The organism is Herbaspirillum lusitanum P6-12 (genome assembly GCF_000256565.1).
In the GTDB taxonomy this organism is placed as follows: Bacteria; Pseudomonadota; Gammaproteobacteria; order Burkholderiales; family Burkholderiaceae_D; genus Herbaspirillum; species Herbaspirillum lusitanum.
The window spans coordinates 1-45,618 of sequence record NZ_AJHH01000331.1 but is presented as its reverse complement, the minus strand read 5'-3'; the positions used below and the strand labels follow the sequence as shown (position 1 = coordinate 45,618).

Here is a 45,618-nt window from a genome sequence, read left to right as displayed (position 1 = left end):
CGCCAAATAACGACGCCGCCCGTCAGGCCGTGCTGTCCGCCGGTTCGACGCTCGCTGCCCGTTTCCAGAGCCTGAACGACCAAATGGCGCAGAGTCGTACCAGCGTCAACGCCCAGATCACGTCGAGCATCGGTTCCATCAATTCGTTGGCAACGCAGATCCAGGAACTGAACCAGGCGATCATCAAGGCGCAGGGCAGCGGCGGCGGTGCAGCACCGAACGATTTGCTCGACCAACGCGATCAGGCGATTGCAGATCTGAACAAGATCGTCAAGGTCACTACCTTGCCGCAAAACAATGGTTCGATGAGCGTGTTCATCGGCAACGGCCAGCCGCTGGTGCTGGGTGATCAGGTTTCGCAACTGGTGGCGACGCCGGCGGACGACGATCCGACGCGCCTTCAAGTGTCGATCAAGACCAGCAGCAACGCGACCATCCTGTTGCCCGACGGCGCCTTCACCGGCGGTAGCCTGGGCGGGATCCTGCAATACCGTACCGAAACGCTGGACACGGCGCAAAATACGTTGGGTCGCGTGGCAATCGCGATGGCCAGCGCGTTCAACGCGCAGCATAAGCTGGGGCAGGATCAGAACGGCGCGCTGGGCACCGACTTCTTCAACGTGCCGGTGCCGTCAGTTGTGGCCAACATCAAGAATCACGTTGCACTACCGGTGGCAACTGCAACGGCAACCATCAGCAACCCCTCAGCACTGACGACCAGCGATTACCGTCTTGATTACGACGGTTTCAATTATTCTGTCACGCGTTTGTCGGACAACACCAAGACCACTTCAGCGACAATGCCGGTCACGATCGACGGTGTGGATTTCGGTTCCGCCGGTATGGTGGCCAAAGACAGTTTCCTGATCAAGCCGACCATCGACGGCGCCAACGGCATCAGCGTGGCGATCACCAATACGCAGAAGATCGCCGCAGGAACGCCGATCGTGACGTCGAGTAACGCGGTCACGAACATGGGGCTGGTCACGAGCGGCAACACCGGCACCGGCGTGGTGACTTCGGCGACGGTGGACAAAGCTGCATTTGCACCGAACTCGACACAGACCTACACGTATAGCAGCGGTACGAATACGCTTGCGTTGTCGCCCAACCCGGTTGGAAACGTCATGGTCACTACGACAGCCGGGGTAACGACTCCTTACACTCCGGGCACAGCAATCCCTTATTCTGCCGGTGCCACCATCACCGCCGACGGCGTCAGTTTCGTACTGAGCGGAACGCCTGCCAATAATGATAAGTTCGTGTTTTCGCCCACACCGGCGAATACGGGTACCGCCACGATTTCATCGGGTACCATCAATTCGAGTTTTACCGCGACGACGTTGCCGGCAGGCTCCAAATTAAGCTTCACCTTTGATAGTACGACCGGGACGCTGGCGACATCGCCTGCGCTTGGGACGGCGCCAATGGGAACTGTCACAGTCAAGGATGCCGGCGGCAATCCAGTCCTGGTGACGCCGCCGAATCTGCCTTTCGGCCCTGGTTACAGCTACACCACGTCGACCGGCATGAGCTTCAGCATTACCGGCCAGCCTGCCAACGGCGACCAGTTTTACGTCTCGCCAAACACCGGCGGTGTGACCGACAATCGCAACGCGCTGGCCTTGAACGCGCTGCAAACCGCGAACACGATCGGCAATACCTCGTTCCAGGGATCGTATTCGCAACTGGTCAGCCTGATCGGCAACAAGACCAATGAGATCACTGTCACCAACAAGGCTGAAAACGCGCGCTTGACCGCGATTCAGCAAGAGCAGCAATCCGAATCCGGCGTCAACCAGGATGAGGAGTTGGCCAACATGATCAAGAATCAAACAGCCTATCAGGCTGCGGCAAAAATCATTCAGGCTGCCAGCGACATGCTGAATGTCTTGTTCACGCTCGGCGGCTAGTTTTAAGGAAGATCAAAATGCGTATCAGCACAAGCATGCTCTATCAACTGAGCAACAATGAATTGACCAGCATGCAGGGTTCGATCCTGAAGCTGAACCAGCAAGTGACCCAGCAGCAAACCGTGTTGCTGCCGTCCGACGACGCCGTCGCGGCCGCCCGTGCGCTGGACCTGTCGCAAACGCAGGCGCTCAATGACCAGTACAAGACCAATCGCAACAATGCCGACAGCTCGCTGTCGCAGGTGAATGCGGCCCTGACCAGCGTCACGGCCATGCTGACCAAGATCAAGTCGAACATCACCCAGGCCGGCAATGCAGCGTATTCCAATAACGAACGCGCCAACATGGCGACTGAGCTCAAGGGCAACCTGAAAGAAATGCTGGGCTTCGCCAACGCCACCGATGCGCTGGGCAACTACCTGTTCTCGGGGTTCAAGGCCACCACCCAGCCGTTCGATTACGACAGCATGGGCAATATCGTCTACAACGGCGATCAAGGCCAGCAAACGTTGCAAGTGGATTCGACCCGCAACATGGAGATTAGCGTTTCCGGCCAGGCGGTGTTCCAGGGAGCGGGCCAGGATACCTTCAAGAACATGCAGGACCTGATCACGCTATTGCAGGTCCCGGTGACCGAGGCGGCCAACAATGCCGATACCCAGGCGGCCAACACGTTTCAATATCCTGTTGGCTCGTTGCCGGCACAATATCCCATCCAAGCCTACAAGACGGCGCAGGCAGCTTTGGATGCCGCTGCTCCAACCGATCCGAATTACAGCACGTTGCTGACACAGGCGGCCAATGCAAAGCTGTTGTCGGACAAGGCAGAGGCCGCGCGTACCCCGATCCCCGGCAGCCAGGCGGCATTGACCCGTGGCCTGAACAAGCTCGGCGGCGCGATCGACCTGCAGATGAACAGCGTCGGCGCGGCTACGGCCTCGGTGGGCGCGCGCCAGTCCGAGATCGACAATCTGAACGCAGCAGGCGATGTGCTCAAGGTGCAATACGAGCAAAGCGTCAACGACTTGCTGGGCCGCAATCCATCTGATCTCTCGGCAAATATCAGTGCGCTGTCGCTGCAGCAGACTTACCTGCAGGCCGCGCAAAAATCCTTCGTCGTCACCAGCAGCCTGACGCTGCTGAACTACCTGAAGTAGTCCTTCCCGGTCGGGCGAGCTGAGGTTCGCCCGACGTCCTGATTTTCCTCGCAGCAGTCACTCCGTTTGTTCTCATTTGCCGTTGATGCGGGATGTCCGCCTCTGCGCATGTGGGTGCCTGATCGCGTCGTAAAACGGCGGCCTGGATGCATGGGCTAGCGTTTGGGTATCGGCGGGATGGTAGCCATGCCGCCGAGCATGCGCACGGTTTCGATGGTGTCGTTGAGGAAGTGCTGCAACGGCGTCAGCATGTAGGGCAGGCAAATCGCGATCAGCAGGAAACCGGCGACCATGGTGATCGGAAAACCGATGCCGAACAGGTTCAGTGCCGGCGCCGCGCGTGTCAGGATGCCCAGCGCCATGTTGGTGATCAGCAAGGCGACAAGCATGGGCAGCGACAATTGCAGGCCCATGCTGAAGATACGAGCGCCGGAGAGGGCAATGTAATGGAAACCTTCGGCCGTCACGGGTGTTGCGGTGATCGGCAAGGTGTTGAAACTATCCGCCATGACCGCTACCAGGAGCAGGTGGCCATTGATGCTAAGGAAGACCAGCGTAGCCAGTAGGGAAAACAACTGACTGATGGCGGACGTGCGTCCTTGCGATTGCGGATCGAAGAAGACGGCGAAGCCGAGGCCCATGGTGTTGCTGGTCATTTCACCCGCCATCTCTACGGCCGAGAAAACCAGGCGAACTGAAAATCCCATTGCGGCGCCGATGATGAATTGCTGGACCAGGATCAACAGTCCTGTCATCGACATCGGGTCCAGCGCCGGTGGCACCGGCACGTTGGGCGCGATGACCAGCGAGGTCATGACGCCGAGCAGCAATTTCACCAGCATGGGCACGCTGGCGCTGCCGAATGGCGGCGCAACCGCCAGCAAGCCGAGGATGCGCGTCAGCGGCCAGATGAAAGCGGCGATCCAGATGTAGAGCTGAGCGCTGGTGACGTTGATCATGATGTTGCGATTGCCGGTGGAGGTGGCAATCCTTGCATGCCTTACTGAACCATGGCCGGAATGCCGGTAAACATCAGGCGCATGTAATCGAGCATCACGCTCAGCATCCACGGACCGGCGATGATGAGCGCGAGGAAGACCCCCACCAGTTTCGGAATGAAGGTCAGCGTGGCTTCATTGATTTGCGTCGCGGCTTGGAAAATACTGACGATCAGGCCGATCACCAGCGCGGTGAACAGCATCGGCGCGGCGATCATCAGAGTGACTTCCATGGCCTGGCGGCCGAGGGTCATTACGCTTTCTGGTGTCATGGCGGGGCCTTAGTAAAAACTTTCTGCCAGCGAGCCGATCAGCAACTGCCAACCGTCAACCAGCACGAACAGCATCAGCTTGAACGGCAGCGACACGATCGCCGGCGACATCATCATCATGCCCATCGACATCAGGATACTGGCGACCACCATGTCGATGATCAGGAAGGGGATGAAGATGGCGAAGCTGATCTGGAATGCGGTCTTCAGTTCGCTGGTGATGAAGGCCGGGATCAGCAAGCGCAGCGGCACGTCTTCCGGGCCTTGCAGGTCGGGGCTGTGCGACAGCTTGACGTACAGGGCGAGGTCGGACTGGCGTGTTTGCTTGAGCATGAATTCCTTCAGCGGCGCGGCGCCTTTTTCCATCGCGTCGATCATGGAAATCTTGTTGTCCGCGAATGGCTGGTAGGCGTCGACGTAGATCTTGTCGAACACGGGGCCCATCACGAACAGGGTCAGGAACAGCGACAGGCCCACCAGCACCTGCGTCGGCGGCGTCGATTGCGTGCCGAGCGCCTGGCGCAACAGCGACAGCACGATGACGATGCGCGTGAAGCAGGTCATCATCAGCAGCGCGGCCGGGATGAATGACAGCGACGTGAGCAACAGCATCGTCTGGATGCTGAGGTTGTAGGTCTGTCCGCCGCCCGGCGCCGGTGTGCTGGTGAATGCCGGCAAGCCCTGTTGGGCCGCCGCCGCGAGCGGCAGGCAGAGCAGGAAAACCGGCAGCAGCCGCAGCCAGCGGGACGAACCGAAGGAGCCGGATGAGCGGAATGAGTGGAACAAGCGCGCCCAGGAAGTTCTAACTGCTGCCATTACGTTTGTCGATCGTGTTTTTCAGCCAGGACGAAAAATTGGCGGAGGCGGCCGAGGCCGGCGCTGCAACATGTTCCTGGCGTGGCATGGTTGCCAGTGTATTGACGCGTCCCGGCGCAACGCCGATGACGATCCATTGGTCCGCGACTTCGATGACCATCACACGCTCGCGCGTGCCGACGCTGACGCCGCCGATGATCTTGGCGACTGCGTTGCCCTGCGCACGCTGGACCAGGCCGGTGCGTTTGAACAGCCACGCGATACCGGCCATGATCGCCAGCACGGCCGTCAGCCCCAGCAGCATGGTGAACACGCTGCCGGTGGCGGAGGGTAATGCCGGGGCTGTTTGCTGTTCCGCTGCATGCGCCGCGCCGGCGGCAAGCGCTACCGGCACAACGGCGATGCTGCAGCGGATGCAGGTCAGAAAATTGCGGAGACGGCGCGGACGGTTCATCTATTGAGTTTGCGGATGCGCTCTGCGGGAGTGATGATGTCGGTCAGACGGATACCGAACTTGTCATTGACCACCACCACTTCGCCTTGTGCGATCAGGCAACCGTTGACCAGCACGTCCATCGGTTCACCGGCCATGCCGTCGAGTTCCACCACGGAACCTTGCGCCAGTTGCAGCAGGTTCTTGATGGCGATCTTGGTGCGGCCCAGTTCCACCGTCAGCTGGACGGGGATGTCGAGGATGAAGTCGATGTCGTTGGGCGTGTTGGTCTGTATATCCGATGCGCTGAGATCCTTGAAGATGGTCGCTTCGGCCGGTTTGGTCGTCAGGCCTTCTTCTTCAGGAATGTGCTTCTTCTGCGACTCTTCCGCTTCTGTTTGTTCGGCCAACGCGGCGCCCCACGGATCGTCTTCCGCCGCTGTTTGGTCAACGTTATCTTCAGCCATTCTGCTCTCCTTGAATACTTTCTGGTGTTTCGCTTTGCGTGATGGATAGCAGTTTTTCTACGCGCAACGCGTATTGACCATTCAATTTGCCATAGCTGCACTCCATCACAGGAACGCCGTCGACTTGTGCAGTGACCGGATTGGCCGTCTGCAACTGGATGACGTCGCCGACTTGCATGTTCAGCAAATCGGTAAATGTGACGCGGGCGGTGCCGAAGTTGGCGATCAGCTCAACTTCAGCGGTCTGGATCTGCTGCTTCATCAGGCGGATCCAGCGTTTATCAACTTCAAGTGCTTCACCTTGCATGCTGCTGGTGAGCTTGTCCCGGACCGGTTCGATCATCGAATACGGCGTGCAGATGTGAATCTCGCCGCTGACCGGTCCCAGTTCGATCGTGAACGAGGTCGACACCACGACTTCATTGGGTGTGGCGATGTTGGCGAACTGGGTATTCAGTTCCGAGCGGATGTACTCGAATTCGATCGGGTAGATCGGCTCCCACGATTTGGAATAGTTTTCAAACACGATGTCCAGCACGCGCATGATGATGCGTTGCTCGGTCGGCGTGAATTCACGGCCTTCGATCCGGGTATGGAAACGTCCGTCGCCGCCGAACATGTTGTCCACCAGCAGGAACACGAACTGCGGATCGAAGACCACCAGGCCGATGCCGCGGAACGGTTTGATGTGGACCAGATTCAGGTTGGTCGGCACGACCAGGTTGCGGATGAATTCGCTGTACTTCGAGACTTTCACCGGGCCGACCGAAATCTCGGCGGTGCGGTGCAGGAAGTTGAACAAACCGATGCGGAACAGGCGGGCGAAACGTTCGTTGATGATTTCAAGCGTCGGCATCCGGCCGCGAACGATACGCTCTTGCGTTGCAAGATTGTAGTTGCGTACCGTCCCGGGGGTTTCTTCGACGCTTTTTTCTTCGTCCTGATCCCCCGTCACTCCCCTTAGGAGTGCATCGACTTCTTCCTGCGATAGAAAGTGTTCTGCCATGATGCTACTGCTGTTGAATGACGAAAGAGGTGTAGAACACGTCGGTGATCGAGGGACCCTTGCCGCCGCCGGCAAACGGCTCGCCCAACTGATCGATGATCTCGTCGGTGAGGTTGCGCTTGCCCTCGCTGGTCAGCAATTCGGAAGCCTTCTTGCTCGACAGGACCATCAGCAGGCGGCTGCGCACTTGCGGCATGAAGACCTTGATGCTTTCGGCGGTTTCCGCGTTCGGCACTTGCAGCGTCAATGCGACTTGCAGGAACTGATCGCCGGTCTCTTGCTGCAGGTTCACCACGAACGGTTCGATGACAACGAATACGGGCACCTTCGAGGTGGCCTTTTCTTCGACATGTTCCGCATCGGCTTTTTTGGATTTGCCGCCCATCAGCATGAAGGCTGCGCCGCCGCCGATTGCCAGCACCAGCACCGCACCGATGATGATGAAGAGCATTTTCTTCGATTTCGCCGGTGCCGCCTCTGCAGCATCCGCCCCCTTGGCTGCCGGTTTTGCTGCTGCTTTTGTTGCCATCTAATTTTCCCTTTCGCGCGTGTTCGTTGAGCACATCACAATACTATCGGCAAAAAAACGCCGATATTGATACTGCCGGCTGAACACCTGTTTTTATTGAATGCTGTTCGACTTATGCAAATGTGTCCACAAGCCCTTGTCCGCCGCGAGCGACTGGACGGGGCACGACTGCCACATTGACGTCTGTTTCGTTGTCGCGGCCGCCGAAGCTCGACGCGTTGCCGCTGGTGCTGCGCGCCTGTTGTTGCTGGTTCGCGCCTTGCTGTTGATTCGGGTTGCCGGTATTGACGGTGGCCTGGCCCAGTTGGATGCCGGCCTGGTCCATCATTTCGCGCAGCTTCGGCATGGCGGCTTCGAGCGCCTGCTTGACCTCGGGCTGGGCGGTGATGAAGGTCGCATCGGCTTGCTGGTTGTTGACGTGCAGGACCACTTGCAACGGGCCCAGATCCGGCGGATTCAGTGTCAGCGACGCGCTTTGCAGACCGCCGTTGACCATCCACAACACTTTCTGGCCGACAGCCTGATCCCAACCCTGGCTGCCGACGGCCGGCGTCAGGCGTTGCACTGCCTGGCCGCTCATGGCGGCTTGCTGGCTCAGCGACATCGCTTGCTGCAGGGCAGGGACCACGGTGGCGGCGGTTGGCTGCACTGGTGTTTCGATCGATTTGAGGTTGACCTCCGGCGCTACCTTGGCGTTGCGGGCCGCAGCGGCGGAGTCCTGCAAATCGGCCTGGAAGGATTTTGCGGAAACCGGCGATTCCGCCTGGCTCTTTTCGGTGGTGGCGCGTGTCGGCAGCGCGGACTTGCCGTCTGCTGCGTCTTTTTCGCTGTCTTGCAATGCGGCGAGGTCGAGCAGGTTGTTTTTACCCTTGCTCTTGTCTTCACTCTGGGTATCCGCCAGCGCGAGGTCGGTCTTCGCCTCAGCGCCGATCTGGCCGATCGGCTTCTTGCCTTTCTGGCTGGCCAGGGCATCGATGTCCTGGTCAGTGGCTTTCCTGGAAGGCGGTTGGACGATCATCTGACCCATGTTGGTGACCAGCGCCAGCATCTGCTGCGTGGAAGCGGCGTCAGTAGCGGCGCTGGCATCGTCCGCAGCCTGATCGTCAGTCTTCTTGTCATCGGATGAGGCCGTCTTGTCCGCATCTGATTTTGGCGCGGTCGAGGCGGTCGGTGCAGGAGCCGCTTTGGCCGGTTCCGGCGATTTATCCTTGGCGGCTTCGCTCGGCTTGCTTTGATTTTCGGCGTTGCGGTTGCTGACTTCCTTGTTCAACACCTGGTTGAACGGAACGTCGGCCGTGAAAGAGTCGGCTTGCGTGGCGGGACGTGCAGAATTCTGCAGGTTCGCGACGTTCAAGATCGGCAATTGTGTTTTCATCGTTTCCGCCAGTTCCTAGCCTACCGTTTGTAAAACGTGATCCGCGACGCTTGTTCATCAGTCTGCTTCTGATCACGTCGTGTTTCGCGCAATTGCATCGTTTGTTTCGCCCGCGTCGCCAGTGTGTCATAAGACATCCGTTTGCGCTCGCATGCCTGCCATGCAGCCCGTGCTTCCGCCACGCGTTGCTGGGCGTTTTTCACCACATTTTGCTGCCCGGTGATGGCGCTGTCGATTTTCTCAATGAACAACTGAAAATTCCGATAGCTCATCGCCGTCAAACCGGAGGACAGGCTTTCCTGAAAACGCAAAGCGTAGTCGTCGCGGTATTGTTCCAGAATGACAAGTTTTTGCTGCGCCTCTTCGCTCGTACGCACAGACCGGCCCAAGCGTTTGGTCGCTTCGTCGGTCTCTTTGGTCGCCAATTCGATCAGCGTTTCGAGTGCGGTGGTCGTAGCCATGGTAGCTTTGATTATATTTTCGGGGCGAAGTGCTCAATCACTGGAATAGAGCGGTAAGTTGCCCCAAGCTCTCGGAAACACCCGCACGTTCGGGGATGCCCTGCTGCAAGAACGCCTCGATGCGCGGCATCAACTGGATCGCCTGGTCCAGCACCGGGTCGGATCCGGCCGAGTAGGCGCCGACGCTGATGAGGTCACGGTTGCGCTGATAGCGGGAGTACAACTGTTTCAGCCGGCGCGTATCGCGCTGATGTTCCGCGGAAGTAATGCTGTGCATGGCGCGGCTGATCGATTGTTCGATATCGATCGCCGGGTAGTGTCCGGCCTCGGCCAGCACCCGGTTGAGCACGATATGGCCGTCCAGGATGGCGCGGGCGGCGTCAGCAATGGGGTCCTGCTGGTCATCGCCCTCGGTGAGCACGGTGTAGAAGGCGGTGATGGAGCCGCCGCCTTCGTCGCCATTGCCGGCGCGTTCCACCAGCGCTGGCAGCTTGGCGAACACCGAAGGCGGGTAGCCCTTGGTGGCAGGCGGCTCACCGATGGCCAGGGCGATTTCACGCTGGGCCATGGCGTAACGGGTCAGCGAATCCATGATCAGCAGCACGTTCTTGCCTTGGTCGCGGAAGTATTCGGCGATCGCAGTCGCGTAGGCGGCGCCTTGCAGGCGCATCAGGGGCGGCGTGTCGGCCGGTGCGGCGACCACGACCGAACGGACCATGCCTTCGTCGCCGAGGATGTGCTCGATGAATTCCTTCACTTCGCGGCCGCGTTCGCCGATCAGGCCGACCACGATGACGTCGGCGCTGGTGTAGCGGGCCATCATGCCGAGCAAGACGCTCTTGCCGACGCCGGAACCCGCAAACAGTCCCATGCGCTGGCCGCGTCCGACGGTCAGCATGCTGTTGATGGCGCGTACGCCGACGTCGAGAATATCTTCGATGGGCGCGCGTCCCAGCGGGTTGGCGGCGCGCACGCTGAGCGGCGCTGAATTTTCCGTATGGAGCGGCCCGAGATTGTCGAGCGGGCGGCCGGCGCCGTCGAGTACGCGTCCCAGCAGTTCGTCGCCAACCGGCAGGCGGCGCGTGTGTTCGTCGGTGCGGCGGATATAGGCGATCGGACCGGTGCGCGGCGGCGGCTTGACCGGTTCGACCGGGTAGACGCGGGTGCCCGGCACGATGCCTTCGACATCGCTCTGCGGCATCAAAAACAGGCGTTCGTCCTGGAAACCGACGACTTCTGCCTCGATCAGGGTGCCATTCGGCAAAGGGACGGTGCAGGGGCTGCCGACCGGTAATTTCAGGCCGACCGCTTCCATGACGAGTCCGGCGACGCGCGTAATGCGTCCGGAAAGCTGCGTCGGCTCAGTCATCGCCACCAGGCCGCTGCAATTATGCAGATAGGCCTGCCAGCGGCTGAAATGGGAGGGCATCGGCGAATTCATCGTTGCACCTTGTAGACGGGAACAGCGGGCAGGGAGGGCAGTGCGCGCATGGCGCTACTCCAGCCAGTCCAGTTGTTTGCTGAGCGATTCCGCGATACGGCGCCAGCGTGTCTGCACGGTGGCGTCAACCTGATTGGTGCCGGTTTCCATGCGGCAGCCGCCGCGTTGCAGTTCGGGGTCTTCGACCAGACGCCAGCCGTTCCGGCTGAGCTCTTCGCCGAGATGTTCGCGCACCAATGCGGCATCGTCCGGCTGCAAATAAAGCAGGGCGGGCAATTGCAAACCCGGCAACGAGTGGATCGCGGCGCTGATGGTTGGCAGGATCAGTTCCGGCTTGACGTTAAGCGCCGTCTTGATCATCGCCTTGCTGATGTCAAGACCGAGATTGAGCAATTCCGGCGCCATGGTTTCGCTGGTTTGCGAGACTTCAGTGCCGAACGACACCGCGATCTGGCGCAGGTGCTGAATGGTTTCGTTGACTTCGGTCTGGCCTTGCTGCAAGCCGGCCATGTAGCCTTCTGCCCGGCCGGCCTGCAAGCCTTGTTGCTGGCCTTCGGCATAACCTTCCTGGCGCGCCTGTTCGCGGATGGCATCGACTTCTTCGAGGGTCAGCGAGGGCGGCGGCGGGATTTCTTCCGCAAACTGTTCTTCGGGCGGCGGAATCTCTTCCTGCGGCTCATCGAAGGACGCCATTTCCCAACGCTGGTAAGGCGTCATCTGTTCTTTGGGAATGATGTTGTTTCTTGAAGCCATTTCAGATCCGGTAAGGCTGAGCCATGGATGCGATCGACGTCATGCGGCCTTGGAGGCGGCATGCGCCGGTCGCAGCGGCGTTAGACGAATGCATCTTCGCCCTTCGCGCCGAGCACGATCTGGCCTTCGTCGGCCAGGCGGCGGACGATTTGGAGGATGGCCTTTTGTTGCGCGTCGACTTCCGACAGGCGCACAGGTCCCTTGGACTCCAGGTCTTCCCGCATCATTTCCGCAGCACGTTGCGACATGTTGCCGAAAATCTTGTCGCGCAGCGCTTGCGAAGCGCCCTTGAGTGCGACGATGAGCGATTCCGATTGCACTTCGCGCAGCAGCAGCTGGATGCCGCGGCCGTCGATGTCGATGATGTTTTCGAACACGAACATTTCGTCCATGATCTTTTGCGCCATGTCTTCGTCATAGGCGCGCAGGTTGCTCATCACCGATGTTTCGCTCTCGCCCGACATGAAGTTGAGGATTTCCGCGGCAGTGCGGATACCGCCCATTTGTTGCTTCTTCAGGCTTTCGTTGCCGGTCAGCAGCTTGGTCAGGACGTCGTTCAGTTCGCGCAATGCGGTCGGCTGCACGCCATCCAGGGTTGCGATACGCAGGATCACGTCGTTGCGGAGGCGCTCGGTGAAATTGTTCAGAATATCGCAAGCATGATCGCGTTCGAGGTGAACCAGGATCGTTGCAATAATCTGAGGATGTTCGTTGCGGATAAGTTCAGCGACCGATTGCGCATCCATCCATTTGAGGCTTTCGATACCGCTGGCATCGCGACCGCCCAGGATGCGGTTGAGCAGGGATGTGGCCTTGTCGTCGCCCAGCGCCTTGGTCAGCACGCTGCGGATGTATTCATCCGAATCGAGGCCGATCGACGAGGCCTGGCCGGTTTGCGCCAGGAAGTCGTCGAGAACGCCGTTGATTTCCTCGAAGCTGATGTTTTTCAGGGTCGTCATCGCGGCGCCCAGCTTCTGGACTTCCTTGGGGCCGAGGTACTTCATGACTTCGGCGGCCTCGTCCTCGCCCAGCGCCAGCATCAGGATGGCACCTTTTTGAATGCCTTCGTTACTCATTGTTCACCCATGCCTTAATGATGCTTGCAACCAGTTTCGGATCGGACTTGGCCAGTTGCTTGACGGATTCGAGATTCTTCTTGTACTCGGAGCGGGCGTCGGCCTCTGCTGCTTCGGGCGACAGTTCGACGATGGCGTCCGGATTGTCCGGATCGTACATCGCTGCTGCGGCTTCGGCGGCAGCCTTGGCTTCGGCCTCGGCGCGTTCCTTGGCTTCGCGTTCTTCGCGGCCCGACAGTTTCCAGATGATCGGACGCAACACGCCGAAGTAGAGGTAGAGCAGTACGGCCGCCAGCAGGACGTACTTGCCGATTTCCTTGGCCAGCTGGATCATGTCCGGCTGTTTCCACAATGGCAATTCCGGCTCCATCTCGCTGCTGAATTGGGTGTTGACCACATTCAGCGAGTCACCGCGATCCTTGTTGAAGCCCATCGCTTCCTTGACCAGGTCCGAGATCTGATTGCGCTCGGCTTCGGTCAGGGGCTTCATCACGACCTTGCCGGTCTGGTCCGTGGTGCGCTTGTAATTGACCACCACCGCAACCGTCAGGCGCTTGACGCCGCCCATCGGTTGCTGGACGTAACGTACGGTCTTGTCGACTTCGTAGTTGATCGTGGCGTCTTTATGCGAGGTGCCGGAACTGGTCGCCGGTGCAGCAGCGGTTCCGGCGGCGCCCGGAGCGCCTGCCGCGACCGGCGGATTGACGATCGGTGCAGTGGCAGGAGCGGGCGGCTGGTTGGTCAGGGCGCCTGGAATGCCGGACGTACTGGAGTTGCCATTTTGCGATTCGCTGCTTTGCTTGCTGCGAACGGCGGCGGTATCGGCAGTCTGGTTCGGCTTGTAGGTTTCGGCGGCTTGTTCGCTGCGCGAGAAATCGACGTCCGCAGTCGCTTCGGCGCGGACGTTGCCGGTGCCGACAATAGGCGCAATGATCGACTCGACGCGCTTGATGATGTCTTGCTGCAGATCCTGGACGTACTTGAGCTGGGTCGGGTCAAGGCCGTTGGCGGGCTGCTTGGTGGTGTCCGACAGCAGGTTGCCGTTCTGGTCGACGATCGTTACGCTCTTGGGCGACAGTTCCGGGACGCTGCTGGCGACCAGATGGACGATGGCGCTGACTTGTTGAGGGTCCAGTCCGCGGCCCGGGTACAGGCTGAGGATGACGGAGGCGGTCGGCTTTTGCTGGTCGCGCACGAACACCGACGCCTTGGGCAAGGCCAGGTGAATACGGGCGGCCTGAACTGCCGACAGCGATTGAATGGAGCGCGCCAGTTCGCCTTCAAGGGCGCGCTGGAAGTTGACTTGCTCAAGGAACTGGGACACGCCCAGTTTCTGGTTTTCCATCAGTTCGAAACCGACGTTGCCGCCCTTGGGCAGGCCTTGCGACGCCAGTTTCAGGCGTGCGTCATGCACCATGGTTTCGGGCACCAGAATGGCGCTGCCGCCTTCGGAATATTTGTACGGCACGTTCATCTGCTGCAGCGACGCGACGATGGCGCCGCCGTCGCGGTCGGAGAAGTTGGAGAACAGGACCCGGTATTCGGTCTTCTGACTCCACATCCAGATGCCGATCATCAAGGCGATGACCGCTGCTGCTGCAACCATCAGAACAACGCGGCGCCCCTGAGGCGACTGCGCATAGCGGACGACGCCGTTGCGCGGCGGCTCCTGGGACGAATGTTCGCCCGAAGTCGTGCCTTCCGTGGCTGTGGCGTTGCTGTCGTTGGTCAGCGTGCCATCGGCTGCTACCGCCATGATTTCCCCTTGCATGTGCTGCCGAGCTTGTGGCTATGTGTGATTTGCTTCACTGCTTCCCTACCCATATAGGTTTTTTGCTTAGTGTGGATTGTCCTGCCAGAGCGAAAATTTGATCTCTGGAACAGAATGGCTATTTCCCCGCTTATTGGTGCGAAATGCAGGGGATGGCATGCTAATCTGCCGTTGTAGAAGCGAGAAGTGTGATTGCGATGCGCGATCACAGATGCTTGACTGAATTCGAAGGGGTGCAAAATTGGCAACAAGTATGATCGATACCAGCAGGATTGAAGCGATGGTCTCCCAGTTGAAGGCTGCTGCTGCACGCGCCCAGGGAAATGTTGCGCCGGTGGAAAGTATCACCGGCGGTGAAAAACCTGCTCAAAGGGTGGATTTTGCCAGCGTTCTGAAAAATTCGCTCGATGAAGTGAGTGCCTCGCAAGAAAAATCCAAGAAAATGTCCGAAGCCTTTTCCATGGGCGACGACAACATCAATTTGTCTGATGTCATGATAGCGATGCAGAAATCCAGCATCTCGTTCCAGACCAGTCTTCAGGTGCGCAACAAGCTGGTTTCGGCCTATCGCGACATCATGACGATGCAGGTGTGACAGTAAGGGAATGTTTTGGTGCAATCCTGCTGCTGTGCCTTGCTGGAGTGCAATAAAAAAGAGCTGCCTTGCGCGACGCGTATTCATTCGTATTGTGTCGCTTATCCGGATGGCTTACATCATGCCTGATGCTTTGGCATTCTGTTCGCGTTCCAGCTTGGTGATGAAGCGTTGCACCGCAGCCAGAACAGCGCGAGGAAGGTCGACGAATTCGCAGCCGAAACGATTGACGGTCTTGCCCGAAGCCAGCTTGGCTTCCTTGCAATCGCGCACCACCAATTTGACGGTCACGATCGTGTTGTCCGTCATTTCCAGCGATACATCTTCGTAGATGCGACCAACAGTGCTGTCCAGAATCTTCTTTTCATCAGTCAAGCCGACACCGCCGGCACTGATGTTGTTAAGCAAGGTGACGATGGTGGTAAACGAGCCGTCATCCTGCGTCACGCGGAAGGTGCAGCGCAAGGGCTTGGCGATCGGTGTCGGAATGCGGAAATATTCGCGGCGCTGCAGGCGCACCAGGCTTTCAGGGATGTCGATCTTGAGGGCGGGACGCGACTGAAACTCGCAATGCTTTGCCTTGTCGACATTGAACGTGATGCGGATGTTGTTGTACAGCGCCTCAAAGCCGATGCGATTACTTTGCAGAATGCTCAGGTTGAGCGAGGCGCTCGGAGCCGCGTCGATAACGACACTGTTCTGACCTTCATCAATGTCCAGAATCGACGTGATAATAGACTCTGAACCGCCCTTGATGAGCAGGCTCAGCAACTGATTGCGCTCCATCATGCTATTCAGCAGGGACACGATTTCCCGGCGCGAATGTACGCGGTACGGGCTGTCGTCTTTAATCTCGTCGGTATTTGCCATCTGTGCGTCTATGCGTCTCGAATCAAAGGATAAAAGGGTAGACTTATATCCCAAAAGGACAGTATTTAATCTAACCTCTAATCATACATCACTGCGGTCCAATTGCATATTTTCAATGCGATACAACCATGCCAAAAGTTCCGCCACGGCACGATACAGCGCGGGAGGAATTTGCTGGTCGAGATCAACCTGCATCAGCAGCGAGACGAGTTCCTTTGATTCATGCACAAATACGCCGCTTTCCCTGGCGCGCGCAATGATGGCTTCCGCGACCAGGCCGCTGCCTTTCGCGACAACCTTGGGCGCGGCCTGATTGGTGTTGTAGGCCAGTGCAACGGCATTCTGGAAGGGAAGCTTAGGCTTGTTCATCCCGTTTCACAATCAGGGAGTCGAGTGAGGATCCGGCTGCTTCCATGGAATCGGCCAGCATGCTGCCGTTGGCGCGCAATGCAGCCGCCGTGACGTCGTTGTCGGTACGCACCTGCATATGGATTTGCTGGCCAATCAAGCGTATCGAGGCCGACACCGACCCCAGATGTTCGAAGTTGAAGCGCACCACACTGTGCCAGGAGGGCGCGTGTTCGTCTTCCAGCGTGTTTTGCTGCTGCTGGTCGGGGCTGTCCCGGTTGATTTCCCATTCCATTTGCTGGCCCGGCCAGACTTCGCCGTGCCAAACGATGCGTTGCTGCTCAAGCGCATTGAGTTGCAGGTTGATCAGTTGGCCCAATTGCGTATTGGCGGGGTCGGTAGTATTCAGCAGGCTGGAGACGCCGCTCTGGGTCTGCTGGCCCAGTTGCGCCTGCGGCTCTTTGAGCAGCTCGGTCATCGGCCGCTTGCCGTCGGCCCATTCGGCGACATGGGATTCGTAAAAAGCGCCGCTAAGAGCCACGGAATCGCGCAGGGCGCCAGCCAGTTGCGGAGTGTTGTTCGGATTTGCGACCAGCGGACTGCCGGGCTTGATAGCGCTGGGCAGGTCGCTTTCTTCGGAGGCATGGAGCAGGGCGTCGACCAGTTTGCCGGCGCTGCTGAGCGAGGTCTTGGTGCTTTCGGGGGCGAGCTGGCTTGGCGCTGCATTCTTGGCGTCGCCTTCTTCCAGCTGATTGTCGCGCGTGACAATGTTGGTGAGGCCTTGCTGAGCCGCCTTGAGCGACTTCATGTCCTTTTCCATCGCCCGGCCGGCGGTACTCAGCGAGACTTCGGTGCTATCGCCGTCCTCTGCTTCGCCGCGGCTGCTTTCCGTGAGCAGGAAGGTCGGGCGCGGATCCTTGCCGACCATGGTCAGCTGCAAGGTGTCGCCAGTGCGAGTGGAGGTCGGCAAGACCATGCGTGCTGCGGTATTGGCTATGCGAACGAGGTAGGTGCCGTCGTTGTAGGTCGAGAGGACCTTGGCCTGCAATTGCTGGCCGTTGGCGATTTGCGCGAGGCGGCTGAAGGCTTCCTGTTTGGCGTCGGCGACGGAGACTATCGCCGTTGGCGCATCGACGGCGGCTACGGGCTGGACGGTCATGGAGATGTCGGCCCGGGGAATCATTGCTAGCCTCTTTGATTCATGCCGTAGGTATTGGCCAGTTTGCGCTCCGTGCTGGTGCTCTGGATCAGGGCGGAGAGTTTTTGCAGGCCCGGTTCGGTGAGCTTGCGGATGTCGCGATCGTCTTCCAGGATTTTCTTCAGAATCTCGATCTTGCGGTCACGCCGGTCGTCACTCAGCACGACCTCCAATTCATTGCGCTTGAGGAAGTCGACGACATGGGCGCAGTCTGCTTCAAGCTTGGTCAGCAGGACCCAATCTTCCTTGCGCGCCGCCGCCAGCATCTGGTCGGTCAGGTCGGCAATCGACTCGTAAAGTGAGATGACTTCTGCACCGTCCATGGTGTTTTGCTTTCGGGTGACTATCAGTGAAGAATATCGTCGATTGCAGCGATACTATCGGCCGCATTTGGAGTGATTTGTTCCCATGCCTCACGCAGTCCATCGAGCAAGCCATGCACTTCGTCCAGAATTTCCTGCGAATTTTCAATATTCGCCGAGAGCAGGCGGCGCCCCATGTACTCGTACAGCGCGTCGAGGTTCATGGCGATTTCGCCGCCGACGTTCTTGTTCAGGCTGGCGCGCAAACCGCTCTCGATGATCAGGATGGCCTTGGTGATCGATTCGCCCTTGTTCTTGATGTCGCCTGACTTCATGTACTTCTGGCCCATCGCGATCGCGCGCTATCGGCCGCATTTGGAGTGATTTGTTCCCATGCCTCACGCAGTCCATCGAGCAAGCCATGCACTTCGTCCAGAATTTCCTGCGAATTTTCAATATTCGCCGAGAGCAGGCGGCGCCCCATGTACTCGTACAGCGCGTCGAGGTTCATGGCGATTTCGCCGCCGACGTTCTTGTTCAGGCTGGCGCGCAAACCGCTCTCGATGATCAGGATGGCCTTGGTGATCGATTCGCCCTTGTTCTTGATGTCGCCTGACTTCATGTACTTCTGGCCCATCGCGATCGCCACCATGGCGCCGTCAAACAGCATGGTGATCAGCTTGTGCGGACTTGCTGCGATAACACCTGTTTCGACACCGATATTCGCATAGGCGTTTGCGCCCCGTTGCATGGTTCCGAACATTATCCTCTCCTGTGTTCGCTTAACGATCAGCTGCCGGCTTTGGGCAGATTGGCCAATTGCTGCGTCAGATAGCTTTGCGTAGCCGCCATGCTGGCCAGCGTCAAGTTCAGTGCGTTGAACTGATTGGTGTATTGATCCTGCAAACTGGTCAAGCGGGTGTTGATGACAGTCTGGCGATCCGTGTTGATCTTCAGGCTGGCCTTCAATCCCTTGGTCTTGGTGTCAATAATACCGCCATCGGCGAGGAAGCCGTCGACCAATTTTTGCACATTGGTCAAAATACCGTTGGTTCCGGTCGTCGTGCCGTCGGCGTTGGTGGTCGCTGTCGATGTGAACAAATTGGCAATGCCGGCGAAATTCTTGGTTGTCGCAGTCGACAACTTGGTCGCATCCAGCGCCAGCGTGCCGTCTTTCTGAAAGCCGATGCCGATGTCGGTTAGCGAACTGATCCCGCTGCCGCCAGGAACGTTGCCCAGAAGGGCGCTGCGCAGCTGGGTCAGGATGCTTTGCACTGACGATTCGCTTGCCAGCGGCGAAGAAGTACCCGCTTGGCCGAGCGTGGTTGCAGGCGTCTGCTTGGTGAGATCGGTGATCGACTTGGCGAGCGCATTGTAGGCGGAAACGAACGTGGTCGCTGTGCTGGTCACGCCTGTCGTGTCGTTGGAGATGGTCAGCGAGAAATTGTCAGCCGCTGTAGTGACCTTGGTCAGGTTCAGCGTCACACCCGAAATGGCGTCCTTGACGGTATTCGACGGACTGGTGACGAGGGTGCCATCAATGCTCAGTTTCGCATCCTGCGCAGCTTGCAATTGTCCCATGGTGCTGCCGGACAGATTGGCGAAGTCGCCAGTACCCGTCAACGACACCGGGCTGGTCGCGCCGGTGCCGGATGGCGTCAGAACCAGATGGTCTTGCGTGCCGTCATTGGTGATGCTGGCGGTCACGCCGGCAGTGGCGTTATTGATGGCGTCGCGAACGTCTTTCAGGATCTTGCCCGTGCCGGACAGGGCGATATTGGTGGTCGTATTGCCGACTTTGAGCGTCAATGTGCCTGTGCCTGCATCATATGTCTGGCCTGTGGCGACACCTGCCGATGAGTACTGGCCGCTCGGATCGAAGGTCAGCGCCGAATAGCTGCCGGTGCCGGTGACACGTATCGAATTGGCGGAGCCGCTGTCCTTGGCCGTAAGGACCAGATGGGCTGCGGTGCCGTCGCTGACGATGGTCGCGCTGACGCCTGCATCGCTCGCATTGATGGCGTCGCGTACGCCGGCCAGCGTGTTGGTTGCCGGTTTGATGATCGCAGTCGAGCCGGTGCCGGTCTTGATCGCCAGAATGCCCGTATCGAACGAGTAGCCCGCAGCAAAACCGGTAGAAGTAATCTTTTGCGCCTGAGCCAATTGCGAAACCGACACGGAATAGGTGCCGGAGGCTGCCGCAGTTGCGTCGCGGGGCGCCTGGATCTGCGTCACGGTACTTGGATTCGAGCTCGAGGGATCGTAAGCCAGGTCGGCAAGGCTGTTGTTTGCCTGCACCTTGATGGTGTTGGCGGTGCCGGCGGTGTTCGATTCCATGACCAGGTGATCGCCGGTGCCGTCAGTGACAATGCTGGCGGTCACGCCGGCTTTTGCGGCATTGATCGCATCCCGAACGCCTGCCAGGGTGGCATTTGCCTGCAAGGTGACGAAGGTCGGCGGATTGGTGCCGATCTTGATCGCGACCGAGTCGCCGGCAGTGAACTGTTGTGAGCTCGGGTAACCGGCAGACTGGATCTTTTGCGCCAATACCTTGGTGGAATCGTCGGTGTTGACGTCCGCCGTGAACGGATCGGTCGTCAGCGGTGTGCCGGTGCCACTATTGGAGACGCTGGACTTCTGCGCAGCAAAGCTTGCAGCAGTCAGGGCTTTCAGTGCGTTTTGATAGGTGGAAACCGAATTTTTCAGATTGCCGTAAGCGGAAATCAGGCTGTTATAGCTGCTGGCTTGCGAGGTGAGCGGATCGAGAACCTTGGCCTCAGCACCCATCAGTTTGGAAACGAGGGTCGCTACGTCGAGAGGACCTGCCGAGGTCGAGATTGTCCCGGTAGAGGTGGCCATGCTATCTCCTGAAATCTATGCGCTGAGCGCAAAATGCGATGCTGAAATCAGACAAGAGTGATAAAGCTGGCTGGCTTCACATCAATTGAGTGTCAACTCTTGATGGGTTCTGATGACATGCAACAGAAAATAAAAATCTGTTATGAACTACCGGGGCGAAATATACCATGCGCAAATTTTATACTTGCGCATGAATATTTTTAAATGCTCCAACAGTTCGTAGCAGACTTAATTACGCCTTGTGATTGATCAACAAACCTTGCATCTTATCAATCGACTTTGCGATGGCAACCGCTTCTTCGGTCGGAATCTGGCGAATGACGACGTCGGTTGCCGTATCGACAACTTTTACAATCGTTTTACCGGTTTCCTTGTCGCGCGAAAAATTGAGGTCCGATGCATTTTTGCTTGCAAAGTCATTCAATTTATCAACGGCGTCGGCCACATCGCTTTCGGTGGAACGTTGTGCTTGCGGGGATGCTGCAGGCGCAACTGTCGATACCACTGGATCTGGTTTTGTATTGGACGGCTGCACCGGCGTGTACGAACCGGAATCACCTGCAGCTGTGATATTAAGCGGGGAAATCGACATGTTCTTACTCCTTCATCAAGGAATATGCGGAGAATACTTACATATTCTCCGCATATTATCCTACATGGCTCTCAATACTACTTCAACAGAGACAGGACGCTTTGCGGGGCGGAGTTCGCCTGCGAAAGCATCGCCGTACCTGCTTGTTGCAGAATTTGCGCACGTGTGAGGTTTGCAGTTTCTGCCGCGTAGTCGGTATCCATGATACGGCTGCGCGAGGCGGTGATGTTTTCGCTCGAAATCTGCAAGTTGCTGATAACGGCGCTGAAGCGGTTTTGGACCGCACCGAACTCTGCACGCTTGGACGAGATCAGGTTGATCGCGTTGTCCAGGTTCTTGATCGCTTTTTGCGCATCGCTTTGTGCCGATGGATCGGCAATTGCCTTGTCCAGGGTCAGTTTGGCGGAGTCGATAGCAGTCTGCAGAGTCACAGCCGAAGATGCCAATGCCGTTGCTGTCAGTGTCGAACCTGTTGCGAACAGATTGTCCAGGGCTGCCTTGGCCGAAGTGTAAGTCACTTGAGCTGCGTCAACCGAAGTTGTCACGCCCAGACCGATCAGACCCTTGGCGCTGGTGCCGATGACGTTGGCCATGGTTGCATCGTTGGACAAGTCAGACAGCGAGATGCTGATTTGGTCGTTCAGTTTGTTGTCGGTAACGTTGGCGCCGACTTGGAAAGTCAGTGTCAGGGAAGCCGAAACGTTCGCGCTGTCGGAACCTGTGCCAGCGCTGGCGCCGGAACCGATACCTGTGAACAGATTTTGACCGTTGAAGTTGGTGCCGTTCAGAACACGGAATGTTTCATCCGACAGTTGCTTGTATTCGTCGTTCAGGGTCTTGCGATCCTGAGCGCTGTTCGAACCGTTGGAAGCTTGAACCGCCAGTTCGCGCATACGTTGCAGGTTGTCGGTAACTGTGCTCAGTGCGCCTTCAGCGGTTTGAGCCATGGAGATACCGTCGTTGGCGTTACGTTGCGCAACTGCCAGGCCTTTGACCTGAGCATTCATGCGGTCGGCAATTGCCAGGCCTGCAGCGTCGTCCTTTGCGCTATTGACGCGCAGACCGGAAGACAAACGTTGAATCGAAGTATTCAACGACGATTGCGACATGTTGAGGTTGCGTTGCGTGTTAAGCGACGCAATATTGGTATTAATGACTGATGCCATGTTAATTCTCCTAAGATTTGAGGCCGATAAATCCGAGTTTCAGTGCTTAACTTTGGTTTTTACCTAAAGCCTCAGGCGTTCAAACCGCTGTTGTTAGCTATATCGGACGGTATCGGAAAAAGTTTAATGTTTATCGCAAAAAAATTTTTTTTTTCCAATGCTGTCCGACCTAAAACTGCGTGCTTCCATACGTCAAGCAAATCTTATTTCGACGCTATTTAAGAAAACTTTAGTGGGTATTCCGGAAAAGTTCCGGTTTTGATGCGCAGGGCGGTGGCGGCGGAGTGCAGTGCGGTGTTTTTTGAAGCTTGCCGCATCGGGTGGATGCGGCAAGTATTTGATCAGGAAGCTGTTTTCTTTTTTTCTTGTGCCAGGATTGCCAGTTCGGAGGCCACTTTGTTGATAACGGTCGGCCAGTCGTTCCGGGATTGTTGCCGGAACAGGCGCATGCTCGGATACCAAGGCGAGTCCTCCCGCTCGTTCAGCCAGCGCCAGTCCGGCGTGTGGGCCAGCAACGTCCAGGTAGGCCGACCGAGCGCGCCGGCCAGATGGACCACGGAGGTATCGACGCTGATAATCAGGTCCAGATTGGCCATCGCCGCAGCTGTATCGGCAAAGTCGTTAAAGGCGTCGCCTATATTGTATACAGGCAGTCCTTTGGGAAGCTTGTCCAGTTCGGGGGTGGCCAGTCCTTTCTGGATGGAAAAAAATTGAACGCCGGGCGTATTGAACAGCGGGGCGAAAGTCTCCAGAGGTATCGAACGCTTGCGGTCATTGCCGTGCTCCGGATTGCCGGCCCAGACGAAGCCGACGCGCAAATCCCCAGTATTGCCGGCCAGCATGTCCATTTTGTCTTTCCAGCTCTTGATGTCCTGTGGATCGGCGGACAAATAGAACGGATAGGACGGGATGTCTTCGACGTGATCGGTGCCAAGCGCGTGCGGCAGGCTCATCAGTACATAAGCGTAGTCGCACTTGGGCAGCGGGTCGTTTTCACGCACCAGTGTCACTTGATCGGACACGCTGCGGAACAGGCGGGCAAGCGGATCCTTGACGTGCAGCGCGACGCGGGCGCCTTGCTCCAGCAGCTTGTGGACGTAGCGTACGAACTGAATGCTGTCGCCGAAGCCTTGTTCGTGCATCAGCAGGATGTATTTACCCTGGAGCGAAGACTTGCCATCCCATTTCGGGATCAGTTCGAACAGCTTGTGGATCAATTTGTAGACGTAGCGGCGCTCTTTGACTTCCAGCCGGCTCTCGTGATTGGCCCAGCCATCCTTCAGATCGCCGGCCAATAATTGCCCAAGCGCAAGATTGTGTTGTGCGGTCAGATAGTTGGGCTTGAGCGCGAGTGCATCCTTGAAGTATTGCAGTGAGGAAACTGTCTCGCCGTAGTCGTACATTGTTGCGCCGATATTGTTGTGCGTCAACGGGTGTTTCGGATCAACCTCAAGCGCCTTATGGAACAGCGCCATGGCCTCTTCGTAGCGATCCTGGTTGGAAAACAAGCTCGATGCCAGTTTTGTATAGCTGTTGGGATCCTTGGGGGCCAGTTCGATGATGCGCTCGTAATGCTCGTTGGCCTTGTCGTATTCCTTTTGCTTGATGTACGTGTCAGCGATCTTGTTTTGCGCGTAGATATCGGTCGGATCGAGCAGCAGGGAGGTCTTGTGGCATTCCAGCGCATCCTTGAGCATGTCCATTTCCTGGAAGGCAATGCCCAGATTGGTGTGTGCCGGAGCGAAATTGATTTGCAGCTGCAGCGACTTGAACAGGACGCCGACCGCCTCCTTGTACTGCTTTGCATCGATCAGGGCCTTGCCCAGGTGGGATAGCGGGCCGGGCGCATCGGGATTACGTTTGACGGCGTCCTCGAAATAGGCGATCGAAGCGTCCGGATCGTTCTTTTCATGCAGGGCGTTGGCCAGGCCGATGCGCGCGTCTTTATTCTCGGTGTTGAGTTTGATGGCTTCCTCGTACAGCGCGATGGAATCGTCGATCCGGTCTTGCTTGAGGACGGAGGTGGCCAGGTTGGCAATGTATTCCGAATTGGTCGGATCTGCGGCCACCGCTTTGCGCAAGGCGGCTTCTGCGCCGATGAAGTCGTTCTCATGCATGGCGATCAGGCCCCATGCATGGTTGGCATAGACAAGATTCGGGGCGCGCTTGAGTACTTGGGCGCACAGTACTTTTGCCTCGTCGACCTTGTGATCGTCCAGCAAGCTCAGGCATTCTCTGACAGCCAGAAGATCTTTGACGTTGGGTTGAGCGCTCTTGTTGGCGGGCTTGTTGCTGCTACGCGTTGACATGTGATTCCTTACCGGATTGAATGATTGTGCTGCCGTGTAAAGGAAGGGCGCCATCTGCCTTGCTTTGCCCGGTCGCAATAAGGTATGCGTATCATATGATGCAATTCTGGTTTCGATCTGGCAAACAGACGTAAAAAAAGCCCGCGATTTAGCGGGCTTTAGTTCGAGCAGGGTCTGAAACGGAATCAGTTCCAGCTCCGCAGCAAACCTACCGCCAAGCCTTCCAATGCAAAATTTTCTTCTTCGGAAGAGACCTTGATCACCTTGAAGTCGGGATTTTCAGGCAGCAGTTCAATCAGCGAGCCGGTCTTGCGATAGCGCTTGACCGTGACGTCGTCGCCGATTCGCGCCACGACGATCTGGCCGTTGCGGGCCTGATCGGCTTTCTTTACCGCCAGCAAATCACCGTCCAGGATGCCGGCGTCGCGCATCGACATGCCGCGCACCTTCAGCAAGTAGTCGGGTTTTGCCGAGAACAGCGCCGGGTCGACGGTGTAATTGGTTTCGATATGCTCCTGCGCCAGGATCGGCGAGCCGGCGGCGACGCGGCCGACCAGCGGTAGCGACAACTGCATCAGGGCAGGGTGCGGGAGGGCCATCTGACGACCCGGGTTGCTCGCCGATCCGTCTCGCAGGCGGATGCCGCGCGAGGTGCCGGGAGAAATTTCAATGGCGCCTTTGCGGGCCAGCGCCTGCAAGTGTTCTTCGGCGGCGTTGGCCGAGCGGAAGCCGAGCTCATTGGCGATTTCTGCGCGCGTCGGCGGGAAGCCGGTGTTTTCGATGGCGTCTTTGATCAGATTCAGGATCTGTTCCTGGCGAGCGGTCAGTTTGAGCATGTCGACTTTCGGGGAAGTTATGCTGGTTGCATAAACAGTCTGTATTTTTATACAGTTATAAAGCAGTGTCAATCTGCAATATTGAAATCATGTCATCGGCAATTTTTTGCCCTGTGGGCGCCGTTCCACGGCAAATGCCTGAAAGCATTGAGGTTTTTGGCGTTCTGGTATATGATTGCGGGCTTTCCTCTTCCCACACTCGTCTTGACGCCGAGGTGGGCGATTTGTTAATCAGTCCATAAAGGAGTCTACATGCGTCATTATGAAATCGTATTTATCGTCCATCCGGACCAAAGCGAGCAAGTTCCAGCGATGATCGAGCGCTACAAGGGCATCGTTACTGCACGCGGCGGCAAGATTCACCGTGTCGAAGATTGGGGTCGCCGTCAATTGGCGTACCAAATCCAAAAGCTGGCAAAAGCACACTATGTTTGCCTGAATATCGAAGTTGACGGCGAAACTCTGGCCGAAATCGAAACCGGCTTCAAGTTCAACGATGCAGTGTTGCGTCACCTGACAGTCAAGATGAAGAAGGCCGAAACCGGTCCTTCGCCAATCCTGAAGGCTGTCCAGAAGGAAGACGCAGTAAAGAGCAATCGCGCAGAAGCACCAGCGGCTTAATTGCTGACATTGCGAGAAAAGCACCAGGGAGCGTGAATCACTTTCAGTTTGTCGCCAGTATCGCCGAGCGTGACGTCATACGTTACACCCCGGCAGGCATTCCGGTAGTTACTGCGAAGTTGCAGCACCAATCGGAACAGACGGAAGCGGGCATCAAGAGGTTGGTCGAGTTTGAAATCACTGCATTCGCTGCAGGCGAAATTTCAAGTCGGCTTAACCGGGCCGGTCTCGGCGAGATGTTCAAGTTCACCGGTTTCATGGCGCGCAGGAATCGCAATAGCAAAAGCATCGTGTTTCACATCGTTGATTTTGAATCTGTAGTTTAGAACCACTCAATTTTAGATATCAGGAGCCGCAAAATGGCATTCGGTAAAAAGTTCGATAAAAGCAAGTTGAAGCAAAAACGTCAACAGCAAAACCCGCTGTTCAAGCGTAAAAAATTCTGCCGTTTCACCGCAGCAGGTGTTGAGCAAGTCGATTACAAAGACGTCGACACCCTGAAGGATTTCGTGCAAGAAAACGGCAAGATCATGCCAGCACGTCTGACCGGCACCAAGGCACACTATCAGCGTCAAGTTGACACCGCGATCAAGCGCGCACGCTACCTCGCGTTGCTGCCATATACAGATCTGCACAACGCGTAATTGACGACGAGATATAGGAGAAAAACATGCAAGTCATTCTGTTGGAAAAAGTCGTTAATCTCGGTGGTCTGGGCGAAGTCGTCCGCGTCAAGGACGGTTACGCACGTAACTTCCTGATCCCGCAACGCATGGCGCGCCGCGCCACAGCAGCCGCCATCGCCGAATTCGAAGCGAAGCGCGCCGAGCTGGAAAAGGCCGCCGCTGAAAAGCTGGCAGCTGCACAAGCCCAAGGCGAAAAGCTGGCCGGCCTGACAGTCAAGATCACCCAGAAGTCCGGCGTTGACGGTCGTCTGTTCGGTTCCGTGACCAACTTTGACATCGCTGATGCGCTGACAAAGCAAGGTTTCCCGGTCGAAAAGGCGCAAGTTCGCCTGCCGCAAGGTCCTCTGAAGATCGTTGGCGATCACGCTGTTTCGGTGGCTCTGCACACCGACGTCGTGGTTGACGTGACTGTTGCTGTTGCGGGCGATCACGCGTAATTCATTACGCCGATCGTTCCATCTGTTTTGATAAAGAAGCCGGGTTCGCCTGGCTTTTTTATTTTGTCGGTCTTGTTGCGTCATGCCGCGACCGGCGCAAGTCTGATCGTAGTTTGTAAAACCGCCGGCTAATTCGCCACCGCACCTGAAGCGACTACTCTTAGCAGGTATAATGCGCGCCATGAACGCATCTCCCGATCCGCAACTAGAATCCCTGCGCGTCCCGCCGCACTCCATCGAAGCCGAACAATCCGTCCTTGGCGGTTTGCTGCTCGACAACGCCGCGTGGGATCGTATTGCCGACTTTGTCAGCGCAGAAGATTTCTATCGCTACGATCACCGCATCATCTTCCAGCACATCGTCAAGCTGATCAACGAAAGCAAGCCGGCCGACGTGATCACGGTTTATGAAGCGATGTCCACCAGCGGCAAGGCCGAAGAGGTGGGCGGCCTGAGCTATCTCAACGCGCTGGCGCAAAATACGCCGTCGGCGGCGAATATCCGCCGCTATGCAGAGATCGTGCGCGACCGCGGCATCCTGCGCAAGCTGATCACGGTGTCGGATGAGATTTCAGGCGATGCTTTCCATCCGCAGGGCAAGAACGTCAAACAGATGCTCGACGAAGCGGAATCCAAGATTTTCGCGATCGCGGAAGAGGGCTCGCGCGGCTCGCAAGGCTTCCTGTCGATCCAGCCGCTGCTGACCCAAGTGGTCGAGCGCATCGACGAACTGTACAACCGCGACAGCACCAGCGACATCACTGGCGTGCCGACCGGCTTCATTGATCTCGACAAGATGACTTCCGGCTTGCAGCCGGGAGATCTGATCATCGTCGCCGGCCGCCCTTCCATGGGTAAAACCGCATTTTCTATCAACATCGGTGAAAACGTTGCCATCGACAGCGGCCTGCCGGTTGCCGTGTTCTCGATGGAAATGGGCGGCGCCCAGCTGGCCATGCGTATGCTGGGCTCGGTCGGCCGTCTCGACCAGCATCGTCTGCGTACCGGCCGCCTGATCGACGAAGACTGGCCGCGCCTGACGCATGCGATCCAGAAGATGAACGACGCGCAGTTCTACATCGACGAAACGCCGGCCCTGTCGCCCATCGAATTGCGCGCACGCTCGCGCCGCCTGGCCCGCCAATGCGGCAAGCTGGGCCTGATCATCATCGACTACCTGCAGCTGATGTCGGGCAACGGCGGCAGCTCTTCCGAAAACCGCGCCTCTGAAATCTCGGAAATCTCGCGGAGCTTGAAGGGCCTGGCCAAGGAGCTCAATTGCCCGGTCATTGCCCTGTCGCAGCTGAACCGCTCGCTGGAACAACGTCCCAACAAACGTCCCGTGATGTCCGACTTGCGCGAATCCGGCGCTATCGAGCAGGATGCCGACGTGATTTTGTTCATTTATCGCGACGAAGTTTACAATCCCGATTCGCCGGACAAGGGCACCGCTGAAATCATCATCGGCAAACAGCGTAACGGTCCGATCGGCAGTATTCGCCTTGCCTTCCTGGGGCAATTTACCAAGTATGACAACTACGTCGGCAGCCTGGCGTCGCCTTACGGCGGCGACTGACGCGACGCGGTGCATCGCTCAGCCCCGGGCTGCGCGGACAATGAAGGTCGCTTTTCAGGCGGCTCATGTTGTGTAAGTGAAATTCTAATTATTCATAAGAGAGTGGAACATGTTTGGACGCCTGATGCCCACCGAGGGCAAGTTTTTTGATCTGTTCAACCAGCATGCGGAGCTGGGTGTGAAGTGCGCCAAGGAAATGGTCGCATTGATGACCAATTTCGACGACCTGGAAATTCGCGTGCATGCGATCGAGACCCTGGAAAAGCAGGCGGACAAAGTCACTCACAACACGATTGAGCTGTTGCACAAGACCTTCATCACGCCGCTGGACCGTGACGACATCCATCAACTGATCACCCGCATGGACGACATCCTCGACCTGCTGGAAGACGGTGCGCAAACCATTTCGCTGTACGACATCAAGGCCATCACGCCGGAAGCCAAGCGCCTCGCCGAGTTGTGCCTGGCCTGTGCCGAAAAGGTGAAGGCTGCGGTCGGCCTGTTGCACAACATGGACAACTCGCGCCAGATCCTCGCCATCTGCGAAGAGATCGACCGCTTCGAGTCGGATGCCGACCATGTCATGCGCGCCGCCATGTCCAAGCTGTTCCGCGACGAGCCGGACGTGCGCAACCTGATCAAGCTCAAAGCCATCTACGAAATCCTGGAAACCGTTACCGACCGCTGCGAAGACGTCGCCAACATCATTGAAGGCATCATCGTCGAAAATGCCTGACCTTCGCCATTGACTGCGCCGGCGCTCGACACTGGCGCCGTCACGGTGCGATGTTGCCGCTGCTTCTCAAAGATAACGGTTTATCCATGCATACAGTTCAAATTAGTTTTCACATTCTTGCCTTGCTGATCGTCCTGGCGCTGCTGTTCGATTTCATGAACGGTTTCCATGACGCGGCCAATGCGATTGCGACGGTAGTCTCCACCGGCGTGTTGCGTCCGCAGACAGCGGTGGCGATGGCGGCATTCTTTAATCTGGCCGCGGTGTTCGTTTTTCATCAGTTGCACGTGGCCGCTTCGGTGGGCAAGGGCACGATCGATCCGGCCGTGGTCGATCACGTGGTGGTGTTCGGCGCCTTGATCGGCGCGATTTTCTGGAACCTGGTGACCTGGTACTACGGCATTCCGTCGTCGTCGTCGCATGCCCTGATCGGCGGCCTGGTCGGTGCCGCGGTGGCCAAGGCTGGCACCGGTTCGCTGGTGGCTTCCGGCCTGATCAAGATCGTCATCTTCATCGTGCTGTCGCCTTTGCTGGGCTTCATTCTGGGGTCCATCATGATGCTGCTGGTATCGTGGATCTTCGTGCGCTCGACGCCGCGCAAGGTCGACGGCTGGTTCCGCCGCGCGCAGTTGGTGTCGGCATCGATGTACAGTCTCGGCCATGGCGGCAATGATGCGCAGAAGACCATCGGAATCATCTGGATGCTGTTGATTGCGTCGGGCAATTCCGGAGCCGACAATCCGCCGATGTGGGTCATCATCAGCTGCTATTGCGCCATCAGCCTGGGCACCTTGTTCGGCGGCTGGCGCATCGTCAAGACCATGGGTCAGAAGATCACCAAGCTCAAGCCGGTCGGCGGCTTCTGTGCCGAAACCGGTGGCGCCATCACCTTGTTCATCGCCACTGCAATGGGAGTCCCGGTCTCGACCACGCATACCATCACCGGCGCGATCGTTGGCGTCGGCGCGTCGCACAAGATGTCGGCGGTGCGCTGGGGCGTGGCAGGCAATATCGTGTGGGCCTGGATTTTCACGATTCCGGCATCGGCCTTCGTGGCGGCGATCGCCTGGTGGATCGGCATGCACATCCTGTAAGCGAAGGACGGTCTCTGCGGACAATAAAAAAGCCACCTTGCGGTGGCTTTTTTATTTGCTGCGAGCTTCTACTTCGATCCTGCCTTACAGGACGTCGCTGGCGTGATCCGCCAGACGCGACCGTTCGCCGCGCGCCAGCGTGACATGGCCGCTGTGCGACCAGCCCTTGAAACGATCGACCACATAAGTCAGGCCGCTCGATCCTTCGGTCAGGTAGGGCGTGTCGATCTGCGCGATGTTGCCGAGGCAGACGATCTTGGTGCCCGGACCGGCACGGGTGACCAGCGTCTTCATCTGTTTCGGCGTCAGGTTTTGCGCTTCGTCGATGATCAGGAACTTGTTGACGAAGGTACGGCCGCGCATGAAGTTCAGCGACTTGATCTTGATGCGCGAGCGGATCAGGTCTTGCGTTGCCGCGCGACCCCATTCACCGGCGTCGCCGTCGGACTTGTTCAACACTTCCAGGTTATCGTCGAAAGCGCCCATCCACGGCCCCATCTTTTCTTCCTCGGTGCCGGGCAGGAAACCGATATCTTCGCCCACCGGCACAGTGACACGAGTGACGATGATTTCGTTGTAGTTCTTGGTTTCCAGTACTTGCGCCAGACCGGCCGCCAGGGCGAGCAGCGTCTTGCCGGTGCCGGCCTGGCCCAGCAGCGTGACAAAGTCGCACTCCGGATTCATCAGCAGGTTCAGGGCGAAGTTCTGCTCACGGTTGCGCGCCGTGATGCCCCACACGCTGTTCTTGGTGTGGCCATAGTCGCGCAAGGTCTGCAGGACCGCGGTCTTGCCGTTGATTTGCGTGACCTGGCCGTAGAAGGCGGGTTCGCCGTTCTTCGGCTCGATGAAGACGAACTGGTTCATCAGCATCGAGGGCACGTGCGGACCGGTCACGCGATAATAGGTGTAGCTGGTGCCGTGCTTGTTTTCCTGCCAGGACTCCATGCCCTTGCCATGCTTGTTCCAGAAGTCGTCCGGCAGCTGCTGGATGCCCGAATACAGCAGATCGGTATCTTCCAGCACATGGTCGTTGAAGTAATCTTCCGCCGGCAAGCCGATGGCGCGCGCCTTGATGCGCATGTTGATGTCTTTCGACACCAGCACGACCGGGCGTTCCGGATATTGCTGATCGAGTGCGCGCACCACGCCGAGAATCTGGTTGTCGGCTTTGCCTTCCGGCAGGCCATCGGGCAACTTGGCGTTCTGCAGCTTGGTCTGGAAGAACAGGCGGCCCTTGGCGTCCTTGTTGCCCAGCTTGGACAGCGGGATGCCGAGGTCGATGGCGTCTTCGGCAATGTCGCTGACCAGCGCATCGAGCGAGCGCGAAATCTGGCGTGCATTGCGGGCGACTTCCGACATGCCTTTTTTGTGGTTGTCGAGTTCTTCCAGCGTGATCATCGGCAGATAGATGTCGTGTTCCTCGAAGCGGAACAGCGAAGTCGGATCATGCATGAGCACGTTGGTGTCGAGCACGAATAGTTTCGATACGCCGAGTTTGTCGGCAATGCGGCTGGTGGTCGACTTGGCGCGAGATTCCAGCACCTTGGGAGTGCCTGTACGCGGTTTTTCGACCGGGCTCTTGCCGGTAATCTTGGCTTGCGGCTGCAGCGGCTGCTGCGCCTTGGCGACCGGAGCAGCAATGGAGGCGACCGGGGCAATCGGTGCAGCAGGTTCTACCAATGCGATATGGGGTTTGACGGTTTTACCGCGTTCGGCCTTCGGATAATCTTTGGGCGCCAATAAGGCAGCTGGTTTACTCGGCAGTTTGGGCAGGGGCATCAGAACCTCGGTAGTGAAGGGAAGAAAAATGCCGCTTTGTCAGAGCGTACAGGTATTGCTGGAGGTGCAACAACGAACGACTGCCGCTAATAAAACCCTTCTTGGTACAGGCATGCGCCGCCGACGGACGCAGGAAAAGAGGAAGGGGGGCTTGATTAGTGGAAGAAGGGAAGGCGGCGGACAAGGCAATGCCGCGCGTACCGTCGGTACAGGCGTAGCGTGTTGCCGGTGTTTTATCCGCAGCGTAAATTCGCAAAGTAAAAAAGCCGTTTTGGCAGGTTCGGGACCTGATCCAAAAACGGCTTCCAAAAAACGGTTTTCTGTTTGAATTCAAAGGCTTATCTAAATTGACCGCAACTTTCGGCTGGCGGCTGCAACATGACTCTTGAGATCGATCCTGCTGCCGCTCGGGGAAACGTATGTCGTCGTGTGACTAACGTTTCTTAAGCAATTGTCTTCACAAAACTGAGCACCTCGTCGACATGCGATGGCACCTTTACTCCACGCCATTCTTTCACCAATGTGCCCGATCCGTCAATCACAAACGTGCTGCGTTCGACCCCGCGGACTTTCTTGCCGTACATGTTCTTCATTTTCATGACGTCGAACATGATGCACAGCGTTTCGTCAGGATCGGAAATCAGTTCGAAGGGCATGCCCAGCTTTGCCTTGAAGCCTTCATGCGACTTCAGGCTGTCGCGGCTGATGCCGAAGATTTCGGTATTGTGCTTCTGGAACTCCGGATAGCTTTCGCGGAACTGGATGCCCTCGGTGGTACAGCCCGGCGTATTGTCTTTTGGATAAAAGTACAGCACCAGCTTCTTGCCTTTGTAATCCGACAGCGAGAAGGTTTTGCCGCTGGTCATCGCGGCGGAAAATTCCGGTACGGTCTTGTTCAGTATGGATGGTGTGTCGTCAGTCAAAATAGCGTCCCGAGGTAAGTGTTGGTGTTGCGTCGTCGAGAATCGGGCGATGTTGCGTGCTCATGGTGCTTATGCCGCCTGCAGAATCATGTCGCCGGACCGTCCCGGCAACTCGCCCCATGCGATGGGCAGAATCGGCAGGACGTCGTCTTTCACAGTCTGGTAATACTCGCCCATCGAGACCAGATCGTAGCCTTGGGCGCGCCAGCCGAGCAGCAATTGCTCGAAGATGGGGGCAAGTTTCTGCCCTTCAAGTTCGGCGTGCAAGGTAAAGACGTGGTCACGGCGTTGCTCGGTCAATCGCAACAGCATAGCGGCGACATTTGACGCGTCCATGACAACGCCGTGGATGGTGCGGCCGAGCAGCTCGTCCAACGTCGGCAGCGTGGTCGGCAACTGCACGCACGATAAAGTCTTGCCGCCGGCAGCGAGGCGATGCGGACCGGCGGCGAAATCCTGCAGCGAACCATCTTCATTGAGCACTGCGCGGCCATCCGAGGAATACGCAATGCCGAACTCATCGAGCTGGGCAAAGGCGTGGTCGTTCATCTGCCAGCCGGCGGCGCCATGCGTCACGGGCGCATGGCCGAAGATGTCGTGGAAGCGGGCATACGAACGCTGCATGGTCTCGCGCGTCCACGCCGCATCGCGCGTGCGTACATGGTCTTGCCAGACGCGGTGATCCCAGGTGTGGATGCCGCATTCGAAACCGGCGTCGCGCACCGCGCCCATGTACTTCGCGCAAGTCTTGCCGATGTCCGGCGCCGGCAGCAGCGTGCCGTACATCAGCGTCTTGATGCCGTAATGTTCTACCACCGACGTGCGCGACACTTTACTGAAAAAGCCGGGGCGGAACACTTGCTTGAGCGCCCAGCCGGTGTGGTCGGGACCGAGTGAAAACAGGAAGGTCGCATTGGCGTCGTGACGCAGCAGTTGCTGGACCAGATTAGGAACGCCTTCGCGGGTGCCGCGATAGGTATCGGCGTCGATTTTGAGGGTGATCTGGGGCAAGGTTGCTTGCTTTCTTGAAGGGAGCGCGGCGGCGTCAATGGTCATGCTGTTGCCGTGACGGCAGCGCGCGCGATCCGGTTGCCTGTTGACCAAATTGTGGCACGAAAGGCGCAACGAATAAACCCATTTTGAGGATTCATTCGTATTTTCCTGAGTGTTCCCGTAGCGAGCTGATGCTTGGCAGGGTGATTCAAGCGTAAAAAAAATCCGCCCGGAAAGGGCGGATTCGTTTGCCGTGTCCAGCCTCCGGCAGGTTCAGTCGACCAGTGCGCGGGCTTCAGCAACCTGGCCTCGATACGCGTCAAAAATATTGCGCAGCGTGTCGGCCATGGTGAATGTCGGCTTCCAGTTCAGTTCTTCACAGGTGTTGGTGATCTTCGGCACGCGGTTCTGCACATCCTGGTAACCCTTGCCGTAGTAGGCGGTGGAAGTGGTCTCCACCAGTTTGACCTGCTTGGCCGAATCGGCGTATTCAGGATATTCTGTAGCCAGCTTCAACATCATGTCGGCGAGGTCGCGGATCGAATAGTTGTTGACGGGGTTGCCGATGTTGTAGATCTTGCCGGTGGCGACGCCGCCTTCGTTGGCGATGATTTTCATCAGCGCATCGATGCCGTCGTCGATGTAAGTGAAGGCGCGCTTTTGCTGGCCGCCGTCGACCAGCGAGATGTTCTCGCCGCGCACGATGTGGCCGAAGAACTGGGTCACGACGCGCGAGCTGCCTTCTTTTGGCGTATGGATCGAATCCAGGCCGGCCCCGATCCAGTTGAACGGACGGAACAGCGTGAAGTTCAGGTTGTCTTCCATGCCGTAGCCCCAGATCACGCGATCCATCAGTTGCTTGGAGCAGGAGTAGATCCAGCGCGGCTTGTTGATCGGGCCGCAGATCAGTTCGGATTCTTCCGGATCGAATTCGTCGTCATGGCACATGCCATACACTTCAGAGGTCGACGGGAACACCAGGTGCTTGCCGTACTTGGCGGCTGCTCGCACGATCGGCAGGTTGGCTTCGAAGTCCAGTTCGAACACGCGCAGCGGCTTGTTGACGTAGGTCGACGGCGTCGCGATGGCGACCAGCGGCAGGATGACGTCGCATTTCTTGACGTGGTATTCGACCCATTCCTTGTTGATCGTGATGTCGCCTTCGAAGAAGTGCATGCGCGATTTGTAGGCCTCGTTTTCAAGGATATCGGTGATGCGGTCGGTCATCATGTCCATGCCGTAGACATGCCAGTCCGTGGTTTCCAGGATGCGCTTGGACAGGTGGTGGCCGATGAAGCCGTTGACGCCGAGAATGAGGACTTTTTTCATAATAAGTAGACGGCCTAGACAGCCATGTATTTCAGATAATTGTTAAGAGAGACGTCCTGATCGTTGATCTGGATGCCCAGGATTTGCAGATAGTTGCCGTCGCCGCAACGCGCGTAGAGACGGCCGCCTTCAAAGAACTTGTCTTGAGCGCCGTGCGACCTCTCAAGTGTGGGACGGGCCGATGCCGACACCAATCGCGTTTTCACCAGCGTGATTTTATCACCTGCGATTTCCTCGAAGGCGCCGGGATAGGGCGGCGCGACGGTACGGACCAGATTATGCACGTGTTGGGCGGGTTTTTTCCAGTCGATACGACCGTCTTCCGGTTTGCGGCCGCCGAAATAGCTGCCTTTGCTCAGGTCGTTGGGGAGCTTGGGCGTGCGTCCGGCCAGCATCAGCGGCAGCACGCGCCAGAGAGTTTGCTCGGCAGCAACCACGACCTTGCCGAAAACTTCGAAAGCAGTATCGTCCGGCAGGATCGGCACCGAGGTTTGCGCGACAATGGCGCCGGCATCGGGCTTGGCGGCCATTTCGTGCAGCGTGGCGCCGGTTTCGGTTTCGCCGTGCAGCACCGCCCAGTTGATCGGCACGCGGCCGCGGTACTTCGGCAGCAGCGAGCCGTGCATGTTGTAGGCGCCGTGCTTGGCCAGCGCCAGCAGGTTCACCGGCAGCATGTGGCGATAATAGAAACTGAAGATGAAGTCCGGCTGTGCCGCCTGCACTTGCGTGAGCAGCTGCGGAGATTTCGGGTCTTCCGGCGTGATGTACGGGATGCCGTATTCGCGGCAAACGCCGGCGACCGAATTGAACCAGATGTTTTCGGTCGCGCTGTCTTCGTGCGTTACCACCAGCGCCACGCGCACGCCGCGCGCGAGCAGCACCTTCAGGCAGCGTACACCGACATCGTGATAGGCAAAAACGACTGCGTTCATGAGCTTTGTTTGTCCTGATCGTAAGAATGTTCCAACACGGCCTGGATCACATAGCGCGGACGTGCGCGCACCTGCAGGTAAATGCGGCCGATGTATTCGCCCAGCAAGCCGATGCCGAACAGGATCACGCCGATCAGGAAGAAGGTGATCGCAAACAGCGTGAACACGCCTTGCACTTCGGCGCCGAGAATGAAGCGGCGGATCACCATCAGGACGAACAGCGCGGCCGATGCGAACGACAGGCCGATCCCGAGCAGCGAGAAGAATTGCAGCGGCACCAGCGAGAAACCGGTGATCAGGTCGAAATTCAGGCGGATCAGGCTGTACAGCGAATACTTCGATTCGCCGGCCGCGCGCTCTTCATGTTCAACAGTGATTTCGGTCGGCTTGCGTGCAAAAGTGTACGCCAGCGCCGGCACGAAGGTATTCACTTCGCGGCACTGATTGACCAGGTCGATGACGTTGCGTCCGTAGGCGCGCAGCATGTTGCCCTGGTCGGTCATCTTGATGTGGGTGATCTTTTCGCGCAGGTGATTCATGGCCTTGGAAGCCCAGGTGCGCCATGCCGAATCCTGGCGTTGACGGCGGATCGAGCCGACGTAGTCGTAACCTTCGCGCATCTTCGCAACCAGGTTGCCGATTTCTTCCGGTGGATTTTGCAGGTCGGCGTCGAGCGTGATGACGATGTCGCCGCGGGTCGCGTCGAATCCTGCCAGGATCGCCATATGCTGACCGTAGTTGCCGTTGAACAGCACCACGCGGGTGACGTCCGGTCGCAATCGATACTGGTCGGCCAGGATGGCGGCCGACTTGTCGCGGCTACCGTCGTTGACGTAAATGATTTCGTAGGGCATGCCGAGAGCGTCCAGCGCCGGATAGAGGCGGTCGAACAGTTTGGCGAGGCCGGTTTCCTCGTTATAGACGGGAATGACGACGGAAATTTCTGGTTTCATCAAAGCCTGGAATGAAAAATTGCTGTACTGAAAGCGTTACTGTAAACCTGCGTTGGTCACCTTAGGCGAGCACGGATTTTACCGCGCCGACTGCGCGCTCGACATCTTCTTTACTCATTGCAGTAAACATCGGCAGCGACACGATCAGGCGACCGACGCGCTCGGCGATCGGGAACATGCCTTCGCGGAAGCCGCGGTCGCGGTACAGCTTGAGCAGGTGGATGGGCGGGTAGTGGTAGCCGATGCCGATCTGGCGCTCCATCATCTTTTCCATGAAGGCGGCGCGCGTGATGCGTTCCGGCAAGACCAGCTGGTACATGTGCCAGTTGGAGTTTTCGAAGTCGGCTACCGGCAATTGAACGCCGCTTTGCGCTTCGAAGTCAGGGCCGAACACGTCGAAGTAATGCTTCGCCAGGCTGCGGCGTTTTTCGGTGATCGCGTCAATATGGGCAAATTGCCCCAGGCCGATTGCAGCCGCGATGTCGGTCATGTTGAACTTGCCGCCCAGCACGTCGACTTCGAGGCCATCGAAGCCGCTGCGGGTGACGCCCTGCAGGCGGTATTTTTCCGCCAGGCGCGCTTCGTCCGGATTGTTGACGACCAGGCAACCGCCTTCGGAGCTGGTGACGTTCTTGTTGGCCTGGAAGCTGAACGAGACGAAATCGCCGAACGAACCGATGCGCTTGCCTTTCCAGGTCGAGCCGAGCGCTTGGGCGGCGTCTTCGATCACGCGCAGGTTGTGCTTTTTGGCAATTGTGTACAGGCGATCCATGTCGACCGGCAGGCCCGCCAGGTAAACCGGGATGATGGCCTTGGTGCGGGGCGTGATGGCGGCTTCCAGCTTGTCCAGGTCGATGTTGCGGGTGACCGGGTCAATATCTGCAAAAACCGGCGTGGCACCGGTCTCGATGATGACATTCGCGGTCGCGACCCATGAAATCGGCGTCGTGATGACTTCGTCGCCGGCGCCGGCGCCGGCGATGCGCAGCGCGATTTCCATGGTGCAGGTGCCTGAATTGAACGTGCGCACGAGGCGGCCGTCGAGATAGTCGGACAAGGCCTTTTCAAATGCCTGCACCTTGGGGCCGCTGGTGATCCAGCCGGAGCGCAGCACGTCGGCGACGGCGGCGATGGTCGGCTCGTCGATGGTCGGTTTGGAGAATGGCAGGAAAGGCAAGGTAGGCTGAACAGGCTGAGTCATGGGTTGCTCGCAATAATCTGGGATAGTGAATTCAGTCGGCCGCGCCGGCGCTCATGTCGCCTGCGCGCAAGCCGCATATTGTAAATCAGCCAAGTCGGCCGGATCAGCTTCTCGTCAGCAGAATAACGCCGACGATGATCACGCCGATGGCCAGCAGGCGCTGCGCCGACACGACTTCGCCGAGGAAATACCAGGCGCCGACGGCATTGATGATGTAGCCCAGCGACAGCAGCGGATAGGCGATCGTCACGTCCACGCGCGATAGTCCGATGATCCACACGCCGACCGAAATCACGTAGCAGGTCAGGCCGCCGATGATCGGCAATTGCGTGGCCAGCTTGATGCCGGTGGCGAACCAGTTCTCAGCCGTCAGGTGGATTGCGCCGACGGCATTGGTGCCGGCCTTGAGCAGCAGTTGCGCGACGGCGTTAAGACAAATGCCGACGAAGATGAAACCGAAGGTGGTGATATTCATGGTGCCGCCTTCGGGTTCTTTTCGATGACGTCGGGATTATTCGCCACGATCACGCGGCGCGGATCCTGGCCGATCAGGCGCATCGGAACGCCGCGCTGCTTCAGGTCGGCGTAGACGGAGGGGTCGATGATGGCGATGTCCTTCTTGCCGGCGGTGTGGTCGGCAACCCATTGCGCGACGAAGGCGTCAATGGTCGGCAGCCACAGCTGCGGCTCCTGCTTCAGGCCGAATTCCATTTCATCGGCGTGGCGCACCAGCGTCATCGTGCGTTGCAGATAAAACGGCAAGGCCTGTTCGTAACGGCCGACCAGATACATCGGGGTTTCCGGCGTCAGTTCCGCCTGCAGTGCGGGGACGTAATCGATACCGGCCGAATAGCGGCCTTGGGGATCGTGGCCCAGCATCAGCAATTGTCCGCTGACGAAGGTCGCTGCGGCCAGGAACACCACCGCCAGGTCTTTTTGCGAACGGGCAAAACGGATCGCCAGCACCGCACCGACGAAGGCGATGATGGTCGCTGCATAAATCCACGGCACATGGGCGCTCACCAGCGGCAGCGAGTAGGCGTCCTTGGCCAGGCTCGGCACGCGCGAGATGAAGGCCATGCCGATGGCGCAAGGTACGGCCACCACCATTGCCGACCAGATGATCGCCTTGGACGACGAGCGCTCCAGATAGCTGGCGATCAGCAGCGCCAGCGTCGGGAAGATCGGCAGGATGTAGGACGGCAGCTTCGAGCTGGAAATGCTGAAGAAGACGAAGATGAACACCGACCATATCAACAGCATCTTGCGCGGCTGGAACTTGCCGTTGGTCAGGCTGTTGAAGCTGCTGTTGCCCTGGTCTTCACGCAGCCCATGCAGCAGGCTTTGTACGAGTACGCCCAGCCACGGCAGGATACCGAGCAGCAGAATCGGGAGGAAGTAGTACCACGGACCGGTGCGGCTATGGATCTTGGTGGTGAAGCGCTGGAAGTGTTCGTGGATGAAGAAGAACTGCGGGAATTCGGGATTTTTCAGCGACACCAGCACGAACCACGGCGTAGTGATAACGAAGAACAGGATCAGGCCCTTGATCAGGTGCAACCTTTTCCAGATCGCCCAGTCGCGCGAGAAAATCGTATACAGCACCAGCACCGCGCCCGGCAGCACGATGCCGATCAGCCCCTTGGACAAGACTGCCAGCGCCATGCCGGCCCAGCACAGCAGCATCCAGTTGCGCTGTTCGTCGCGACTGGCATCGTTGCGTTGCGCCAGCAGCAGGGCGCAGATGCTCAGCGTCATCATCCCGGCCAGGCCCATGTCCAGCGAGTTGATGTGACCCATGCCGGCCCAGAAGAAGCTCGACGCCAGCACCAGCGGCGCGTAGAACGCCACGCGAGCGTTGAACACGCGACGGCCGGTGTAGGCCACCAGGCCGATGCCGAACAGGCCGCACAGGCCGGTCCACAGCCGCGCCTGCCATTCGCCCAGACCGAACAGCTCGAAGGTGACGGCGTTCATCCAGGTCTGCAGCGGCGGTTTTTCAAAATACTTGATGCCGTTGAGGCGGGTGGTGATCCAGTCCTGCGTGGCGACCATTTCACGCGCCATTTCGGCGTAGCGGCCTTCGTCGGTCGGCACCAGGGTGCGCGCGCCGAGCATGTAGAACCAGATCAGCAGGAAGAAGATGAGCAGCGTCCAGACGAACGCTTTGGATTTGTACAAGTCGCGCATTGCGGCGAGGTCCTTAAGCTGGTTTTGGTTCGAGAATCAATGCCAGCGCCACTTTGCGGCCCTCTGCCATGAGAATGTTGTACGTGCGGCAAGCCGCCTGGTTGTCCATGCACTCGACGCCGATGCGGCGCGCGGTGAGGACGGCGGTCAGCTTCGGATGGACGAAACGCTGGCGCGCGCCGGTGCCGAGGATCACGACATCGGGCCGGGTGGCGTCGATCTGGTCGAAATGTTCGCTGGTCAATGCATCGAACGAGGTCACCGGCCAAGGCACCGGCGGGGTTTCAGGCAGCACGAGCAGGCTTTGCTCGTAGCGGATCGCATTGAGCTCGACGCCGGTGTCGTCGTAGGAGGAAACGGTCTGGTATTGCTGGGTTTCTGTCGAATGGAGCTTCATGGCGCGCAGTGCCAAAATGCCGCCGGCGATGGATCGGCCCGGGCTATTTTCGGCAATAAGGTCTTAAAGTGCTGCATTGTAGCGTTTTCCGGTTCGGGACTATGTTTTATTCATTGATAAAATGGAAGGCTTTCGGCAAAATGGCCGGTTCCGGCGGCTCCGCCGGCAAGCCAAGTCAGCCGAGCAAGCCGAGCCGGCAGTTCAGGCTCATACAAAGGATTAGTACCGTGCGACCGATTCAAAAATCGAAGAAACTAGCGGATGTCTGTTACGACATCCGTGGCCCCGTGCTGGAAAAAGCGCGGCAAATGGAAGAAGAGGGCCACAAGATCATCAAGCTGAACATCGGCAATCTGGCCGCCTTCGGTTTCGACGCGCCCGATGAAATCGTGCAGGACATGATCCGCAACATGGGCAACGCTTCCGGCTACACCGATTCCAAGGGCCTGTTCGCGCCGCGCAAGTCGGTCATGCACTACACCCAGCAAAAGAACATCCAGGGCGTCGCCATCGACGACATCTACCTCGGCAACGGCGCTTCCGAGCTGATCGTCATGAGCGTCAACGCCTTGCTCAACACCGGCGATGAAGTGCTGGTGCCGTCGCCGGACTATCCGCTGTGGACCGCCGCTGTCAGCCTGTCCGGCGGTACGCCGGTGCACTATGTCTGCGACGAGCAGCAGGGCTGGCAGCCGGATATCGCCGACATTCGCAAGAAGATCACGCCCAACACCAAGGCGATCGTGGTCATCAATCCAAACAACCCGACCGGTGCGCTGTACTCCACCGAAGTGCTCAAGGAACTGGTCGAAGTCGCGCGCCAGCATCAACTGATCATTTTCGCCGACGAGATCTACGACAAGGTCCTGTACGACGGCAACACGCATACCTCGCTGGCCTCGCTGGCCGACGACGTGCTGTTCATCACCTTCAACGGCCTGTCGAAAAATTACCGTTCCTGCGGCTACCGCGCCGGCTGGATGGTGGTCTCGGGCGAGAAGAAACACGCCAAGGATTACATCGAAGGCCTCAACATGCTGGCGTCGATGCGCCTGTGCGCCAATGCGCCGGGGCAGTACGCCATCCAGACCGCGCTGGGAGGCTACCAGAGCATCAACGACCTGGTCGCGCCGACCGGTCGCCTGGCCAAGCAACGCGACCTTGCGCACAAGCTGCTCACCGATATCCCGGGCGTGACCTGCGTCAAGCCGAAGTCGGCGCTGTACATGTTCCCGCGCCTTGATCCGGAAATCTACCCGATCAAGGACGACCAGGAGTTCGCCTACGAGCTGTTGGCTGAAGAGAAGGTGCTGATCGTTCAGGGCACCGGCTTCAACTGCCCGACGCCGGATCACTTCCGCGTGGTGTTCTTGCCGAACACCGACGACCTGACCGAATCGATGGGCCGTATTGCGCACTTCCTCGAAGGTTATCGCCGGCGTCACGGCACCAACTGAACCGGACTGACGCAGGCATGATTCACCGGCTTTGCTCCGCACGTGGCGGGGCAGGCCGGCAATTCCGTTTTACCGCAGTACCCGTCAGCAATCGTCTTGATTTCCGCCGACGGCTTTTTTTATCAACCACGAAGACAATATGAAATCCATCAAAGTAGGTTTGCTCGGCATCGGCACCGTGGGTTCCGGTACTTTCAATGTATTGAAGCGCAATCAGGAAGAAATTGCGCGGCGCGCAGGGCGCGGCATTGAAATTACCATGGTGGCCGATCTGAACACGGAGCGCGCCACCGAGCTGACCAATGGACAAGTCAAGGTTGTCAACGACGCCAATCTGGTGGTCAACGATCCGGACATCGATATTGTCATCGAGCTCATCGGCGGCTACGGCCTCGCCAAGGACCTGGTCCTGAAGGCGATCGCCAACGGCAAGCACGTGGTCACCGCCAACAAGGCGCTGATCGCCACGCACGGCAACGAGATATTCAAGGCGGCGCAGGAAAAGGGCGTGATGGTTGCCTTCGAAGCGGCCGTCGCAGGCGGCATTCCTATCATCAAGGCCCTGCGTGAAGGCCTCACCGCCAATCGCATCCAGTGGATCGCCGGCATCATCAACGGCACCACCAACTTCATCCTGTCCGAGATGCGCGACAAGGGTCTGGACTTCGACGTCGTGCTGAAGGAAGCGCAACGCCTGGGCTACGCCGAAGCGGATCCGACCTTCGACATCGAAGGCGTGGACGCGGCGCACAAGCTGACCATCATGGCCTCGATCGCCTTCGGCATCCCGGTGCAGTTCGACAAGGCGCACGTGGAAGGCATCACCAAGCTGCAAGCCACCGACATCCGCTACGCCGAGCAACTGGGCTACCGCATCAAGCTGCTGGGCATCACGCGCCAGACCGAAAAAGGCATTGAACTGCGCGTGCATCCGACCCTGATTCCGACCGGTCGTCTGATCGCCAACGTCGAAGGCGCGATGAACGCCGTGATGGTGCGCGGCGACGCCGTCGGCGAGACGCTGTACTACGGCAAGGGCGCCGGTTCCGAGCCGACCGCTTCGGCCGTGATCGCCGACCTGGTCGACATCACGCGCCTGGCTACGGCCGATCCGGAACACCGCGTGCCGTCGCTGGCGTTCCAGCCGAACGCCATGGCCGATACGCCGGTGTTGCCGATCCAGGACGTCACCACCAGCTACTACCTGCGCATGCACGTGGCCGACAAGCCGGGCGTGCTGGCCGACGTCACGCGCATCCTGGCGGACTCGTCGATTTCGATTGACGCCATGCTGCAAAAGGAGCCGGCCGAAGGCGAACAGCAGACCGACATCATCATGCTCACGCACCAGACCCAGGAGCGCAACATCGAGGCCGCCATCGCCAAGATCGAGGCGCTGACCACCGTGATGGGGACGGTCACCAAGATCCGCCTGGAAGAGCTGGCCTGATCGCAGTCCTGAGCCTTGCTGCAACGAAAAACGGAGCCCTCGGGCTCCGTTTTTTGTTCCTATGCGAACCTCGGGGCTGGCTTACTTCTTCAGCTCAAAGGTGCAGACCGCCTGCAACATGGCGTCGCCCACCGACAGCGGCTTCGGTTTCTCGAATTGCATGTTCTTCAGCGCGTCGGAATGGTCGCGCTTGTCGCCTTTGCCATCGTTCTCGGCGAAGATGATTTCCCGCACCAGCTTCACGGCGCCGGCCTTGCAGTCATACTGGTGCAGGTCCTTGTAGGATTTCAGCGTCGGGAAAGAACTGTCGTTGTTGGCGCGGGCCTCCTTGAAATTCCACAGCGACCAGGCTTCGCGGATGCCCTTGCTTTCCTTGATGGAGTCGACATCGATCGACAACTCGGCCACGTCGCTGCCGCCGACGTTTTGCCAGTTCTCCGCGTGCGCCGCACCGGCGCTGATCAGGCACAACATCCAAATCCATTTTTTCATCATGTATCCGTTTCCGTTCAGAGAGGAGCGCACGTGGCATTGTCGCCGGCGGCCCATGAGTGACTGCGCAGGAAAAACCAGCCTGCGACGCTTCAGGGCACTGAGCATAGCGTGCCGGACGGCCGCTTACAACCCCGGTAACGTTTTATTTCACTTCGATGGAGGAGGTGCAGCGTCGCAGGAGGCGGGAAGGGAAATGAAAATCCGGCGCGCAAGCGTGTGCGCGCCGGAAAAGAGGGTCATTTGAAAATGACGGTCTTTTGTTCTTGTACGGGTTCCGACTGGCGCTCGATACGGCGCGAGCTGCGGCTGGAGCCGGCCGGATTGAACTGCGCTTCCATCTCGGCGGCGACAGCGTCTCCAAGCGAGCGCGATACTTCCTGCATGACCTTGCTCTTGTTGAGCGAAATCACGGTGCCGGCGGCATTGGCCAGACGCACGTCGGAGCCTTCGCCCATGGCCGAGAACGCAGCCTTGATCTCATAGGTGCGGGTATTGATCAGCGAAAATTCACCGACCAGTTCCAGCGCCAGCGAGAACGACACCGCATTCGAACCTTGCACCGGATTGCTTTCCTGGCGGAAGTCGATGTTGTTGATCGTGCCGAACAACACGTAGTCCGCGCCGGGGTAGTAGCCCTTCTTGATGCGGTCGATGATGTCGAACAGCTTCTCGGTGTTTTGCTGGGTCCAGGGTTTGCTCTGGACCAGGCGGTAGGAACCCGACTTGAGCAATTCACCCTTGATGTCGGCGGTGAACTTGCGCAGCTCGCCGCGGCTGATCGTGGTGATGGTGCCGGAGGCGGCGATCACCGAGCTCTCGCCTCGCG

Annotated in this window: 47 protein-coding genes and 2 pseudogenes; 13 read left to right on the top strand and 36 right to left on the bottom strand. The window is 58.3% G+C overall.

Annotation, left to right across the window (positions count from 1 at the left end; all coding sequences use genetic code 11):
- Both HLUSI_RS0110615 and flgL read left to right on the top strand, forming a co-directional pair.
- A partial coding sequence (locus tag HLUSI_RS0110615) for a FlgK family flagellar hook-associated protein (protein ID WP_016833960.1) occupies positions 1 to 1,913 on the top strand: 1,913 nt, incomplete at its 5' end.
- Between the two features lie 17 nt (positions 1,914 to 1,930).
- On the top strand, positions 1,931 to 3,070 hold the full coding sequence (gene flgL, locus HLUSI_RS0110610; protein WP_016833959.1) for a flagellar hook-associated protein FlgL: 1,140 nt from the start codon (positions 1,931 to 1,933) through the stop codon (positions 3,068 to 3,070).
- A 155-nt stretch (positions 3,071 to 3,225) separates the two neighbouring features.
- Here the strand turns inward: flgL and fliR are convergent, their stop codons facing one another.
- The 13 genes from fliR to fliF form a co-directional block, all read right to left on the bottom strand.
- The gene (gene fliR, locus HLUSI_RS0110605) at positions 3,226 to 4,029 is read right to left on the bottom strand and encodes a flagellar biosynthetic protein FliR (RefSeq protein ID WP_016833958.1); all 804 of its coding nucleotides are present in this window, start codon (positions 4,027 to 4,029) and stop codon (positions 3,226 to 3,228) included.
- Positions 4,030 to 4,070: 41 nt separating this feature from the next.
- Positions 4,071 to 4,340, bottom strand: a complete 270-nt coding sequence (gene fliQ, locus HLUSI_RS0110600) for a flagellar biosynthesis protein FliQ (RefSeq protein ID WP_029363372.1) — start codon at positions 4,338 to 4,340, stop codon at positions 4,071 to 4,073.
- 9 nt (positions 4,341 to 4,349) lie between these two features.
- The gene (gene fliP, locus HLUSI_RS0110595) at positions 4,350 to 5,156 is read right to left on the bottom strand and encodes a flagellar type III secretion system pore protein FliP (RefSeq protein ID WP_238533971.1); all 807 of its coding nucleotides are present in this window, start codon (positions 5,154 to 5,156) and stop codon (positions 4,350 to 4,352) included.
- The gene (fliO, locus tag HLUSI_RS0110590; RefSeq protein ID WP_016833954.1) at positions 5,143 to 5,610 is read right to left on the bottom strand and encodes a flagellar biosynthetic protein FliO; all 468 of its coding nucleotides are present in this window, start codon (positions 5,608 to 5,610) and stop codon (positions 5,143 to 5,145) included. The genes fliP and fliO overlap by 14 nt, the downstream gene beginning before the upstream one ends.
- On the bottom strand, positions 5,607 to 6,056 hold the full coding sequence (fliN, locus tag HLUSI_RS0110585; RefSeq protein WP_016833952.1) for a flagellar motor switch protein FliN: 450 nt from the start codon (positions 6,054 to 6,056) through the stop codon (positions 5,607 to 5,609). The genes fliO and fliN overlap by 4 nt, the downstream gene beginning before the upstream one ends.
- A complete protein-coding gene (gene fliM, locus HLUSI_RS0110580) occupies positions 6,049 to 7,062 on the bottom strand; it encodes a flagellar motor switch protein FliM (RefSeq protein WP_029363370.1) in 1,014 nt (337 codons plus the stop codon). The genes fliN and fliM overlap by 8 nt, the downstream gene beginning before the upstream one ends.
- Positions 7,063 to 7,066: 4 nt before the next feature.
- Positions 7,067 to 7,591 (bottom strand): flagellar basal body-associated protein FliL, encoded by a 525-nt coding sequence (gene fliL, locus HLUSI_RS0110575; protein WP_029363369.1) that lies wholly within the window; start codon positions 7,589 to 7,591, stop codon positions 7,067 to 7,069.
- A gap of 112 nt (positions 7,592 to 7,703) precedes the next feature.
- Positions 7,704 to 8,966, bottom strand: coding sequence for a flagellar hook-length control protein FliK (locus tag HLUSI_RS0110570; protein WP_016833946.1), 1,263 nt, complete (start codon positions 8,964 to 8,966; stop codon positions 7,704 to 7,706).
- A gap of 20 nt (positions 8,967 to 8,986) precedes the next feature.
- A complete protein-coding gene (gene fliJ / locus HLUSI_RS0110565; RefSeq protein ID WP_016833945.1) occupies positions 8,987 to 9,427 on the bottom strand; it encodes a flagellar export protein FliJ in 441 nt (146 codons plus the stop codon).
- A 37-nt stretch (positions 9,428 to 9,464) separates the two neighbouring features.
- Complete coding sequence (fliI, locus tag HLUSI_RS0110560; protein WP_016833942.1) at positions 9,465 to 10,868, bottom strand: flagellar protein export ATPase FliI; 1,404 nt, start codon at positions 10,866 to 10,868, stop codon at positions 9,465 to 9,467.
- Between the two features lie 54 nt (positions 10,869 to 10,922).
- Positions 10,923 to 11,621 (bottom strand): flagellar assembly protein FliH, encoded by a 699-nt coding sequence (fliH, locus tag HLUSI_RS0110555; RefSeq protein WP_016833939.1) that lies wholly within the window; start codon positions 11,619 to 11,621, stop codon positions 10,923 to 10,925.
- Positions 11,622 to 11,701: 80 nt separating this feature from the next.
- Positions 11,702 to 12,697: a flagellar motor switch protein FliG gene (gene fliG, locus HLUSI_RS0110550; RefSeq protein ID WP_016833934.1), complete on the bottom strand. Its 996-nt coding sequence runs from the start codon at positions 12,695 to 12,697 to the stop codon at positions 11,702 to 11,704.
- Positions 12,690 to 14,453: a flagellar basal-body MS-ring/collar protein FliF gene (fliF, locus tag HLUSI_RS0110545; protein ID WP_029363368.1), complete on the bottom strand. Its 1,764-nt coding sequence runs from the start codon at positions 14,451 to 14,453 to the stop codon at positions 12,690 to 12,692. Before fliF ends, fliG begins: the two co-directional genes overlap by 8 nt.
- 268 nt (positions 14,454 to 14,721) lie before the next feature.
- Here fliF and fliE point away from each other — a divergent pair, with 268 nt between their 5' ends.
- On the top strand, positions 14,722 to 15,063 hold the full coding sequence (gene fliE / locus HLUSI_RS0110540; protein WP_016833929.1) for a flagellar hook-basal body complex protein FliE: 342 nt from the start codon (positions 14,722 to 14,724) through the stop codon (positions 15,061 to 15,063).
- Positions 15,064 to 15,177: 114 nt separating this feature from the next.
- Here fliE and HLUSI_RS0110535 read toward each other — a convergent pair whose 3' ends face one another.
- The 11 genes and pseudogenes from HLUSI_RS0110535 to lexA form a co-directional block, all read right to left on the bottom strand.
- Positions 15,178 to 15,933, bottom strand: coding sequence for a flagellar brake protein (locus HLUSI_RS0110535; RefSeq protein ID WP_016833928.1), 756 nt, complete (start codon positions 15,931 to 15,933; stop codon positions 15,178 to 15,180).
- Positions 15,934 to 16,014: 81 nt separating this feature from the next.
- Positions 16,015 to 16,302 (bottom strand): EscU/YscU/HrcU family type III secretion system export apparatus switch protein, encoded by a 288-nt coding sequence (locus HLUSI_RS0110530; RefSeq protein ID WP_016833927.1) that lies wholly within the window; start codon positions 16,300 to 16,302, stop codon positions 16,015 to 16,017.
- Entirely contained in the window at positions 16,289 to 17,464 is a 1,176-nt protein-coding gene (fliK, locus tag HLUSI_RS0110525) for a flagellar hook-length control protein FliK (RefSeq protein WP_016833926.1), read from the bottom strand. The genes HLUSI_RS0110530 and fliK overlap by 14 nt, the downstream gene beginning before the upstream one ends.
- A 2-nt stretch (positions 17,465 to 17,466) precedes the next feature.
- Positions 17,467 to 17,802 (bottom strand): flagellar protein FliT, encoded by a 336-nt coding sequence (locus tag HLUSI_RS0110520; RefSeq protein WP_016833925.1) that lies wholly within the window; start codon positions 17,800 to 17,802, stop codon positions 17,467 to 17,469.
- A 23-nt stretch (positions 17,803 to 17,825) separates the two neighbouring features.
- Positions 17,826 to 18,140, bottom strand: a pseudogene (gene fliS, locus HLUSI_RS0110515) (flagellar export chaperone FliS); the annotation flags it as partial.
- Positions 18,113 to 18,544 (bottom strand): flagellar export chaperone FliS, encoded by a 432-nt coding sequence (gene fliS / locus HLUSI_RS0110510; protein ID WP_016833923.1) that lies wholly within the window; start codon positions 18,542 to 18,544, stop codon positions 18,113 to 18,115. The gene fliS (HLUSI_RS0110510) and the pseudogene fliS (HLUSI_RS0110515), both read right to left, overlap by 28 nt.
- A gap of 26 nt (positions 18,545 to 18,570) precedes the next feature.
- Positions 18,571 to 20,640 carry a flagellar filament capping protein FliD gene (gene fliD, locus HLUSI_RS0110505; protein WP_029363367.1) on the bottom strand — a complete coding sequence of 690 codons (2,070 nt, stop codon included), beginning with the start codon at positions 20,638 to 20,640 and terminating at the stop codon, positions 18,571 to 18,573.
- Between the two features lie 232 nt (positions 20,641 to 20,872).
- Positions 20,873 to 21,232: a flagellar protein FlaG gene (locus HLUSI_RS0110500; protein WP_029363366.1), complete on the bottom strand. Its 360-nt coding sequence runs from the start codon at positions 21,230 to 21,232 to the stop codon at positions 20,873 to 20,875.
- A gap of 77 nt (positions 21,233 to 21,309) precedes the next feature.
- A complete protein-coding gene (locus tag HLUSI_RS0110495; RefSeq protein ID WP_016833920.1) occupies positions 21,310 to 22,398 on the bottom strand; it encodes a flagellin N-terminal helical domain-containing protein in 1,089 nt (362 codons plus the stop codon).
- A 341-nt stretch (positions 22,399 to 22,739) separates the two neighbouring features.
- A complete protein-coding gene (locus tag HLUSI_RS0110490; RefSeq protein WP_016833919.1) occupies positions 22,740 to 24,707 on the bottom strand; it encodes a tetratricopeptide repeat protein in 1,968 nt (655 codons plus the stop codon).
- A 185-nt stretch (positions 24,708 to 24,892) separates the two neighbouring features.
- Positions 24,893 to 25,543, bottom strand: a complete 651-nt coding sequence (lexA, locus tag HLUSI_RS0110485; protein WP_029363365.1) for a transcriptional repressor LexA — start codon at positions 25,541 to 25,543, stop codon at positions 24,893 to 24,895.
- Between the two features lie 252 nt (positions 25,544 to 25,795).
- Here lexA and rpsF point away from each other — a divergent pair, with 252 nt between their 5' ends.
- The 7 genes from rpsF to HLUSI_RS0110450 all read left to right on the top strand — a co-directional run bounded on the left by rpsF (position 25,796) and on the right by HLUSI_RS0110450 (position 30,693).
- Positions 25,796 to 26,164, top strand: a complete 369-nt coding sequence (gene rpsF / locus HLUSI_RS0110480; RefSeq protein WP_016833918.1) for a 30S ribosomal protein S6 — start codon at positions 25,796 to 25,798, stop codon at positions 26,162 to 26,164.
- Positions 26,165 to 26,196: 32 nt separating this feature from the next.
- Entirely contained in the window at positions 26,197 to 26,490 is a 294-nt protein-coding gene (priB, locus tag HLUSI_RS0110475; RefSeq protein WP_016833917.1) for a primosomal replication protein N, read from the top strand.
- A gap of 33 nt (positions 26,491 to 26,523) precedes the next feature.
- Positions 26,524 to 26,808: a 30S ribosomal protein S18 gene (gene rpsR / locus HLUSI_RS0110470; RefSeq protein WP_007882558.1), complete on the top strand. Its 285-nt coding sequence runs from the start codon at positions 26,524 to 26,526 to the stop codon at positions 26,806 to 26,808.
- Between the two features lie 26 nt (positions 26,809 to 26,834).
- The gene (rplI, locus tag HLUSI_RS0110465) at positions 26,835 to 27,287 is read left to right on the top strand and encodes a 50S ribosomal protein L9 (RefSeq protein WP_016833916.1); all 453 of its coding nucleotides are present in this window, start codon (positions 26,835 to 26,837) and stop codon (positions 27,285 to 27,287) included.
- Positions 27,288 to 27,468: 181 nt separating this feature from the next.
- Positions 27,469 to 28,863: a replicative DNA helicase gene (locus HLUSI_RS0110460; RefSeq protein ID WP_193365578.1), complete on the top strand. Its 1,395-nt coding sequence runs from the start codon at positions 27,469 to 27,471 to the stop codon at positions 28,861 to 28,863.
- A gap of 109 nt (positions 28,864 to 28,972) precedes the next feature.
- Entirely contained in the window at positions 28,973 to 29,599 is a 627-nt protein-coding gene (locus tag HLUSI_RS0110455; RefSeq protein WP_016833914.1) for a DUF47 domain-containing protein, read from the top strand.
- 86 nt (positions 29,600 to 29,685) lie between these two features.
- Positions 29,686 to 30,693, top strand: a complete 1,008-nt coding sequence (locus HLUSI_RS0110450) for an inorganic phosphate transporter (protein ID WP_029363364.1) — start codon at positions 29,686 to 29,688, stop codon at positions 30,691 to 30,693.
- Between the two features lie 84 nt (positions 30,694 to 30,777).
- On the opposite strand, the gene HLUSI_RS0110445 is transcribed toward HLUSI_RS0110450, so the two are convergent.
- A complete protein-coding gene (locus HLUSI_RS0110445; protein WP_029363363.1) occupies positions 30,778 to 32,472 on the bottom strand; it encodes a PhoH family protein in 1,695 nt (564 codons plus the stop codon).
- A gap of 28 nt (positions 32,473 to 32,500) precedes the next feature.
- Between HLUSI_RS0110445 and HLUSI_RS34070 the strand changes: the two genes are divergently transcribed.
- The gene (locus HLUSI_RS34070; protein WP_238533967.1) at positions 32,501 to 32,800 is read left to right on the top strand and encodes a hypothetical protein; all 300 of its coding nucleotides are present in this window, start codon (positions 32,501 to 32,503) and stop codon (positions 32,798 to 32,800) included.
- 115 nt (positions 32,801 to 32,915) lie between these two features.
- Here HLUSI_RS34070 and HLUSI_RS0110440 read toward each other — a convergent pair whose 3' ends face one another.
- The 9 genes from HLUSI_RS0110440 to HLUSI_RS0110400 form a co-directional block, all read right to left on the bottom strand.
- Positions 32,916 to 33,395 (bottom strand): peroxiredoxin, encoded by a 480-nt coding sequence (locus HLUSI_RS0110440; RefSeq protein WP_265212932.1) that lies wholly within the window; start codon positions 33,393 to 33,395, stop codon positions 32,916 to 32,918.
- Positions 33,396 to 33,464: 69 nt separating this feature from the next.
- Complete coding sequence (locus tag HLUSI_RS0110435; protein ID WP_029363361.1) at positions 33,465 to 34,406, bottom strand: polysaccharide deacetylase family protein; 942 nt, start codon at positions 34,404 to 34,406, stop codon at positions 33,465 to 33,467.
- A 255-nt stretch (positions 34,407 to 34,661) separates the two neighbouring features.
- A complete protein-coding gene (locus tag HLUSI_RS0110430) occupies positions 34,662 to 35,717 on the bottom strand; it encodes a bifunctional UDP-4-keto-pentose/UDP-xylose synthase (protein WP_016833909.1) in 1,056 nt (351 codons plus the stop codon).
- 14 nt (positions 35,718 to 35,731) lie between these two features.
- A complete protein-coding gene (locus HLUSI_RS0110425; protein ID WP_016833908.1) occupies positions 35,732 to 36,649 on the bottom strand; it encodes a formyltransferase in 918 nt (305 codons plus the stop codon).
- Positions 36,646 to 37,602, bottom strand: a complete 957-nt coding sequence (locus HLUSI_RS0110420; RefSeq protein ID WP_016833907.1) for a glycosyltransferase — start codon at positions 37,600 to 37,602, stop codon at positions 36,646 to 36,648. Before HLUSI_RS0110420 ends, HLUSI_RS0110425 begins: the two co-directional genes overlap by 4 nt.
- A 61-nt stretch (positions 37,603 to 37,663) precedes the next feature.
- Positions 37,664 to 38,803 (bottom strand): DegT/DnrJ/EryC1/StrS family aminotransferase, encoded by a 1,140-nt coding sequence (locus HLUSI_RS0110415; protein ID WP_040503369.1) that lies wholly within the window; start codon positions 38,801 to 38,803, stop codon positions 37,664 to 37,666.
- A gap of 103 nt (positions 38,804 to 38,906) precedes the next feature.
- Positions 38,907 to 39,278, bottom strand: a complete 372-nt coding sequence (locus tag HLUSI_RS0110410) for an EamA family transporter (RefSeq protein ID WP_016833905.1) — start codon at positions 39,276 to 39,278, stop codon at positions 38,907 to 38,909.
- Positions 39,275 to 40,993, bottom strand: coding sequence for a glycosyltransferase family 39 protein (locus HLUSI_RS0110405; protein WP_016833904.1), 1,719 nt, complete (start codon positions 40,991 to 40,993; stop codon positions 39,275 to 39,277). The genes HLUSI_RS0110410 and HLUSI_RS0110405 overlap by 4 nt, the downstream gene beginning before the upstream one ends.
- Before the next feature lie 13 nt (positions 40,994 to 41,006).
- Positions 41,007 to 41,390 carry an Mth938-like domain-containing protein gene (locus tag HLUSI_RS0110400; RefSeq protein ID WP_029363360.1) on the bottom strand — a complete coding sequence of 128 codons (384 nt, stop codon included), beginning with the start codon at positions 41,388 to 41,390 and terminating at the stop codon, positions 41,007 to 41,009.
- 227 nt (positions 41,391 to 41,617) lie between these two features.
- Here HLUSI_RS0110400 and HLUSI_RS0110395 point away from each other — a divergent pair, with 227 nt between their 5' ends.
- Positions 41,618 to 42,847 (top strand): pyridoxal phosphate-dependent aminotransferase, encoded by a 1,230-nt coding sequence (locus HLUSI_RS0110395; protein WP_029363359.1) that lies wholly within the window; start codon positions 41,618 to 41,620, stop codon positions 42,845 to 42,847.
- Between the two features lie 139 nt (positions 42,848 to 42,986).
- Positions 42,987 to 44,297: a homoserine dehydrogenase gene (locus HLUSI_RS0110390; protein WP_016833901.1), complete on the top strand. Its 1,311-nt coding sequence runs from the start codon at positions 42,987 to 42,989 to the stop codon at positions 44,295 to 44,297.
- A gap of 81 nt (positions 44,298 to 44,378) precedes the next feature.
- Here the strand turns inward: HLUSI_RS0110390 and HLUSI_RS0110385 are convergent, their stop codons facing one another.
- Entirely contained in the window at positions 44,379 to 44,789 is a 411-nt protein-coding gene (locus HLUSI_RS0110385) for a surface-adhesin E family protein (protein WP_157137818.1), read from the bottom strand.
- A 239-nt stretch (positions 44,790 to 45,028) separates the two neighbouring features.
- A pseudogene (locus tag HLUSI_RS28060) lies at positions 45,029 to 45,618 on the bottom strand (hypothetical protein); the annotation flags it as partial.

Excerpts from the sequence above, each read along its gene's own strand:
- flgL (WP_016833959.1), top strand. The coding sequence starts at position 1,931 with ATGCGTATCAGCACAAGCATGCTCTATCAACTGAGCAACAATGAATTG.
- fliR (WP_016833958.1), bottom strand. The coding sequence starts at position 4,029 with ATGATCAACGTCACCAGCGCTCAGCTCTACATCTGGATCGCCGCTTTC.
- fliQ (WP_029363372.1), bottom strand. The coding sequence starts at position 4,340 with ATGACACCAGAAAGCGTAATGACCCTCGGCCGCCAGGCCATGGAAGTC.
- fliP (WP_238533971.1), bottom strand. The coding sequence starts at position 5,156 with ATGGCAGCAGTTAGAACTTCCTGGGCGCGCTTGTTCCACTCATTCCGC.
- fliO (WP_016833954.1), bottom strand. The coding sequence starts at position 5,610 with ATGAACCGTCCGCGCCGTCTCCGCAATTTTCTGACCTGCATCCGCTGC.
- fliN (WP_016833952.1), bottom strand. The coding sequence starts at position 6,056 with ATGGCTGAAGATAACGTTGACCAAACAGCGGCGGAAGACGATCCGTGG.
- fliM (WP_029363370.1), bottom strand. The coding sequence starts at position 7,062 with ATGGCAGAACACTTTCTATCGCAGGAAGAAGTCGATGCACTCCTAAGG.
- fliL (WP_029363369.1), bottom strand. The coding sequence starts at position 7,591 with ATGGCAACAAAAGCAGCAGCAAAACCGGCAGCCAAGGGGGCGGATGCT.
- HLUSI_RS0110570 (WP_016833946.1), bottom strand. The coding sequence starts at position 8,966 with ATGAAAACACAATTGCCGATCTTGAACGTCGCGAACCTGCAGAATTCT.
- fliJ (WP_016833945.1), bottom strand. The coding sequence starts at position 9,427 with ATGGCTACGACCACCGCACTCGAAACGCTGATCGAATTGGCGACCAAA.
- fliI (WP_016833942.1), bottom strand. The coding sequence starts at position 10,868 with ATGAATTCGCCGATGCCCTCCCATTTCAGCCGCTGGCAGGCCTATCTG.
- fliH (WP_016833939.1), bottom strand. The coding sequence starts at position 11,621 with ATGGCTTCAAGAAACAACATCATTCCCAAAGAACAGATGACGCCTTAC.
- fliG (WP_016833934.1), bottom strand. The coding sequence starts at position 12,697 with ATGAGTAACGAAGGCATTCAAAAAGGTGCCATCCTGATGCTGGCGCTG.
- fliF (WP_029363368.1), bottom strand. The coding sequence starts at position 14,453 with ATGGCGGTAGCAGCCGATGGCACGCTGACCAACGACAGCAACGCCACA.
- fliE (WP_016833929.1), top strand. The coding sequence starts at position 14,722 with ATGATCGATACCAGCAGGATTGAAGCGATGGTCTCCCAGTTGAAGGCT.
- HLUSI_RS0110535 (WP_016833928.1), bottom strand. The coding sequence starts at position 15,933 with ATGGCAAATACCGACGAGATTAAAGACGACAGCCCGTACCGCGTACAT.
- HLUSI_RS0110530 (WP_016833927.1), bottom strand. The coding sequence starts at position 16,302 with ATGAACAAGCCTAAGCTTCCCTTCCAGAATGCCGTTGCACTGGCCTAC.
- fliK (WP_016833926.1), bottom strand. The coding sequence starts at position 17,464 with ATGATTCCCCGGGCCGACATCTCCATGACCGTCCAGCCCGTAGCCGCC.
- HLUSI_RS0110520 (WP_016833925.1), bottom strand. The coding sequence starts at position 17,802 with ATGGACGGTGCAGAAGTCATCTCACTTTACGAGTCGATTGCCGACCTG.
- fliS (WP_016833923.1), bottom strand. The coding sequence starts at position 18,544 with ATGTTCGGAACCATGCAACGGGGCGCAAACGCCTATGCGAATATCGGT.
- fliD (WP_029363367.1), bottom strand. The coding sequence starts at position 20,640 with ATGGCCACCTCTACCGGGACAATCTCGACCTCGGCAGGTCCTCTCGAC.
- HLUSI_RS0110500 (WP_029363366.1), bottom strand. The coding sequence starts at position 21,232 with ATGTCGATTTCCCCGCTTAATATCACAGCTGCAGGTGATTCCGGTTCG.
- HLUSI_RS0110495 (WP_016833920.1), bottom strand. The coding sequence starts at position 22,398 with ATGGCATCAGTCATTAATACCAATATTGCGTCGCTTAACACGCAACGC.
- HLUSI_RS0110490 (WP_016833919.1), bottom strand. The coding sequence starts at position 24,707 with ATGTCAACGCGTAGCAGCAACAAGCCCGCCAACAAGAGCGCTCAACCC.
- lexA (WP_029363365.1), bottom strand. The coding sequence starts at position 25,543 with ATGCTCAAACTGACCGCTCGCCAGGAACAGATCCTGAATCTGATCAAA.
- rpsF (WP_016833918.1), top strand. The coding sequence starts at position 25,796 with ATGCGTCATTATGAAATCGTATTTATCGTCCATCCGGACCAAAGCGAG.
- rpsR (WP_007882558.1), top strand. The coding sequence starts at position 26,524 with ATGGCATTCGGTAAAAAGTTCGATAAAAGCAAGTTGAAGCAAAAACGT.
- rplI (WP_016833916.1), top strand. The coding sequence starts at position 26,835 with ATGCAAGTCATTCTGTTGGAAAAAGTCGTTAATCTCGGTGGTCTGGGC.
- HLUSI_RS0110460 (WP_193365578.1), top strand. The coding sequence starts at position 27,469 with ATGAACGCATCTCCCGATCCGCAACTAGAATCCCTGCGCGTCCCGCCG.
- HLUSI_RS0110455 (WP_016833914.1), top strand. The coding sequence starts at position 28,973 with ATGTTTGGACGCCTGATGCCCACCGAGGGCAAGTTTTTTGATCTGTTC.
- HLUSI_RS0110450 (WP_029363364.1), top strand. The coding sequence starts at position 29,686 with ATGCATACAGTTCAAATTAGTTTTCACATTCTTGCCTTGCTGATCGTC.
- HLUSI_RS0110445 (WP_029363363.1), bottom strand. The coding sequence starts at position 32,472 with ATGCCCCTGCCCAAACTGCCGAGTAAACCAGCTGCCTTATTGGCGCCC.
- HLUSI_RS34070 (WP_238533967.1), top strand. The coding sequence starts at position 32,501 with ATGCCGCTTTGTCAGAGCGTACAGGTATTGCTGGAGGTGCAACAACGA.
- HLUSI_RS0110430 (WP_016833909.1), bottom strand. The coding sequence starts at position 35,717 with ATGAAAAAAGTCCTCATTCTCGGCGTCAACGGCTTCATCGGCCACCAC.
- HLUSI_RS0110425 (WP_016833908.1), bottom strand. The coding sequence starts at position 36,649 with ATGAACGCAGTCGTTTTTGCCTATCACGATGTCGGTGTACGCTGCCTG.
- HLUSI_RS0110420 (WP_016833907.1), bottom strand. The coding sequence starts at position 37,602 with ATGAAACCAGAAATTTCCGTCGTCATTCCCGTCTATAACGAGGAAACC.
- HLUSI_RS0110415 (WP_040503369.1), bottom strand. The coding sequence starts at position 38,803 with ATGACTCAGCCTGTTCAGCCTACCTTGCCTTTCCTGCCATTCTCCAAA.
- HLUSI_RS0110410 (WP_016833905.1), bottom strand. The coding sequence starts at position 39,278 with ATGAATATCACCACCTTCGGTTTCATCTTCGTCGGCATTTGTCTTAAC.
- HLUSI_RS0110405 (WP_016833904.1), bottom strand. The coding sequence starts at position 40,993 with ATGCGCGACTTGTACAAATCCAAAGCGTTCGTCTGGACGCTGCTCATC.
- HLUSI_RS0110400 (WP_029363360.1), bottom strand. The coding sequence starts at position 41,390 with ATGAAGCTCCATTCGACAGAAACCCAGCAATACCAGACCGTTTCCTCC.
- HLUSI_RS0110390 (WP_016833901.1), top strand. The coding sequence starts at position 42,987 with ATGAAATCCATCAAAGTAGGTTTGCTCGGCATCGGCACCGTGGGTTCC.
- HLUSI_RS0110385 (WP_157137818.1), bottom strand. The coding sequence starts at position 44,789 with ATGAAAAAATGGATTTGGATGTTGTGCCTGATCAGCGCCGGTGCGGCG.